Source organism: Streptomyces sp. NPDC047014, from assembly GCF_040644195.1.
Lineage (GTDB): Bacteria > Actinomycetota > Actinomycetes > Streptomycetales > Streptomycetaceae > Streptomyces.
Map to the genome: position 1 here is coordinate 112,925 of NZ_JBEYVX010000009.1, position 55,421 is coordinate 168,345.

General features: G+C 74.7%; 51 protein-coding genes (2 of these 51 running past the window's edge). 27 read left to right on the forward strand and 24 right to left on the reverse strand.

The window, feature by feature from the left end:
- A protein-coding gene (locus ABZ873_RS08730; protein WP_360867331.1) for a hypothetical protein crosses the window boundary here: on the forward strand, positions 1–1,726 show its 3' portion. Its footprint begins 218 nt before the window's first position; only the last 1,726 of its 1,944 coding nucleotides appear in the window; its start codon lies beyond the left edge, outside the window; it ends in the stop codon at positions 1,724–1,726.
- Between the two features lie 5 nt (positions 1,727–1,731).
- On the opposite strand, the gene ABZ873_RS08735 is transcribed toward ABZ873_RS08730, so the two are convergent.
- Entirely contained in the window at positions 1,732–2,211 is a 480-nt protein-coding gene (locus ABZ873_RS08735; RefSeq protein WP_360867334.1) for an HAD domain-containing protein, read from the reverse strand.
- Between the two features lie 4 nt (positions 2,212–2,215).
- The gene (locus ABZ873_RS08740) at positions 2,216–3,838 is read right to left on the reverse strand and encodes a carboxylesterase family protein (RefSeq protein WP_360867336.1); all 1,623 of its coding nucleotides are present in this window, start codon (positions 3,836–3,838) and stop codon (positions 2,216–2,218) included.
- Between the two features lie 168 nt (positions 3,839–4,006).
- Here ABZ873_RS08740 and ABZ873_RS08745 point away from each other — a divergent pair, with 168 nt between their 5' ends.
- Entirely contained in the window at positions 4,007–5,161 is a 1,155-nt protein-coding gene (locus ABZ873_RS08745) for a hypothetical protein (RefSeq protein ID WP_360867339.1), read from the forward strand.
- A 69-nt stretch (positions 5,162–5,230) separates the two neighbouring features.
- Here ABZ873_RS08745 and ABZ873_RS08750 read toward each other — a convergent pair whose 3' ends face one another.
- From ABZ873_RS08750 to ABZ873_RS08760, 3 genes are all read right to left on the reverse strand, one after another.
- Entirely contained in the window at positions 5,231–6,256 is a 1,026-nt protein-coding gene (locus ABZ873_RS08750; protein WP_360867342.1) for an NAD(P)/FAD-dependent oxidoreductase, read from the reverse strand.
- Positions 6,253–6,822, reverse strand: a complete 570-nt coding sequence (locus ABZ873_RS08755; RefSeq protein WP_360867483.1) for an isoprenylcysteine carboxylmethyltransferase family protein — start codon at positions 6,820–6,822, stop codon at positions 6,253–6,255. The genes ABZ873_RS08750 and ABZ873_RS08755 overlap by 4 nt, the downstream gene beginning before the upstream one ends.
- Before the next feature lie 68 nt (positions 6,823–6,890).
- On the reverse strand, positions 6,891–7,949 hold the full coding sequence (locus ABZ873_RS08760; RefSeq protein ID WP_360867345.1) for a 3-oxoacyl-[acyl-carrier-protein] synthase III C-terminal domain-containing protein: 1,059 nt from the start codon (positions 7,947–7,949) through the stop codon (positions 6,891–6,893).
- Between the two features lie 76 nt (positions 7,950–8,025).
- Here ABZ873_RS08760 and ABZ873_RS08765 point away from each other — a divergent pair, with 76 nt between their 5' ends.
- Positions 8,026–8,949 carry a UbiA family prenyltransferase gene (locus ABZ873_RS08765; RefSeq protein ID WP_360867348.1) on the forward strand — a complete coding sequence of 308 codons (924 nt, stop codon included), beginning with the start codon at positions 8,026–8,028 and terminating at the stop codon, positions 8,947–8,949.
- A 166-nt stretch (positions 8,950–9,115) separates the two neighbouring features.
- Positions 9,116–9,913, forward strand: coding sequence for a DUF4190 domain-containing protein (locus ABZ873_RS08770; protein ID WP_360867351.1), 798 nt, complete (start codon positions 9,116–9,118; stop codon positions 9,911–9,913).
- A 74-nt stretch (positions 9,914–9,987) separates the two neighbouring features.
- Here the strand turns inward: ABZ873_RS08770 and ABZ873_RS08775 are convergent, their stop codons facing one another.
- Both ABZ873_RS08775 and ABZ873_RS08780 read right to left on the reverse strand, forming a co-directional pair.
- On the reverse strand, positions 9,988–11,040 hold the full coding sequence (locus tag ABZ873_RS08775; protein WP_360867354.1) for a PHP domain-containing protein: 1,053 nt from the start codon (positions 11,038–11,040) through the stop codon (positions 9,988–9,990).
- Between the two features lie 52 nt (positions 11,041–11,092).
- Entirely contained in the window at positions 11,093–11,578 is a 486-nt protein-coding gene (locus tag ABZ873_RS08780) for a MarR family transcriptional regulator (RefSeq protein ID WP_360867356.1), read from the reverse strand.
- Positions 11,579–11,708: 130 nt separating this feature from the next.
- On the opposite strand from ABZ873_RS08780, the gene ABZ873_RS08785 reads away from it, so the two are divergent.
- The 5 genes from ABZ873_RS08785 (at position 11,709) to ABZ873_RS08805 (ending at position 17,529) form a co-directional block, all read left to right on the forward strand.
- Positions 11,709–12,119, forward strand: a complete 411-nt coding sequence (locus ABZ873_RS08785; protein ID WP_360867358.1) for an organic hydroperoxide resistance protein — start codon at positions 11,709–11,711, stop codon at positions 12,117–12,119.
- Between the two features lie 124 nt (positions 12,120–12,243).
- Positions 12,244–13,893 carry an FAD-dependent monooxygenase gene (locus ABZ873_RS08790; protein ID WP_360867361.1) on the forward strand — a complete coding sequence of 550 codons (1,650 nt, stop codon included), beginning with the start codon at positions 12,244–12,246 and terminating at the stop codon, positions 13,891–13,893.
- Positions 13,894–13,959: 66 nt separating this feature from the next.
- Complete coding sequence (locus ABZ873_RS08795; RefSeq protein WP_360867364.1) at positions 13,960–15,249, forward strand: VWA domain-containing protein; 1,290 nt, start codon at positions 13,960–13,962, stop codon at positions 15,247–15,249.
- Positions 15,249–16,067, forward strand: a complete 819-nt coding sequence (locus ABZ873_RS08800; RefSeq protein WP_360867367.1) for a hypothetical protein — start codon at positions 15,249–15,251, stop codon at positions 16,065–16,067. The genes ABZ873_RS08795 and ABZ873_RS08800 overlap by 1 nt, the downstream gene beginning before the upstream one ends.
- A gap of 265 nt (positions 16,068–16,332) precedes the next feature.
- Positions 16,333–17,529, forward strand: a complete 1,197-nt coding sequence (locus ABZ873_RS08805; protein WP_360867369.1) for a S8 family peptidase — start codon at positions 16,333–16,335, stop codon at positions 17,527–17,529.
- A gap of 83 nt (positions 17,530–17,612) precedes the next feature.
- Here ABZ873_RS08805 and ABZ873_RS08810 read toward each other — a convergent pair whose 3' ends face one another.
- Positions 17,613–21,107: a serine hydrolase gene (locus ABZ873_RS08810; protein WP_360867371.1), complete on the reverse strand. Its 3,495-nt coding sequence runs from the start codon at positions 21,105–21,107 to the stop codon at positions 17,613–17,615.
- A 220-nt stretch (positions 21,108–21,327) separates the two neighbouring features.
- Between ABZ873_RS08810 and ABZ873_RS08815 the strand changes: the two genes are divergently transcribed.
- The gene (locus ABZ873_RS08815; protein WP_360867374.1) at positions 21,328–22,023 is read left to right on the forward strand and encodes a lysophospholipid acyltransferase family protein; all 696 of its coding nucleotides are present in this window, start codon (positions 21,328–21,330) and stop codon (positions 22,021–22,023) included.
- A gap of 5 nt (positions 22,024–22,028) precedes the next feature.
- Here ABZ873_RS08815 and ABZ873_RS08820 read toward each other — a convergent pair whose 3' ends face one another.
- The gene (locus tag ABZ873_RS08820) at positions 22,029–22,160 is read right to left on the reverse strand and encodes a hypothetical protein (RefSeq protein ID WP_360867376.1); all 132 of its coding nucleotides are present in this window, start codon (positions 22,158–22,160) and stop codon (positions 22,029–22,031) included.
- 405 nt (positions 22,161–22,565) lie between these two features.
- A complete protein-coding gene (locus ABZ873_RS08825; RefSeq protein WP_360867379.1) occupies positions 22,566–23,015 on the reverse strand; it encodes a GNAT family N-acetyltransferase in 450 nt (149 codons plus the stop codon).
- Positions 23,016–23,121: 106 nt separating this feature from the next.
- Between ABZ873_RS08825 and ABZ873_RS08830 the strand changes: the two genes are divergently transcribed.
- Positions 23,122–23,535, forward strand: coding sequence for a YciI family protein (locus ABZ873_RS08830; RefSeq protein WP_360867382.1), 414 nt, complete (start codon positions 23,122–23,124; stop codon positions 23,533–23,535).
- Positions 23,536–23,619: 84 nt separating this feature from the next.
- Here ABZ873_RS08830 and ABZ873_RS08835 read toward each other — a convergent pair whose 3' ends face one another.
- Entirely contained in the window at positions 23,620–24,882 is a 1,263-nt protein-coding gene (locus tag ABZ873_RS08835) for a PQQ-binding-like beta-propeller repeat protein (protein ID WP_360867384.1), read from the reverse strand.
- A 229-nt stretch (positions 24,883–25,111) separates the two neighbouring features.
- Here ABZ873_RS08835 and ABZ873_RS08840 point away from each other — a divergent pair, with 229 nt between their 5' ends.
- Complete coding sequence (locus ABZ873_RS08840; protein ID WP_360867486.1) at positions 25,112–25,303, forward strand: hypothetical protein; 192 nt, start codon at positions 25,112–25,114, stop codon at positions 25,301–25,303.
- 40 nt (positions 25,304–25,343) lie between these two features.
- Here ABZ873_RS08840 and ABZ873_RS08845 read toward each other — a convergent pair whose 3' ends face one another.
- Together ABZ873_RS08845 and ABZ873_RS08850 are read right to left on the reverse strand one after the other, a co-directional pair.
- A complete protein-coding gene (locus ABZ873_RS08845; RefSeq protein WP_360867387.1) occupies positions 25,344–25,772 on the reverse strand; it encodes a VOC family protein in 429 nt (142 codons plus the stop codon).
- Between the two features lie 37 nt (positions 25,773–25,809).
- Complete coding sequence (locus ABZ873_RS08850; protein ID WP_360867390.1) at positions 25,810–27,234, reverse strand: amidase; 1,425 nt, start codon at positions 27,232–27,234, stop codon at positions 25,810–25,812.
- 94 nt (positions 27,235–27,328) lie between these two features.
- Between ABZ873_RS08850 and ABZ873_RS08855 the strand changes: the two genes are divergently transcribed.
- The gene (locus ABZ873_RS08855; RefSeq protein WP_360867393.1) at positions 27,329–27,949 is read left to right on the forward strand and encodes a TetR/AcrR family transcriptional regulator; all 621 of its coding nucleotides are present in this window, start codon (positions 27,329–27,331) and stop codon (positions 27,947–27,949) included.
- Positions 27,950–27,979: 30 nt separating this feature from the next.
- Here ABZ873_RS08855 and ABZ873_RS08860 read toward each other — a convergent pair whose 3' ends face one another.
- Positions 27,980–29,008 (reverse strand): alpha/beta hydrolase, encoded by a 1,029-nt coding sequence (locus ABZ873_RS08860; protein ID WP_360867396.1) that lies wholly within the window; start codon positions 29,006–29,008, stop codon positions 27,980–27,982.
- 242 nt (positions 29,009–29,250) lie between these two features.
- Here ABZ873_RS08860 and ABZ873_RS08865 point away from each other — a divergent pair, with 242 nt between their 5' ends.
- The 4 genes from ABZ873_RS08865 to ABZ873_RS08880 all read left to right on the forward strand — a co-directional run bounded on the left by ABZ873_RS08865 (position 29,251) and on the right by ABZ873_RS08880 (position 33,369).
- Positions 29,251–31,041 (forward strand): PKD domain-containing protein, encoded by a 1,791-nt coding sequence (locus tag ABZ873_RS08865; RefSeq protein WP_360867399.1) that lies wholly within the window; start codon positions 29,251–29,253, stop codon positions 31,039–31,041.
- Positions 31,042–31,100: 59 nt separating this feature from the next.
- Positions 31,101–31,424, forward strand: a complete 324-nt coding sequence (locus ABZ873_RS08870) for a putative quinol monooxygenase (protein ID WP_360867402.1) — start codon at positions 31,101–31,103, stop codon at positions 31,422–31,424.
- A 30-nt stretch (positions 31,425–31,454) separates the two neighbouring features.
- Complete coding sequence (locus ABZ873_RS08875; protein ID WP_360867405.1) at positions 31,455–31,988, forward strand: hypothetical protein; 534 nt, start codon at positions 31,455–31,457, stop codon at positions 31,986–31,988.
- A gap of 94 nt (positions 31,989–32,082) precedes the next feature.
- The gene (locus ABZ873_RS08880) at positions 32,083–33,369 is read left to right on the forward strand and encodes a hypothetical protein (protein WP_360867408.1); all 1,287 of its coding nucleotides are present in this window, start codon (positions 32,083–32,085) and stop codon (positions 33,367–33,369) included.
- 129 nt (positions 33,370–33,498) lie between these two features.
- Here ABZ873_RS08880 and ABZ873_RS08885 read toward each other — a convergent pair whose 3' ends face one another.
- Positions 33,499–34,992, reverse strand: coding sequence for an AMP-binding protein (locus tag ABZ873_RS08885; RefSeq protein ID WP_360867411.1), 1,494 nt, complete (start codon positions 34,990–34,992; stop codon positions 33,499–33,501).
- Between the two features lie 118 nt (positions 34,993–35,110).
- Between ABZ873_RS08885 and ABZ873_RS08890 the strand changes: the two genes are divergently transcribed.
- The 3 genes from ABZ873_RS08890 to ABZ873_RS08900 all read left to right on the forward strand — a co-directional run bounded on the left by ABZ873_RS08890 (position 35,111) and on the right by ABZ873_RS08900 (position 36,895).
- Positions 35,111–35,848, forward strand: coding sequence for a class I SAM-dependent methyltransferase (locus ABZ873_RS08890; RefSeq protein ID WP_360867413.1), 738 nt, complete (start codon positions 35,111–35,113; stop codon positions 35,846–35,848).
- A 109-nt stretch (positions 35,849–35,957) separates the two neighbouring features.
- Positions 35,958–36,368, forward strand: coding sequence for a rodlin (locus ABZ873_RS08895; protein WP_360867415.1), 411 nt, complete (start codon positions 35,958–35,960; stop codon positions 36,366–36,368).
- A 218-nt stretch (positions 36,369–36,586) separates the two neighbouring features.
- Entirely contained in the window at positions 36,587–36,895 is a 309-nt protein-coding gene (locus ABZ873_RS08900) for a hypothetical protein (protein ID WP_360867418.1), read from the forward strand.
- A 66-nt stretch (positions 36,896–36,961) separates the two neighbouring features.
- Here ABZ873_RS08900 and ABZ873_RS08905 read toward each other — a convergent pair whose 3' ends face one another.
- Positions 36,962–40,438 (reverse strand): M28 family peptidase, encoded by a 3,477-nt coding sequence (locus tag ABZ873_RS08905; protein WP_360867489.1) that lies wholly within the window; start codon positions 40,436–40,438, stop codon positions 36,962–36,964.
- Positions 40,439–40,612: 174 nt separating this feature from the next.
- Here ABZ873_RS08905 and ABZ873_RS08910 point away from each other — a divergent pair, with 174 nt between their 5' ends.
- A complete protein-coding gene (locus ABZ873_RS08910) occupies positions 40,613–41,572 on the forward strand; it encodes a LysR family transcriptional regulator (RefSeq protein WP_360867421.1) in 960 nt (319 codons plus the stop codon).
- Positions 41,573–41,629: 57 nt separating this feature from the next.
- On the opposite strand, the gene ABZ873_RS08915 is transcribed toward ABZ873_RS08910, so the two are convergent.
- The 6 genes from ABZ873_RS08915 to ABZ873_RS08940 form a co-directional block, all read right to left on the reverse strand.
- Complete coding sequence (locus tag ABZ873_RS08915; protein ID WP_360867424.1) at positions 41,630–42,460, reverse strand: class I SAM-dependent methyltransferase; 831 nt, start codon at positions 42,458–42,460, stop codon at positions 41,630–41,632.
- Between the two features lie 147 nt (positions 42,461–42,607).
- Positions 42,608–42,838 (reverse strand): antitoxin MazE7, encoded by a 231-nt coding sequence (locus ABZ873_RS08920; protein ID WP_360867427.1) that lies wholly within the window; start codon positions 42,836–42,838, stop codon positions 42,608–42,610.
- A 56-nt stretch (positions 42,839–42,894) separates the two neighbouring features.
- A complete protein-coding gene (locus tag ABZ873_RS08925; protein WP_360867430.1) occupies positions 42,895–44,169 on the reverse strand; it encodes a serine hydrolase domain-containing protein in 1,275 nt (424 codons plus the stop codon).
- 178 nt (positions 44,170–44,347) lie between these two features.
- Positions 44,348–45,601, reverse strand: coding sequence for a mannosyltransferase family protein (locus tag ABZ873_RS08930; protein WP_360867433.1), 1,254 nt, complete (start codon positions 45,599–45,601; stop codon positions 44,348–44,350).
- A gap of 248 nt (positions 45,602–45,849) precedes the next feature.
- Positions 45,850–46,287 carry a hypothetical protein gene (locus ABZ873_RS08935; protein ID WP_360867436.1) on the reverse strand — a complete coding sequence of 146 codons (438 nt, stop codon included), beginning with the start codon at positions 46,285–46,287 and terminating at the stop codon, positions 45,850–45,852.
- On the reverse strand, positions 46,280–46,816 hold the full coding sequence (locus ABZ873_RS08940; protein ID WP_360867439.1) for a SigE family RNA polymerase sigma factor: 537 nt from the start codon (positions 46,814–46,816) through the stop codon (positions 46,280–46,282). Before ABZ873_RS08940 ends, ABZ873_RS08935 begins: the two co-directional genes overlap by 8 nt.
- 395 nt (positions 46,817–47,211) lie before the next feature.
- Between ABZ873_RS08940 and ABZ873_RS08945 the strand changes: the two genes are divergently transcribed.
- Complete coding sequence (locus ABZ873_RS08945) at positions 47,212–47,415, forward strand: cold-shock protein (protein WP_030384970.1); 204 nt, start codon at positions 47,212–47,214, stop codon at positions 47,413–47,415.
- Between the two features lie 82 nt (positions 47,416–47,497).
- Here ABZ873_RS08945 and ABZ873_RS08950 read toward each other — a convergent pair whose 3' ends face one another.
- On the reverse strand, positions 47,498–48,790 hold the full coding sequence (locus ABZ873_RS08950; protein WP_360867443.1) for an MFS transporter: 1,293 nt from the start codon (positions 48,788–48,790) through the stop codon (positions 47,498–47,500).
- A 50-nt stretch (positions 48,791–48,840) separates the two neighbouring features.
- On the opposite strand from ABZ873_RS08950, the gene ABZ873_RS08955 reads away from it, so the two are divergent.
- Both ABZ873_RS08955 and ABZ873_RS08960 read left to right on the forward strand, forming a co-directional pair.
- Positions 48,841–49,233: a MerR family transcriptional regulator gene (locus ABZ873_RS08955; protein WP_360867446.1), complete on the forward strand. Its 393-nt coding sequence runs from the start codon at positions 48,841–48,843 to the stop codon at positions 49,231–49,233.
- A 68-nt stretch (positions 49,234–49,301) separates the two neighbouring features.
- On the forward strand, positions 49,302–50,006 hold the full coding sequence (locus ABZ873_RS08960; RefSeq protein ID WP_360867449.1) for a ribonuclease H: 705 nt from the start codon (positions 49,302–49,304) through the stop codon (positions 50,004–50,006).
- Between the two features lie 86 nt (positions 50,007–50,092).
- Here the strand turns inward: ABZ873_RS08960 and ABZ873_RS08965 are convergent, their stop codons facing one another.
- Positions 50,093–50,749, reverse strand: a complete 657-nt coding sequence (locus ABZ873_RS08965; protein ID WP_360867492.1) for a beta-glucanase — start codon at positions 50,747–50,749, stop codon at positions 50,093–50,095.
- A gap of 292 nt (positions 50,750–51,041) precedes the next feature.
- Here ABZ873_RS08965 and ABZ873_RS08970 point away from each other — a divergent pair, with 292 nt between their 5' ends.
- The 3 genes in view from ABZ873_RS08970 to ABZ873_RS08980 are tightly spaced (at most 6 nt apart) and all read left to right on the forward strand, a layout consistent with a single transcriptional unit that may run on beyond the window.
- The gene (locus tag ABZ873_RS08970) at positions 51,042–51,890 is read left to right on the forward strand and encodes a hypothetical protein (protein WP_360867452.1); all 849 of its coding nucleotides are present in this window, start codon (positions 51,042–51,044) and stop codon (positions 51,888–51,890) included.
- Positions 51,890–54,049, forward strand: coding sequence for a bifunctional serine/threonine-protein kinase/ABC transporter substrate-binding protein (locus ABZ873_RS08975; RefSeq protein ID WP_360867455.1), 2,160 nt, complete (start codon positions 51,890–51,892; stop codon positions 54,047–54,049). Before ABZ873_RS08970 ends, ABZ873_RS08975 begins: the two co-directional genes overlap by 1 nt.
- A 6-nt stretch (positions 54,050–54,055) precedes the next feature.
- A protein-coding gene (locus ABZ873_RS08980; protein ID WP_360867458.1) for a bifunctional serine/threonine-protein kinase/ABC transporter substrate-binding protein crosses the window boundary here: on the forward strand, positions 54,056–55,421 show its 5' portion. The gene runs 791 nt beyond the window's last position; only the first 1,366 of its 2,157 coding nucleotides appear in the window; it begins with the start codon at positions 54,056–54,058; its stop codon lies beyond the right edge, outside the window.

The following is a 55,421-nucleotide window of genomic DNA, read 5'->3' on the forward strand; positions in this document are numbered from 1 at the left end:
CACCTGTACGTGCCTGCTGGCGCCGCGCTGCCTGCACCGGGCGGCGGCGCTGGGGGCTGCGCCGATTGCGGATATGGATACGGAATCGGACGCTCCCGCTGCGGGGTCGGGGGCCGACGCTACGGCCCCGGGCGCTGCGGCTGATGCCGCCGGCCAAGCGGGAGCCGTCAGCGGCCCCGGCCTCGCGGGCGGGACCGCTCCCGCGAGCGGTGCCGCCCCCGTCAGCGGATCCGACCGCGCCGGTGGTGGCGGCCCCGAGGCCGCCGCCACGGGAGCGGATGCGGCCGAGGCTCCCCGGGTGCTCACCGCCGCGCAGCAGGCCGCCGCGGGCGCGCTGTGGGGGGCCGCCGCCGAAGCCCTCGCCGCCGGGGTCGTGGCCGGTGGGGCCGTGGTGCAGGCCGAGTTGCTGCGGGCCGCGCATACCGCGCGGCTCGCCGGGCTGCCGCGGGCCGAGGCGGCCGCGCTGCGGGTCGTGCGGGGGCTGCGCGCCGCCCGGGAGCGGCGGACCGCGCATCGGCTCGGCGATCTCACCACCGCCTTCCGGGAACTCCTCCACGCCGCCGGGGTGCTGGCCTCCGGTACCGCCGATCCGGCTCTGACCGCCGGCGCCCGGCGCGCCTACACCCCCGGCGGCAGCCTCCAGGTGCACGGCCTGTGCCGGGAGCCGATCCTCTCCGCCACCGGCTACGGCGGCGTCGTCACCCATGTCGTAGCCCCCGACGGCTCCCGCTACTCCGTCTCCGACGTCCGCCCCGGCGGCCTCGCCCGCACCCGTGGTGCCGGCCGCGCCCCCGTGGCCCTGGGCGGGGCCACCCTGGACCATGCCGGGCTCGCCCGCGGTGGACTCCGTATCGTCGGCGCGACCGTCTCCGCGGAGGGCCGGCTCGGTGCCGGGCGCGGGGTGCGGGCGACCCCGCTGCGCGGGACCGCCTGGACCGAGGGGTCCGCCGCACCGCTGTTCGCCCGGCCCCCCGCCGAGGCCGTCGCCGCGCTGCTGGCCGACCCGGAAGGGGCCGAGTCCGCGCTGCTCGGCTGCGATGTCGCCGTCGTCGGTGTCGCCGGCGAGCACGTCTTCGTACGCGAACTGCGCCCGCACGCCCCCCTGCTCAGGCTGCTGCCCGCCCACCCGCACCCGGAGCTCCCGCACACCGAGAACCTGCGCCGCATCGGCGCGCACCCCGGGCTGCGGCTGCGGGTCCTCGGCCGCCCCGACCTGGACCGCGCGGCGACGCTGCGTCCGCTGGCGGTGGGGCCGGTGCCGGGCGAGGAGTACACGCTGCGGCTGCCGGAGGAGTGGCTGGGCCGCGCCGACCTCGGCTACGAACGCCTCCAGGGCGCGCATTTCCCGCCGCCGGGGACGCCCGCACCCGAGGCGGACGGGGCGGCCGTCGGCGGCCCGGACCCGCTCGCCGACTCCCCGCTGTGGCGGGTGCGCAGGCTGCTGGAGTCCGGGGTCGCGGGCGGCCGCCGGGCCGTGGCGGAGTCGGCGCGCGGGACGGCGCCACGGACGGCGTACGGGCCGCTGCGCCGGGCCGGGCTGGGGGCCGCGGCCGATCTGGCGACGGCCCTCGCGGCCGAGGCCGACCGCCGTCCGCGCGACGTCTTCGGCCGCCTGGCCGACCCGTCGCCCGACGGCTACGCGTGGGCCTGGCTCGCCGCCGCCACCCACCTCGCCGGGGCGGAACGCCACCTCGTCGCCGCGTCATGGGCGACGGCCCCCGCGTAGCGCGCTCACACCGCGCGCAGCCACGCCTCCAGCGGCCCGAAGTCGGCCCCGGCCAGGCCCCGCCCCGGATCCACCCGGTGCAGCAGGGCCGGGCCGGGGTGGCGGGCGGCCACCCAGGCGCGGTCGGCGTCGCGGATCTCGTCGTCGACCCACACGAAAGGGCGCCCGGCGGCATGCGCGACGAGCACGGGCGCCTTCCAGTGCACGCCGTACGGCTCCTGGCCCTCATCCGCCTCGGGCCAGTCCACGACGGGCAGCCGCGGCAGCCCGAGCCGGGGCGCGACGGCCTCGTTGGCCTCCTCCCGCCAGGTGGTGGCCCACCACAGCTCACAGGGCAGCGCGGCGAGCAGCGGCCCGAGGGCGGGATCCACGCGCGCGAGCAGCGGGTTGTCATCGTCCCCGGGCGGATACGGGCCGCCCCCGAAGGGGATCAGCGGACCGTCGACGTCGAGATAGAGAAGGGGGAGCCCCGGGGAACCGCTCATCCCCTCACGGTAGCCCGCCCCCGGCCGGCGGCTGCGGCGCCGGCCACACCGCGTCCCACATCGTGCAGTGGTGTTCCGCGCGGGCGTTCACCGGGTGGATGCCGGCCGGGCCCGGGGAGAGGGACAGGACCACGGACGATCCGCCGCGCGGCCACGGCGGCGTTCCGGGCACACCCGTGCGGGCGAAGGCCGTCCAGGAGGCGGTCATGCGGTCCGCCAGCTCCCGCTGCGGGCCGGTCAGCGGCGCCAGCGTGAACAGGTAGGGGAGTTCGAAGCCGTGGGAGGCGCCGAACGGCAGGCCCGGGGCCGGGGGCAGGCCCGTGAAGTCGGGCGCGTTCCGGTCGCTGAAACGGTAGCCGTACGTCGGCACGTGCCGCGCCAGCGCCTTCCCGTCCCGCAGCGTCGGGCAGATGAAGGAGGCATCGGTCAGCAGGGCGGCCCATGCCGGCGCCGGGCCGGCGTACGCGCGCAGCGGATAGCGGGCGCCGATCACCCGCGCCGCCTCCCGCCCGAAGGAGCGCTCCATGCGCGCCCGGTAGGCGTCCGCGTCGGGGAGGGGGTACGCCGCCAGGGTCTGGGAGAGGAAGAGCCGCATCTCGTCCAGGGTCGTGCCCTGGATCACCGGAACGCGGTGGAACCGCCCCGCCTCCAGCGCCCGCCGCGGCTCCAGCGGCAGCACCTCGCCCCCGTACGGCAGCAGGGAGAAGCCCTGCATCAGGGACGGGGTCGCCAGGCTGCGGGCGTCCAGCGCACGCAGGCAGTCCAGCACCCGCCCCCGCCCCCGCGAGCGGCCGCAGCCGAGCCGGCCCGCCGCCGCCACGCCCTGAGCGACCGTACGCCGCTCCGGCACGAACGGCTCGTACGTACCGAGGCCGGGCAGCAGCGAATGCGGCGGGGCGGTGGTCGAGCAGGAGCCGCTCTGCACGATCGCCCGGTGGAAGAGCCCGGCCGACGCCGGGGAGACCAGGTGCGCGCACACGGACAGACCGCCCGCGGACTCGCCGAAGACCGTGACCGCGCCCGGATCCCCGCCGAAGCGCCCCGCGTTCTCCCGCACCCACCGCAGCGCGGCCCGCTGGTCGGCCAGGGCGAAGGCCGGGGAACCGCCCAGTTCCGGATGGGCGAACAGCCCGAAGACGCCCAGCCGGTAGTTGACCGTCACCACCATCACATCGCCCCGCACGGCCAGCCGCTCCGGGCGGTAGTCCGCGCCCGCGCCGCTGAAGAAGCCGCCCCCGTGGAACCACACCATGACCGGCCGCGGCCGGTCGCCGCGCGCCCGCCCCGCCGGCACCGTCACGTTCAGATACAGGCAGTCCTCGGAACCGAGCGGCGCGCCCGGCCCCAGCGCGGGCAGCTGGACACAGCGCGCACCGGGCGCGCGGGCATCGCGTACGCCCTCCCAGCGCGGCGCGGGCTCCGGAAGCCGCCAGCGGCGGGCCCCGGTCGGGGGAGCGGCGAAGGGGATGCCCTCGTAGGTGACGTACGTGCCGTGCGCCCGGCCGCGCACCGGCCCCCGGTCGGTGTCCGCGACCGGATCCGGCGGCCCGCCCGAGGCGCCCACCAGCAGCAGGACGGCGGGCAACAGGGCCGCGCCGAGGCGGTACTTCCCGCGCGGACGGGGCACGGCGGCCGCCCTTTCCCCGTGGGGTCCGGTGGGGGACCCCCGTTTGCCCGCCCCGAATGGCGCAGTGGGCGGAAGTGGCACTCAATGTAACAAAGCGTGCGCATCCCATGACGCACGATGACCGGCGCGCGATTGCGTAGACCCGCGCGTCGGCGAACGGAGCTTTCGATGAATGACCCCATCACCCTGGCGGCGACACAGCACGAGGACCGCCACGGTCTCCCCGACACCACCGTCCCCGACGCACCGGTCGTGCCAGGCGTACATGTCACACCGGTCACTCCCGCCGCACCGGCCGCCCCCGAAGCGGCCCAGGGCGTCAGAGCCCCCGATGTCCCCGAGCCCCCGGACGTCCCGCCCGCCCCGGACACGGCCCCGGCGCCCGCCCCTCTCGACCCTCGCGACGCCCTCGACGCGCTCGACGAGTCGGACGGGCCCCACACCGAGTCCATGCGGACCCTCCTCGCCACGGCGGCCACCTGCCGCCCCGTCGAGGACGTCACCGCGCTCGTCGGCCTCCTCAAGGAGGACGGCAGCGTGCCGGACGCCGGGCACGAGGCGCTGCGCACGGCCGCAGTGAGCCGGCCCGTGGAGGACGTCCAGCGCATGGTCACCCTGCTCGGTGAGTCCCCCGACGAGGGGGCCGAGGCGGATGTCGCCCTGCGTGCCGCCGCCGTCGGCCGGTCCATCGAGGACGTGGCCCTGCTGGTCACCATCCTCGGCAAGGACGAGCCCGGCGAGCCGGGCGGGTCCGCCCCCGCCGCGCCGCCCGCGCGGCCGCGCGAGGAGCCGTACCGGATGCCGTACACGCAGCTGTACGACGCCCCCCAGCAGGCTCCCCGCCCGGCCCCCCGCCGCACGCCGGACCCGGCGCCCCGGCAGCCGGCCCGCCAGGCCCCGCGCCGCCGCCCCGCGCCGGACGCCGCCGAGCCGGCCGGTACCCGAGCCCTGCGGCACGTACTGCGCTGGCCCGTGGCGATCACCCTGCTGGTCAGCGGTGCCCTGCACCTGCCGCAGGATCTGACGGCACTGCGGGCGGCGGCCCCCGTGGACTACCTGCCCCTGCTGGTCACCCTGCTCTGCGCGGGCATGGGTGTGCTGCTGGCGCTGCGGGACACCCCCGCCGTGTGGCGGGCGGGCGCGGCGACCGCCCTCGGGGTCGTCGCCCTGCACGTGCTCGGCGGCTCGGTGGCCTTCGACCCGCTCGTCGGCACCGTCGGCGGCACTCAGGCATGGGCCGGCGCCGCCGTCGTCCTCTGCGCCGCCGCCGGTGCGGTCCTGGCCGGTCTGGCCCTGAGGAACCCCCGGGAAAGCTCGGCCTGATCCCGGGCCCGGTCTCCCGAACGGCACCCCGCGCCCCGTGCGCGGGGTGCCGTTCCTCCGTACGGGCCCTCAGGCGAGCAGGTTCACCGCACCCGTGAACAGCCGGGGCATCCGCGCCGCCAGCGGGACGATCCGCGGGGCGAGCCGCGGCCGGTGGCGGGCCCAGAGCAGGGACGCGGTGAGGGCGCGGTAGCTGCGCGAGAGGTCCCGCCACGCCTGCTCGTACGCCTGCGGCCGCCCGGCGGCCACGCAGCGCACCAGCTCACCGGCGGCCGTCACGGCCAGGGTCAGACCCTCCCCGGTCAGCGCGTCCACGTACCCGGCCGCGTCCCCCACGAAGAGCACCCGCCCCGCCACCCGTACCCGGGCCCCCTGGCGCAGCGGCCCGGCCCCGCGCACCGGGCCGTCCGCCCGCCCCGCCAGCCGGGAGGCCAGCCGCGGGAAGCGGGCCAGCTGCTCCTCGAAGGGCGCCTGGTCGCCGGTCAGGACGGCGACGCCGACCCGGTCGGCCGCGAGGGGGGTGACGTACGCCTCGCAGCGCGCGGACCAGTGCACCTCGACGAGGTCGCTCCACGGCTCGACGGCGTAGTGGCGGCGCAGCCCGTACCGGGCCGGCCGGCCCGTCACGCGCGGGGCGGACAGGCCGAGCCCGCGCCGCACGGGGGAGTGCAGCCCGTCGGCCGCGACCAGGTAGCGGGCGGTGAGCCCGGCCGCGCCGACCTGCCGGTCGTCCTGCCGCACCGGGCCGACCCGCTGCCGCAGTACGGGTACGCCGAGTGCCGCGGCCCGTTCGGCCAGCGCGGCCTGGAGGACGGTGCGGCGGGTGCCGGATCCGGGCCCGGAGCGGAACAGCCCGTCGGCGGAGCGGCCGGTCAGCCCGTCGACGTAGCGGATACCGCGGAACGGGCGTCCCGCGACGGAGACCCCGAGGCCGTCCAGGTGGCGTACGGCGGCCGGCATCAGCCCCTCCCCGCACGCCTTGTCGATCGGCGTGGGCCGCGGCTCCAGCACCACCACGTCGAGGCCCGCGAGCGCGCCGTGGATGGCGGTGGCCAGCCCGGCCGGACCGCCGCCCGCGATCAGCAGATCGATCATGACGCGGTGCCCGCGGACGGTACGGAGGCGGGCGGGCGGAGCCGTACGCCGTCGGTGAGCGCGGCCTCCTCGCAGCCGATCCGGACACGCAGCAGCGCCAGGTTGAGCACCGTGAACCCGAGCGCGGTCAGCCAGGCACCGTGCACCAGCGGCAGCGCGACCCCCTCCGCGACCACCGCCACATAGTTCGGGTGGCGCAGCAGCCGGTACGGCCCCGACTCCACCAGCGGCAGCCCGGGGACCACGATCACCCGGGTGTTCCAGCGCCGCCCGAGGTGGGCGATGCACCACCAGCGCAGGCCCTGGGCGGCCAGGGCGACGGCGAGGGCCGCCCAGCCGAGCAGCGGCACGAAGGGCCGGCCCGCCGCCCACGGCTCGACCACGCAGCCCACCAGCAGGGCGGTGTGCAGGGCGACCATGGCCGGGTAGTGGCCGCGCCCGTACTCGCGGCCGCCGCGCGCCAGGCTCCACGCGGCGTTCCGGCGGGCCGTGACCAGCTCGGCCAGCCGCTCGGCGGCCACGAGCCCGATGAGGAGCAGGTACGGGGTCAGGGAGGCGGGGAGCATCGAGGAGTCCAGGGAGATCGCGTGCACGGGTTCCACGTGCGAGGGGTCCGAGAGGGTCGTCACCGGGGTCACCAGCGCAGCAGGACGAGTTCGGAGGCGAAGCCCGGACCGAAGGCGAGCATGAGCCCGACGGATCCGGGGGCCGGCCCGGCGCTCTGGAAACCGTCCAGGATGTGCAGCACCGAGGCGGAGGAGAGGTTGCCCACGGCGGCGAGGGACCGGCGGCTCGCCGCGAACGCCGGCTCCGGCAGCCCCAGCGCCTCCGAGAGCGCGTCGAGGATCTTCGGGCCGCCGGGGTGGCAGATCCACGCGTCCACGTCCCCGGGCTTGAGGTCGTGGGCGGCGAGGAAGGTCTCGATCTCCTCGGCCACGTGCAGCCCGATCAGGTCCGGGAGTTCACGCCCGAGGACCATGCGCATGCCCCAGTGGCCGATGTCCCAGCCGAGCAGGTGCTCGGTGCCGGGATAGAGCCGGCTGCGGGCGGCCACCACCTCGGGCCCGGCGGCGGAGCCGTACAGCGGGTGCTCGCGGCCGACCGCGAGCAGCGCGCCCGCCCCGTCGCCGAAGAGGGCGCCGGCCACCAGGTTCGCCATCGAGGTGTCGGTGGACTGGAGGGTGAGCGAGCACAGTTCGGTGGAGAGCAGCAGCGCGGCATGCGCGGGCCGCCCCGTCAGATGGTCGTGCAGGTGCCCCACCCCGGCCGCCCCGGCGGCGCAGCCGAGACCGAAGAGGGGTACGCGGCGTACGTCGGGGCGCAGCCCGGCGCGGGCCGCGAGCCGGGCCTCCAGCGAGGGCGTCAGCAGCCCGGTCACGGTGGTCGACATGACGAGATCGAGGTCCCGGGGTGCCAGCCCGGCGTCGGCGAGGGTGAGTTCGAGCGCCAGCGTGCCCAGCCGGAGGGCCGTCTCCAAGAACAGCGCGTTGGTGGTGCCGAAGTCGTTGTCCGGCCCGTAGCGCTCCAGGGGGAGCGCGAGATGGCGGCTGTCCACGCGCACCGAGTCGTGGACCCGGCGCAGCAGGGCGGTGTCGGGTCCGGGCGGCAGGAAGCGGGCGAGCGCTTCCGTGATCTCGGACTGGGGGTGACGGTGGGGCGGGAACACGCTGCGCACTGCGAGAACACGTGTCATTCGGTCACCATAGGAAATAACTGACACATCGTTATGAATCAGTCGATTCGGGCGCGGCGCCACTTAGCGTGTCGGCATGCCCGGGCCCACCGCACGCTCCACCGACAGCACAGCCACGGCCGACGCCCGCACGGCCGGGGCCCGCACATCCGGGGCCCGCACATCCGGGGCCCGGCGGGGTGGAGCCCCGTACGCCGGGCTCTCCGGGCTGGCCGCCGCCTGCCACCCGCTGCCCGCCGCCGCCGTCACCCTCTTCGCCGCCGTCCTGTCCGCCGCCGCGGGGCAACGGCTCCCGGCGGCCGTCCTCACCGTGGCGGCCGTGGCCGCGGGGCAGTTGTCGGTCGGCTGGTGCAACGACCGGGCCGACCTGCGCCGGGACCTGGCCACGGGCCGCCGCGACAAACCCCTGGCCGCCGGTGCGGTCACCCCCGCGGCCGTGACCCGGGCCGCGGCCCTGGCCCTGCTGCTGTGCGTGCCGCTCTCGCTGGCCGCCGGAGCGCTCGCGGGCGCCGCGCACCTGGCCGGCGTGGCCGCCGCCTGGGCCTACAACCTGCGCCTCAAGTCCACCGCCGCCTCGCCGGTCCCCTACGCCCTGGCCTTCGGCCTGCTGCCCGCCTTCGTCACCCTCGGGCTGCCCGGGGCGCCCTGGCCGCCGGTCTGGCTGATGGCGGCCGCGGCCCTGCTCGGAGCGGGCGCGCACTTCGCGAACGTACTGCCCGACATCGAGGACGACCTCGCCACCGGCGTGGTGGGCCTGCCCCATCGGCTCGGCCGACGCCGCTCGGCCGCCCTCGCCGGGCTGCTCGTCCTCGGCTCGGCCGCCGCCCTGGTGGCCGGGCCGCCGGGCGCGGTGACCCCGTACGGCTGGGCGCTCCTGGGTGCGACGGCGGGCGCGCTGCTGCTCGCCGCCCTCCGGCCCGCCGGGAAGCTGCCGTTCCGCGCCGTGCTGGCGGTGGCCGCGGCGGACGTGGTCCTGCTGGCGGCCGAACTCCGGCCCTGAACCTCCGTACGCGCTGCCCGGGGCCGCCTTGCGGCGTCCCACCGCCGGACGGCGTGGCGGGTGATGTCGGAGCGTCATGGCATCATGCCTGCATCAGGCCCCCACCCGGCGGCGTCACCGCCTGGTTGCTGGTGCGCCTCATCTCTGTGCAAGGAGCGCCACGCGCATGTCCATACCCCCGCCCCCGCCCCCCGGGCCCAACCCGCAGCCGGGACCGTACGGCCAGCCCGCCCCCTACGGCCCGCCCGGACAGCCGGGTCCGTACGGACCGCAGCAGGGCTGGTACCCGCCCCCGCCGGCCTCGCAGAAGACCAACACGCTGGCCATCGTCGCCTTCGTCATGTCGATCGTCTGCGCGATCCCGACCGTCCCGCTGATCCTCGGCATCATCGCCCTCTCCCAGATCCGCAAGACGGGGGAGAAGGGCAAGGGCTTCGCGATCGCGGCCGTCGTCCTGCACAGCCTGACGATCCTGTTCTACGTGCTCGTCTTCGGCCTCGGCCTCACCGGCGTGCTGGACGGCGTCAGCTCCGGGCCGAAGCGCGACTCCGGCGGCCAGGTCACCGACTCGGGCCGGAGCGACGTGAAGGACATCCGCAAGGGTGACTGCTTCACCATGTCCGACGACCTGACGGAGTACCAGGACAAGGACGGCGGCCGGGCGGCCATGTCGGTCCGCATCCTGCCCTGCGACCAGCCGCACAAGGGCGAGGCGTACGCCGTCTTCGACCTGGAGGGCGGCACGTACCCCGGTACGGAGAAGGTCGCCGCGACCTCCGAGGAGAAGTGCGGCGCGGCGCTCCCCGCCTATGTCGGCGAGAACGCCAAGCTGGCGGACTCCATGGAGCTGTACTACTACTTCCCGCAGGCGGCCACGTGGGCGATGGGCGACCGCGAGGTCACCTGCTTCCTGGCCGACTCCAGCGGCTCCAGCACCGGTTCGGTCCGCGCGGCCGGTTCCTGACCCTGCCGCCCGGCATCCGGGCACCCGAGCGGGCCGCGGCACACGCCGCGGCCCGCTTTTCCGTTGCCCCGCCGCTATTTCCGTGCCGCACGGCGGGGTGCGCGGCGGGTGCGGGTCCAGGTCAGCAGCTGGTCCGCCGTCCAGGTGGTGATGACGCGCTCGGCGGGGACCCCGCAGTCCACGGCCCGTTCGCAGCCGATGCCCTGCCAGTCCAGCTGGCCCGGGGCGTGCGCGTCGGTGTCGATCGCGAGGAAGGCCCCGGCCTCGACGGCCAGCCGCAGCAGCCGCTTCGGCGGGTCCAGCCGCTCGGGCCTGCTGTTGATCTCCACGGCCGTCCCGGCCTCCGCGCAGGCGGCGAAGACCGCCTCGGCGTCGAACCGGGACTCCGGCCGGGTGCGGCCGGTCACCAGCCGTCCCGTGCAGTGGCCGAGGACATCCGTCAGCGGGTTGCGCACCGCCGCCAGCAGCCGCCGGGTCATCGCGGGGGCGTCCATGCGCAGCTTGGAGTGCACCGAGGCCACGACGAGGTCGAGCCGGTCCAGCAGCTCCGGCTCCTGGTCCAGGGACCCGTCGTCGAGGATGTCGCACTCGATGCCGGTGAGCAGGCGGAAGGGCGCCCACTCGGCGTTCAGCGCGGCCACCACGTCCAGCTGCTCGCGCAGCCGCTCGGGCGAGAGCCCGCGCGCGACCGTGAGCCGCGGCGAGTGGTCGGTCAGGACGGCCCAGTCGTGGCCCAGCGCGGCCGCCGCCCGGCCCATCGCCTCGATCGGGCTGCCGCCGTCCGACCAGTCGGAGTGCAGATGGCAGTCCCCGCGCAGGGCCGCCCGCAGGGCGGTGGCGGCGGGGGAGGGCGGCGGCCCCTCCGGGAGCGCGGCGGCCTCGTCCTCCAGCGTCTGGAGGTAGGCCGGTACCGCCCCGTCGAGTGCTTCCCGTACGGCCTGGGCGGTTTTGGGCCCGAGCCCCTTCACTTCCTCCAGGGTGCCGGCGGCGACCCGCTCGGCCACCTCCCGCGCGCCCATGCGGACGAGCGCCGCGGAGGCCGTGCGGAAGGCCCGTACCCGGTAGGTGGGCGCCTGGGCGCGCTCCAGCAGGAAGGCGATCCGGTCGAGCGCCGCCACCGGGTCCATCGGCCACCTCCCGCGCGTCGAGGACCCACCCAGTGTCCGCCGCGTACGACGGCTACGCCTCCTCGGCCGCCAGCGGTACGGCGGCGTCCAGGGCGGCGGTGAGCCGGTTCAGCCGGGCGTGCAGGTCGGCGACCTCGGCCAGCTCGAAGCCGGTCGCGGCGGCGATCCGCCGGGGCACCTCCGCGGCGCGCCCGCGCAGCGCGGCCCCCTCCTCGGTCAGCCCGGCCCGTACGGAGCGCTCGTCCTCGGCGCTGCGCTCGCGGCGTACCAGCCCGGCCGCCTCCAGCCGCTTGAGCAGCGGGGACAGCGTGCCCGAGTCGAGCCGCAGGTGCTGCCCGATCTCCTTGACCGGCATCTCGCCGTGCTCCCACAGCACCAGCATCACCAGGTACTGGGGGTAGGTGAGCCCGAGGTCCTTGAGGACGACCCGGTAGAGGCCGCCGAAGGCGCGGGTCGCGGCGTTCAGCGCGAAGCAGATCTGGCCGTCCAGGCGGAGGAAGTCCTGGTCGGGGTGGGGGGCGGTGGGCTGCTCGGTCATGCGGCCAGTGTACCCAGGGCAGGCTTGCGAGGCATTGAGTTGTGCACAACTGAATTGCGTGCTCTACTGGTGGAGCGCGGCCGGGCCACCGGCCGCCACCCCAAGGCTCATCTCTGCGAGAGGAACTCTCATGGACGCGCTCTACACCGCTGTCGCCACCGCCAACGGCCGCGAGGGCCGCACCGTCAGCTCGGACGGCCAGCTCGACCTCGCCCTGGCCATGCCCCCGGCGCTGGGCGGCAACGGGCAGGGCACCAACCCCGAGCAGCTCTTCGCCGCCGGGTACGCGGCCTGCTTCGCCAGCGCCCTCGGCCTCGTCGGCCGCCAGGCCAAGGCCGACACCAGCGAGGTCTCCGTCACCGCCGAGGTCTCCATCGGCAAGGACGGCGCCGGCTTCGGCCTCGCCGTCACCCTGCGCGTGGAGCTGCCGGAGTCCCTGGCCGGCGAGACGGGCGCCCAGCTCGTGAAGCAGGCCCACGAGGTCTGCCCCTACTCCCGCGCCACCCGCGGCAACATCGAGGTCGACCTCGTCGTCGAGTAGTCGCCACGGCGCCGGATCCTTGTCGCCGGGTCCCTGCGACCCGGCGAAGATGCCGGACACCCGGCGCGCGGCCACCATGGAGACACATCGCTCTCCGACGGGGGCCGCACGCCGGGAGGCGCCAGTGGCGCACAGCAGCACTACAGACGTACTGGTCGTCGGCGCGGGCCCGATCGGCCTGACCGCCGCCGCGGAACTGCGCCGCAGCGGCGTCTCCTGCCGCATCGTCGACCGGCTGGCCTCCCCGCTCCCGTACGCGAAGGCCGTCGGCATCCAGCCGCGCACCCTGGAGATCTGGGACCGGATGGACATGATCCGCCCCGTCCTCGACGCGGCCGTCACCCTGCGCGGCCAGCTCACCTACGTCAACGGCGCCGAACAGCCGCGCGTGGACCTCGTCCTGCCGCCCGAAGTGCCCTACGGCTTCGCGGCCCTGCCCCAGTACGAGGCCGAGCGCATCCTCACCGACCAGCTCACCCGCTGGGGCACAGGGGTCGAACGCGGCACCGAGCTCGTGTCCTTCCAGCAGGACGCCGACGGGGTGACCAGCCGGCTGCGCACCGCCTCCGGCGCCGAGGAAGAGCTCCGTACCCGCTATCTGGTGGGCTGCGACGGCGCGCACAGCACCGTCCGCAAGGGGCTCGGGCTGTCCTTCGAAGGCGGCGCGCTCCCCGAGGAGTTCATGCTCGCCGACATCGAGCTCGACTGGGACCTGCCGAACGGCTACACCGTCCGGTCCATGCTCCTGGACGACTCCGGCGCCGTCGACGACGTGCTCGTCTGCATCCCGCTGCCCGGCGGCGGACGCTACCGCGTCTCGACACGGGTCGCGCCCGAACTGTCCACCGCCGCCCGTGCCGGGACCGGGGGCGCCGAGGTCAGCCACGGCCTCCAGAGCGGCCGCGGGCCCTCCCTCACCGACATCCAGACCGTCCTGGACCGCCTCGCGCCCGTCTCCACCACCGCCTCCACCCTCCGCTGGTCCTCCGTCTTCCGGATCAGCCACCGCATCGTGGACCGGTACGGGAGCGGCCGGGTCTTCGTCGCCGGGGACGCCGCCCACATCCACCCGCCCACCGGCGCCCAGGGCATGAACACCGGCATCCAGGACGCCTGGAACCTGGCCTGGAAGCTCGCCCTGGCCGTCACCGGCACCGCCGCCCCCGGCCTCCTCGCCTCCTACGACGCCGAACGCCGCCCCGTCGGCGAGGAGGTCGTCGGCCGTACGCTGCGCCACTCCGCCCGCGGCGTGCAGTCCGACCCGGAGGAGCCGGAGACGCTGATCCTGCGCGAGGCCCAACTCCTCGTCGGCTACCGGGGCAGCCCGGTCGTGGACCCGCCCGGCGACGGCCCCGCCCCCGGTCCCGGCGACCGGGCACCCGACTGCACCGGCCTCACCTCGCGCGTCGCCGCCTTCCCGCTGCGGCTCGGTGACCTGCTGCGCGAGCGCGATCATGTCCTGCTGCTGTACGGATCCGGCCTCGACGAACTGGCCCGTACCGCCTGGGAGATCTCCCGCGGCCAGGTCGAGGCGTGCGTGATCCTGCCCGCCGACGCCGCGCCCGGCGCCCGGGACTCCGTACCCGCCGGACCCGGCCTGCTGCCCGTCTACCACGACATCGCGGGCGAGTTCGCCCGCCTCTACGCCGTGGACGCGCCCACCGCCTTCCTGATCCGGCCCGACGGCTACCTGGCCGCCCGGCTCACCGGCCCCGACCCGAAGCCGCTGGCCGACCGGCTCGCGGCCGTCTTCGCCGCCGGCCCCGCCGACTGAGGCAGCCAACCGCCCGCCCCGCGCCCGTTTTTTGGATTGCCGGACGATCCTCAATACGATCCGGCGATGATCACAAGAAAACGGCTTGCAGCGAGGGCGTGCGGACTGCTCGCCGCCCTGGCCGTCGGGCTCCTCCCGGCGAGCGCCACGGCCGCGGACGGACCGGCGGCGAAGGAAGCACCCAAGGTCGACCTCGTCCTCGACGTCAGCGGATCGATGCGGGCGAACGACATCGACGGCCAGTCCCGCATGGCCGCGGCGAAGCAGGCGTTCAACGAGGTCATCGACGCCGTGCCCGACGAAGTACGGCTCGGCATACGCACCCTCGGCGCCGACTACCCCGGCGACGACAGGGCGCTCGGCTGCAAGGACACCAAGCAGCTCTACCCGGTCGGCACGCTGAACCGGACCGAGGCCAAGACGGCCGTCGCCACCCTCGCCCCCACCGGCTGGACCCCCATCGGACCGGCCCTGCTCGGCGCGGCCCAGGACCTGGAGGGCGGCAACGCCACCAAGCGCATCGTCCTCATCACGGACGGCGAGGACACCTGCGCCCCGCTCGACCCGTGCGAGGTCGCCCGCGACATCGCCGCCAAGGGCATCCACCTCGTCATCGACACCCTCGGCCTGGTCCCCGACGCCAAGACCCGGGCCCAGCTGACCTGCATCGCCGAGGCGACCGGCGGTACGTACACCTCCGTGCAGCACAAGGCCGAACTCTCCGGCAGAGTGCGCCAGCTCGTCGACCGGGCGGCCGATCCCGTGGTCAACCCGGTGGCGACCGAGGGCGCCAAGCAGTGCGCGAACGCGCCGCAGCTCAAGCCCGGCCTGTACAGCGACCGCGAGAGCTTCGGCGAGCACCGCTGGTACCGGGTGGACGTCCTGCCCGGCCAGGAGCTGCGCGCCTCGGTCAGCATCGGCGCCGACCGCGCCGTCAACAACGACTACGGCGTCCTGCTGCGCGCCACCACCGTCCACGGGCGGGAGATCGTACGGGGCTCGGAGGCGGGCGACGGACGCACCGACGTCCTCTCCACGGGCCTGCGCTACCCCAAGGCCGACCTCGGTGACTCGGACGACGCCGACGGCAAGGACGGCAAGCCCGCCGCCGAGACCGTCTGCCTCCAGGTCAGCAACTCCTTCTCCGCCCCGGCATCGGTCAAGACCACCCCGGGCATGCCCGTCGAGCTGACCATCGACGTGGTCGACGGCCCCGGCGGCTCCTCCGACGTCGCCGCCTTCGGGCTCGGCCGCGGCTGGTGGACCCTCGGCGTGCTGGTGCTCGCCGGACTGCTCGCCGGACTGGTGTGGGGCTGGATCTCGCGCTGGCGCATCTCCGTCTGGAGGACCAACTGATGCGTACCGTACGCAGACTGACCGCCGGCCTGCTGACCGCGGCCGCCGCCTTCGCGGTGGCCGGGGCGGGCGTGGGCACGGCCGCCGCCGACACCCCGTCGCCGAGCCCGACCGCTTCCGCGGGCAAGGGCAAGGGTGCGGCCGGGTCCGAGGCCGCCCCGACCGAGGCGGGCACCAGCTTCCGCACGGCGGCGGCGTTCCGGCCGGGCCAGAAGGCCACCGCCGGCGCCGCCAGCGGTGACTACCTCTACTGGGTGCTCCCCGTGGACGCGCAGCAGCGCGTCACGGTCCGGGCGGCCGTCACCCTGCCCGACGCGGCGACCCGCCACGGGGCCTCGACCTGGCAGATCGACGTGTACGACGGCCTGCGCCGCCGGCAGGCGTGCACGTACGGGGCGCAGACCCGCGCGGCGGCCAAGGAGGCCGCCACCGTCGACCTGTCCTGCACCCTGCGCACGGTCCGCGCCGGGGCCGAGGCATGGGCCAACGACCCGCTCCCCGGCAGCTACTACGTCCGCCTCACGGTCGTGAACGCGCCCGAGGAGGACAAGGGACTGCCGGTCAAGGTGGCCGTCGAGGCCGACGTCCACGAGGACGGCGGCGCCCACGCGGTGGACGGCGCGGTCTCCGCCCCGCTCGTACCGGCCACGGTGACCGGGGCGCTGAGCGCGCCGGAGGACGGCTGGGCGGGCGGCTGGTGGTCCGACCGCTGGATCTGGACGGCCCTGGGCGGAGCCCTGGCCGCCGCCGCGGCCCTCTTCGGCCACTCCCTCACCCGAGGCCGAGGCCGCCCGACCCGGGTCCCACCGGGGGCGTGAGCGGGGCCCGGGGGACCGGGCTGATGGGCGGTGCCGGGCTCGTATGCGGTCCCGGCGCCGCCCCGAACCGTGCAGCCGGTCCAGGCCCGCCGCTGCCCCGCTACCGGCGGGCGCCGCCCCGCCACCCGGACCCAGCCGCCCTGACCCCGGCGGGCGATGGGCCAAGTGGGAGCGGGGGTCTCAAGGGGTGGGCGGGGGTGTCCGAAGGAGAGGGAGGTTGTTCCTGTGCGGGGGCGGCCGACCTTCTCTTTCCGGGAGTTCCGCCATGCGCCTGCTCGTACGTCTGATCGCCGCGGCCCTGATTGCCATGGCCCCCGCATCCGCCGGGGGCGCCGCCGCGGCGGACGGGCCGGAGCCGGTGCGGGCGCCGCTGCACCTCTCGCGCAACGCCGTCCCCGGTGAGTACATCGTCGTCCTCGACGAGGGCGTCGACGCCGTCGGCCTGACGGAACGCCTCAGGCTGTGGCCCACCTTCCAGTACGGCGCGGCCATGAACGGCTTCGCCGTACCGCTGACCCCCGCCCAGCTGGACCGCGTCCGCACCACCCCCGGGGTGAAGTCCGTGGAGGCCGACAGCGAGGTGTTCGCCCCGCCCGCCCCCGTCACCACCGGCCCCGCCCCCACCGCCGGCCGGGCCCCCGCCCCCACCTGGGGCCTGGACCGCATCGACCAGCGCACCCTGCCCCTCGACGGCGCCTTCACCACGCGCGGCGACGGCGCGGGGGTCACCGCATACATCCTCGACACGGGCATCGACTACGACCACCCCGAGTTCGGCGGCCGCGCCGCCCCCGGCTTCGACGCCATCGGCGACGGGCGCGACGGCCGCGACTGCCAGGGGCACGGCACGCACGTGGCGGGCACGGTCGGCGGCCGTACGTACGGCGTCGCACCGGCGGTCGGCCTGGTCAGTGTCCGCGTACTCGACTGCGAGGGCCGCGGCACCTACTCGGGCGTCGTCGCCGGCCTCGACTGGGTGGCCGAGCACGCCGCCCGCCCCGCCGTCATGAACGTCTCCCTCGGCGGCGACCGCTCGGACGCGGTGAACCGGGCCACCACCGCCGTGGCCGCGGCGGGTGTCCTGCCCGTCGTCGCGGCGGGCAACTCCGCCGCCGACGCCTGCGCCTCCTCCCCGGCCTCCGCCGAACGGGTACTGGCGGTGGGTGCGAGCGGCCCGCGCGACGAGGTGAGCTCCTTCTCCAACTGGGGCGCCTGCGTGGCCCTCCACGCCCCCGGCGAGCAGATCGAATCGGCCCGCCTCGGCGGCGGCAGCGTCGCCCTCAAGGGCACCTCCATGGCCGCACCGCACGCCACCGGGGTCGCCGCCCTCCACCTCGCGGCCTCCCCGACGGCCTCACCGGAGGCCCTGGCCGCGCGGCTCACCGGGACGTCAACACCGGGCCTCCTGACCGGGCTCCGGCCGGGCGCCCCCGACCGGCTGCTCTTCACCGGCGGCCTGTGACCCCGTACGCACGACGGCGCCCGCCCCTTCCGTACCCGTACGGAAGGAAACGGGCGCCGCGCGCTCCGGAAGGGCGGTCCGCCTCAGCCCAGGCGGGTGACCCGGCTGCCGAACGAGGGCTCCACCAGCGCCCCCTTCACCGCCACCGGCACGCTCTTGGCGCCGTCCCCGTCACCGGCCGTCAGTACGGCGACCTCCGCACCCGCCTTCGCCGTGTGCGGCAGCGCCGAGGCGCCGGGGGCCAGCGTCAGCTTGAACTGCTGACCGGGTACGCCGATCACGTTCAGGTCCTTGGTCGCCACGAGCGGGGTGCGGCCGCCGAGCCCGTCGTCCACCCAGCCGACCACATCGCCCTTGCGGACCAGCGGCGCGGCGGCCAGGGCCCCCCGCACCGACTCGATGATCTTCCGGCTGTTCGCCAGCACCAGCGCCAGGCTGTTGGTCGCGTCCGGGTCCGGACCTTCCGCGCGCTGCTCCATCAGCGTGCCGAGGATCAGCGGCGTTTCGTCGCCGACCGACTTGTACGCGGCCCACATCAGGGTGCCGCCGGCGGGCGTACTGGAACCGGTCTTGATCCCGCGCACGCTGAGACTCGACACGCTGAGCAGGGTGTTGTTGTTGATCAGCGGCTGCGGCAGCCCCTTGATGGGCGCCTGGGGGAGGGCGACGATCGCGCGGAACGCCTCGTCCTTCATCACGGCCTCGGCCAGCTTGAGCTGGTCGGTGGCCGTGCTGACGGTCTTCGCGTCGAGGCCGCTGGGGTCGGTGTACGTGGTGTTCGTCATGCCGAGGTCGCGGGCGGCGGCGTTCATCTTCTCGACGAACGCCCCCTCGGAGTCGCTGCCCGTGTCCCAGCGCGCCAGCAGGCGGGCGACGTTGTTGCCCGAGGGGATCATGAGCATCTTGAGCATGTCCTGCTGGCTGAACTTCGTACCGGCGCTGAGGCCCACGATCCGGGACTCGTGCTCGGAGTTGCCCTCGGCGACGGCCTTCGCGTCGACGGTGACGTCGGGGCCGTTCTCGTTCTTGCGGAGCGGGTGGCCCTTGAGGATCACGTACGCGGTCATCACCTTGGCGACGCTCGCGGTGGGCACGGGCTTCTGCTCGCCGAAGGTCCCGATGTCACCGGAGCCGGGGATGCGGACGGCGCCCTGGCCCTTGGCGGGCCAGGGTACGGAGAACTGCCCGTCGACGGAGTGCGAGGTCTCGGAGGCGACGAGCTGCGGGGCGGGGAGCGGGCGCAGTATCTGGGCGCCGATGGCTGCGCCGCTGATCAGCAGCAGGATCGGCGTCCACACCTTGACGCGGCGCACGAGGGTACGGCGGGGGGTCTCCGCAGGCGGAGCGGTGTTGGTGAGCTCGGCGAGCAGGTCGAGCGGGGGGAGGGGCCCGGCCTGCGGGGCCTGCGGACCCTGCGGCGCGTCGGGCGCGGGCTGCGTGGTGCGGGGTGTGGCTGGGCCCGCGGGCTGCGTAGTGCGGGGCGCGGTGGGGGACGCGGGCTTCGGGGCGTCGAGCGGCTTGAGCGCGACGAACTGGCTCGTCCGCTCGGAGTCCCCGCCCCCGCCTCCGTCCCCGTCTCGGTCCTCGGCCGCAGGCTTCCGCGCCCAGGCCGGCCCGGCCTTACCGCTGCCGGCGTCCGTCCCACCGGGCCGCGTGAGCACCCGCGTCCGCTCACTGTCCCCGTCACCGGCACGCCCCGTGCCCGCGCCCTCCCGCTGGCTCGGACTCCCGGCAGGCCCGTCACCCTGGCTCGGGCTCCCGCCCAGGCCCTTGCTCTGGCTGGGGGTTCCGGCCTTGCCCTTGTTCTGGGTCGGGGTGCCGCCCTGGCCGTCGCCCCGGCTCGGGGTTGCGTTCGTGCCCTTGCTCTGGCTGGGGGTTCCGGCCGCGCCCTTGTCCTGGGTCGGTGTCTCTCCCCGGCCCTTCGCCAGGCTCGGGCTGTCGCCCAGGTCCCTCTCCCGGCTCGGGTTACCGGCCGGGCCGTTGCCCTGGCTGCCGCCCTGGCCTTCGCCTCGGCTCGGGCTTGCGGCCTGGCCCTTGGCGGGTGCCTTGGGCGTGACGCCGCCGTCACCCTTGCGGGCGGCCTGGTCCTGGTTGGTGCCCTCGGCTGCGGCCTGGTCATGCCCCTGGGCAGGACGCTGGGGTGCGGCTGCGCCGCTGGATGTGTCCTCGTCCCGACCCGTGGCCCTGGTCTCGCCCCGGCCCTTGGGCGCGTCAGCGCCCTGGGCCGTGCGCTTGGCGCCGTCCCCGGACGTGTTCTCATCCTTGCCTGCGCCTGCGCCTGCGCCTGCGCCTGCGCCTGCGCCTGCGCCTGCGCCTGCGCTCGGGCCGGTGGCCTTGGTCGCGTCTTCGCTCTGGCCCTTGGCCGGGTTCTTGGGTGTGGCTGCGCCCGTGTGCTGGCTCCTAGCGGGGGCCTCGGGGGCGGTCGTGCCCTTCGAGCCCAGCTCGGGCTGGTCTTCGCGTACGGGTGCCTTCGCGGTCGGCTGCTCCGGGGAGTTGGCCGACGGCTTCGCGTCGCCGCTGGTCCCCTGGGCCACGGGCTTCGGAGGCATGCGCAGGAGCTGGGTCTTCTCGGCGGCTTCGGAGCCGGGCTCGGCCTTCGGCTCGTCGGCGGGCAGCACGGGCCGTCGGAAGACGCGCGTCGCTTCCGCCTCGGCGGTGTCTGTGTTCCGAGCGGCCTTGACGCCGTGTTCCGGCTCGGCGTCGGCCGCACCGCTGGGGCTCGCCGTGGCGCGCGACGGTGCCTTGGCCTTGTCGGTGTGCTCGGACTCCGTCGTCGCGGAGCCCTGGGCGGGCTTCTGCCCGGCGGCATCCGTGGCCCCGCGCCCGGACCTTGTCCCGGCCTCGGCGCCGGGCGCCGACCCCGCGTCGGCCGAAGCGCTGGTTACCCGCTCGGTGTTGGCCCGCGTTTCGGCCCCGAACTGAGCCTTGGGCTTGTCGGCGGCCTCGGCAACATCTGCGCCCTGGGTGGGGGCCTGCCCGCTGGAGTCCGTACCCGCTCTGTCGCCGGGCGCCGGCTCGGCGTCGGCCGAGGCCCCGAGGCGTGCCTTGGCCTTGTCGGTGGGCTCAGAGCCCGCCGTCGCGGAGCCCTGGGCGGGCTCCCGCCCGGACTTTGTCCCGGCTTCGGCGCCGGGCTGCGCCTTCGGCTTGTGGCCGGCCTTGGCAACGTCCGCACCTCGGGCAGGCTTCCGCCCGGAGGCGTCCGCGGCCTCGGCCGAAGGCTCGGACTGTGCCTTGGCCTTGTCGGTGGGTGCGGCCGTGCCCTGGGCGGGCTTCCGGCCGATGGCGCCGGGGGCATCCGGCCCGGAGTTCGCCCCGGCCTTGGCGCCGCGCGCCGGTTCCGCGTCGGCCGATGCACCGGACTCGGCGTCGGCCGAAAGGCCGGACTCGGCTTCGGAGCCGCCTTCCGCGGCGGCGGGCTCGGCCCCGTCAGGGGAGGGGAGTTTCAGGACGCGCGTGGCTTCCGCTTCCGCACCCTCCGCGGCCTCGGCGGACGCGTTGTCAGGGTCCGTCCCCGCAGCGGCGGTTTCCTCGCGCTCCGGGTCGTCCGAGGAGCCGCCCGCCACCGTTATCGCCTTCATCCCAGCCCGCCTTGCCGTTCACACTGTGCAGATACCATGCGGCGGCTCCCCGACAGGGAGCCGCCGCACAAGTAGATGTACGGCGGGCACCACTCGTTCCCGCCGCTGGATCTTGTGACCGTACGGTCATATTCGGTTGAGTACGGCTACTCATGACCCCGCCCCCGCCCCCGCCCACCATGGACCGAAAGACCACCGCACCACCGAACGGGGCCCGCTCATGCTCAGCCGTCTCGCCGCCGCCCTCGTGCCCGCCTTCGGCCGGCTCACCGTCACCGCAGACCCGGCCAACCAAGCCAATCAGGCCAACCCGGTCGACCCGGCCGCCCCCGCCACCGGTTCCATCCTCCTCGCCAACCACACCTCCCTCGCCGACCCCGCCGTCGTGGTCGCGGCCCTGCGCCGGCAGGGGATCGAGCCCGTCATCCTGGCCACGGCCGGGCTGTGGCGCGTACCGCTGCTCGGGCGGGCGCTGCGCCGCGAGGGGCATATCGCCGTGCACCGCGGCACCGCCCACGCCGCCGCCTCCCTGGACGCCGCCGCCGTCGCCCTCGCCTCCGGTCGCAGCGTGCTGGTCTACGGCGAAGGCAGGCTCCCGGGGCGCCGGGACGCGGGGGAGTCGGAGCCCGGCCCCTTCCGCAGCGGCCCGGCGCGGCTCGCCGCCGCGACGGGAGCCCCTGTCGTGCCCGTCGGCCAGGCCGGCGTGCGCCGCCTGTGCTCGGGCAGCCGTACGAAGCAGCTCGCGGGCGTCTTCACCGCCCCGCTGCGCCGCCCCTGCCTGCACGTCCACATCGGCGCGCCGCTGCACCTGCCCGACGCGGTGGGGGAGGCCACGGACCGGGCCCGCGAGGCCGTCACCGCCGCCTGGCGCACGGCCGCGTCCGCCGTCGGCGAGACACCCCGCTCCGCCGGCTGACCACCTCACCGCGTGCTGTGCCCGAGCACCACGTGCGGCACGGCCTCGCGGTCGGCATCGGTGTCGAGGAAGGACACGACCAGCGGGCTGCTCCCGGCGGGCCCGCCCGCTGTCGCGCGCAGCCGGTAGCGCTCCACCCGTACGGCCTCCCGCGCGAGCGGCGCACCACCCGTGAACAGCGAAGCGGGCCGGGCCGGGCATCGGTGGCCATCCGCAGCTCGGCGGGACGCCAGGCCGCGCCGGCGGCGTCGTAGCGCTCCAGGAGGAACCCGGGCCCGGCGGCGGCCACCGGAGCGCCCGCTCCACCGACGAGGGGTTCCATCTGGAAGGCGACGAGCAGATGCCGGTACTCGGCGGAGTTCCCGTTCCGCAACGTGACGGTCAGCTCCTGCGCGACACCACCCCGTACGAGGGCAAGCCGCCCTCCCCGGGTCTCGACGGAGACGCCGAGCCAGGTCGGGACCACCGGTCGCGTCGGGGACGGCGAAGCTGATGCCTCGTACGGACATGGCTGCGGCTCCCCCTGGACGGCGACGCTTCGGTCACGACCCCGCGGCGCGGGCGGGCAGCGGCTTGTCGAAGCTGAACGCGGTCACGGCCATGCGCTCGCGGAAGTAGAAACGGTGGGCGTCGGTCCGGTGAGTGCCGGAGTCCAGCGCCAGCGTGGTGCAGTCGGCGGCGACGGCGTGCTCCTCCAGGTGGGCCAGCAGCGCACGGCCCACCCCGCCCGAACGGGACGCGGCGGCGGTGACCAGGTCGTCGACGTACAGCTTCCGGATCACGGACGTGGTGGCGACGAGCCGCCACCCGGCCGCACCCACGCAGGTGCCGTCCGCGTCGTAGGCGGCGGTGAACCGCAGCCCCTGCGGCCGGCCCTCGGCGAGGACGGCGAGGAATGATTCCTCGGTGAGGTGGGGACGCAGTTCCAGCAGTACGGGCAGCAGGTCGCTGAGGAGCCGGGAGTCACCGGGCTCCAGGTCGATGATCTTCATTCCGCCAGCGTATCGGCCCCGGACGGGCGCCCCGGCTGTCGCGCGAGAGCCCCGCCCGTGCCCCAATGGAGAGTACGAGAGCACCCGACAAGGAGTGGCATCCCCCATGAAGTACATGCTGATGGTCCTCGGGCGACAGGCCGACTACGACGCCATGGGTGGCAAGCCGGACAGCGGCGGCGGCCCCGCGTGGTCCCCGGCGGACCTCAAGGCGATGTTCGACCACATGAACGCCCTGAACGAAGACCTGGCCGCGTCGGGCGAGTGGGTCGACGGCCAGGGCCTCGCCGAACCGCGCCGGGCGAAGCTCGTCACCGCCGCCCCGGACGGCTCACCGGAGGTCTCGGACCAGCCGTACGGCGAGACGCGGGAGGTGCTGGCCGGGTACTGGATCGTCGACGTGGCCGACTTCGCCCGCGCCGCCGAGATCGCGGCCCGCGCCTACGCCTGTCCCCTCCCCGAGGGCGCCCCGAACTACCCGGTGGTCGTCCACCCCCTGGACACCGGCCCCGACGCCTAGAGCCTGTCCGGCGGATCATGGCCGTGGGGCCGTGGGGCTTGCGACGGATCGCGGACATCGTGACGCTTCCGGGATCCGCCATGGTCAGCCTGCGGCGGGATGGAACCTCGATCCCACCACGCCGCCGTACCGATCGACCTCGTACGGCGCCGCGCCGGCAGAAGTCTGCCGGTCCTGTCCCGTCGTGCCGTCCAGGACGAGCGGTTCGCCGCCCACCTCCCCGTACACGGCACCGTGCCAGAATCCGCTGACCTTCGGCACCTTCCGTCCGGAACCGTCGGGCAAGGCCCACCGCTTCTGAACCGAAGCGGCGTCGAACACCGTGATCCCGCGGTCTGCCTCCCGGTACCCGTACGTGGAGCACAGGACCAGGGACTGGGCGTCGTGGCGGCACCGCCAGCCGCTGCCGTCGAGCGCCGCGCGCTGCTCACCGCTGACGGCATCCACGACGAGCGTCTTGTCCTTGAGGGTCGCGCTCAGCAGCCGGGGCGCGGCGACTGCCGGCTGCCGCGCCTCCGCCACGGTCCAACGCTGTTCACCCGTGGCCGCGGCAACGCCCAGCAGCCTGCCCGCGCCGAACCCCGTCTTCTCGCCGCCGGCAACGACGCCGTCAGCGAGGGCCACCGCACGGAAGTCGGACTTCGTCCAGCGGACGGTGCCCGCGGAGGGGTCCACGGCGTACGTGGTGTCAGCCGCGGTGACGAGCGCAGTGCCCGGGTCGACTCCGATGACCTGGGGCGCGAGGATCTCGTCGGCCCCGATGGCCGTGGCGCCGAGCCCGCGGGAGCTGGGAGCGGCCACGATCTCGGCCGACCATGCCGTCTTGCCGCTGGCCGTCTCGACGGCCAGCACCTCGATCACGGCGCGGTCCGGCGCGGTCCCCTGCCCCTTCACATCCCTGTTCCAGGCGGCGTACACGGTCGCACCGTCGGCCGAGACGAGGGGAGCGGCCCGGTTGCTTCCGAACCCGCCCTTGTCTGCCGCGTACTTCGTGGCCACGTCCCACCGCGATGCACCGGTCTCGGTGTCGATCGCCTTCAACCCGTCCTCAGCGGTGATGTAGGCGACCCCGCCGGCAAGCGTGACCGCCGGCCGTGCCGCGCCCCCGCTCGTCGTACTCGGCTGGCCGGCGCCCGGCAAGTCGACGGCAGGCCCGGCGAAGCGCACGGGCGGGTCGAACGCCGGACGGCTTGGCTTCCCGGAAGCCGCAGGGGACGGTTCCGCGGACTCACCGGACGACTTCGCATCCGAGGAACTGCCGTCTCCGCAGGCGACCAACGCGACTGTCGCCAGCGTCACTCCTGCCGCAGCAGCGGCCCATCGTCGCGTCATGCCTGTCCGGCTCATCGCTCCCCCTGGTCGTGATCTTCGTGATTACGACGACCCTAGCGGGTGGGCTTCCTGAAGACCCGTGAGTTCTCCAGCCACCCGACAGCGAGCCTGCGCGCGACGAATAGGGCCCTCTCGAAGCCACCTAGCCTTGGCCCCGGACGGCGCGAACCGGCCGGGAAAGCGTCCGTATGTCGGACATGGGGCACGGCTGTCGGTGCGCGGCCCTACTCTTGATCACGTGAGCATGACCCCTGACAACCAGTGGACTGACGACCAGTCGCCCCCCGACCGCACCCTCGCCGAGATCAACGCCGACATCCGCTGTCTCTTCGCGCGGGCCGCCGGCCGGCTCTCCGACGCCGAACGGCTCCGCCACGCCCTGCTCCTGGAGGAGTGGGCCACGGCGATGCGCGCCTCGGTGGTACCGGCCGCCTAGAGCCTGCCCGGCCGGTACCCGCTGAGGTCCGGGCGCGGTCTCAGTCGAGGCAGAACTCGTTGCCCTCGATGTCTTGCATCACGATGCACGAGTCGTGCCCGTCGTACAGCAGCTCCAGCCGTTTCGCCCCGAGCGGGAGCAGCCGGGCGCACTCCGCCTCCAGCGCCGCCAGCCGCTCCTCGCCCACCAGCCCCGTGCCGACCCGGACGTCCAGGTGCACCCGGTTCTTGGCCACCTTGCCCTCGGGGACCCGCTGGAAGAACAGCCGCGGGCCCACCCCCGTCGGATCCGTCACCGCGAACGCGCTGCCCCGCCGCTCCGGCGGCTGCGCGCGGTCGAATTCGTCCCAGCTGTCGAAGCCCTCCGGCGGCGGTGGGACGACGTACCCCAGGACCTCGCACCAGAAGCGGGCGACCCGCTCCGGCTCGGCGCAGTCGAAAGTGATCTGAACCTGCTTCACCGATGACATCAGCGCACCCTAGCAGCGGAGTTCGGCCCGGCACGGTTCATTCCGGCCGCCCCCGCGGGTCCACCGGGGCCAGGACACCCAGCCGGTCCTCCACCGCCTGCGCCGCCGCCAGGCACAGGTCCTCCCGGAAGGCGCGGCCCACGATCTGCACCCCGCAGGGCAGTCCGTCCGCGACCCCCGTCGGCACGGCCACCGCAGGCACGCCCACGAAGCTGGTCGCCGTGCACAGCCGCATGGCCGAGGTGACCCGGTCCCGCCCCGCCCGGTCGCGGGATTCCAGCCCCGGCTCGACCGGCGGCTCCGTGAAGGACGGGCCGAGCAGGAGCGGGTACTCGTCCAGGAACGCGGCCCACGAGCGGCGGATGTTCAGCCAGGTGCCCATCAGCCCGATCAGTTCCGCCGCGCTCGCCGGAGGGGTCTCCTCCATCAGCATCCCGATGTACCGGTCCCCGCCCTCACCCAGCAGCCCGCGCACCGCCGGCCAGCTCGGGGCGAACTCGGCCAGCGTGATCCGGCCGTACGCCTCCAGCGCCTCGTCCAGCCGTGGTACGTCGGCCACCTCGCGCACGTCGTACCCGGCGGCCCGCAGCGCCTCGGCCGCGCGCTCGACGGCCGCCCGCACGGTCGGGTGCACCCCGTGCCCGCCCGGGTCCGCCACCACCGCGACCTTCACCGGCCCGGGGAGGGCTTCCCCGTACGCGGGCACCGGTACGGCCCGCGGATCGCGCGGGTCCGCTCCCGCCAACGCCTCGTACGCCAGCCGCAGATCGCCCACCGTGCGGGCCAGCGGGCCGTCCGTGACCAGCAGCTGCGAGGCCGGGCCCGGGTCCTCGGGGCCGAGGAAGCGGTGGTCGGCGGGGAAGCGCCCGGTGGTCGGTTTCAGCCCCGCCACCCCGCAGAACTGCGCCGGGACGCGGATCGAGCCGCCCGAGTCGTTGCCGAGGCCGAGGGCCGCCATGCCCGTCGCGACGGCCACCGCGTCGCCCCCGCTGCTGCCGCCCGGAGTCCGGCCCGGATCCCAGGGGTTGACGGTGTCCCCGAACAGCTCGCTGCGCGTGTGCATCCCGGCCAGGATCAGTGTGGGTACGTTCGCGTGCCCGATCGGGACCGCCCCCGCGGCCCGCAGCCGCGCCACCGGGGGCGCGTCGGCCGCCGCCGTCAGATCGCGGAAGCGCCATACCCCGTAGGTGGTCGGTACGCCCTCCACCGCCGTGGTCTCCTTCACCGTGAACGGCACGCCCGCGAGCGGCCCCAGGGCCTCACCGGCGGCCCTCCGGCGGTCGATGGCGGCCGCGTCCCGGAGAGCGCCCTCCGCCATGAGCTGGGTGACCGCGTTGACCCGGGGATTGACCGCCGCGATGCGCTCCAGATGGCTCGCGGCCAGCTCGACGGCGGACACCTCACCGCTCCGCACGGCCGCCGCCTGCGCGGTGGCCGGCCACCGCCACAGCTCTTCTCCCATGTCGTGCACGCTCCCTGTCCGGTCCTGTTCCGATGCGCTTGCATCGGAACCTTAGCCGGAGATCCGATGCGGGCGCATCGGATAAAGTGAGGGCATGCCCAGACAGGTGGACCACGAGAGCCGGCGCCGACTCATCGCCGACGCCGTCTGCCGGCTCGCGGACGAGCGCGGGCTGGAGGGTGTGACCCTGCGCGACGTCGCCGCCCGCGCCGAGGTGTCCATGGGCGCCGTCCAGCGGTGTTTCCGTACCAAGGAGGAGATGCTGCTGTTCGCCCTCGGGGCCATCGGCCGCCGGATCGGCGAGCGGGTACAGGCGCGCCTGGTCCGCAGCCCCGCCCAGTCGGCGGCCTCGGCGCTCGGGCACGCGGCCACCGAGATCGCGCTGCTCGACGCGGAGCACCGCGCGGAGGCCCGCGTCTGGCTCGCCTTCCTCGCCCAGGCCGCCGTCGACCAGGGCCTCGCGGAGGTGCTGCGGGCGAACTACGCCGCCCTCCAGGAGCTGTTCACCGGCCTCGTCTCCGAAGCCCGCGCCGCCACCGGCCGTCCGTCCGCACCCGTGGACGCGGTACGGGAGGCCCGCGCGCTGCTCGCCCTCGCGGACGGGCTCACCACGCACGTGCTCATCGGGCATCTCGGCGCGGCGGAGGCCCAGGAGGTGCTGCACACGCACCTGAGCAGGCTGTGGGAGGGCGCGGAAGCCCCGGAAACGGCCTGACGGGCGCGCGGGAGAGCGGCGGCAGAGGAGTCAGCCGGCCTCGGGCACGCCCAGGATCCGCCGGAGCCAGCGCGTGCGGGCCTCATGGGCGTCCCGGGTGAGGGCGGCGAGCGGTGCGAGGGAGTCGAAGCCGTGGAACGCGCCCGGCCACACGTGCAGTTCGGCCCGGCCGCCGGCCCGCCAGAGGGCGTCGGCGTACGCCACCCCCTCGTCCCGGAAGGTCTCCGCCGAGCCGACGTCGATATAGGCCGGGGGCAGCCCGGACAGATCGGTGGCCCGCGCCGGAGCGGCGTACGGGGGCAGGTCCGGGGCGCCGTAGCGCTCGCCCAGCAGGGCCTGCCAGGCGGTCGCGTTGGAGGTCCGGTCCCAGGTGTCGACCCCGGCCATCTGGTGGCTGGAGAAGGTCCGGCCGCGGTCGTCGAGCATCGGGCACAGGAGCAGCTGCCCGATCGGTACGGGCCCGCCGCGGTCCCGGGTGAGCAGGGCGAGCGCGGCGGCCAGGCCGCCGCCCGCGCTCTTGCCGCCGATGACCACGCGCTCCGCGTCCAGGCGGAGCCCGGCGGCGTGAGCGGCCAGCCACACGAGCCCGGCGTAGCAGTCCTCCAGCGGCCCGGGGTAGCGGGTGCCCGGTGCCAGCCGGTACTCGACGGACACCACGGCCAGCCCCAGCGGGAGCGCCCAGTCGCGCAGCAGCTTCGGGAGCACGGACGGGGCGTTGCCCATGACCATGCCGCCGCCGTGCATGTAGTAGAGCACCGGCAGCGGTCCGGCCGTACCGGCGGGCCGGGCGCTGACGAGCGTGACCTCGGGCGCGCCGGGCGGTCCGGGGGCCCGTAGCTCCGCCACGTCGAAGAGGCCGTCCGCGCCGAGTTCCGCGAGGGCGGGCCGGGACCGGGTGGCGCGATCCCGCTCCAGGACGGCCGCCAGGTTGTCCGGGGTGATCGGCTCCCAGGGCCCGTCACCCGGCACCGTCAACGCCGCGCGCAGCTCCGAATCGAACGGCGGCACCGCGCCGGGCGTCGGCCCGGACCGGGCGGGGGAGGGCTGCGCGGGGTCCATACGGCCCAGTGAACCACCTGGACACCGGCCGCCGGAGGGGTGTTCCGCACACTGCACGCGCTGTGAAGTTGTGTCCCCCGAGAGCCCTTTGTCGATCGTAAACCGCACAGCCGGTAAAGCCGTGGCCCCTATGGAGTGAATCCCGTCAGGACGCCGTGACCCCTGGCCGGAACCTTCCCTACGGTGGCCACTCTTCGCTCATCACCACAACTGGGGGGCCGGTGCGCAACCACCGACTCGTAATGACCGCTGCCTTCGTGGCGGCCGGTCTCGGCATCATCCCGGGAGCCGCGCTGGCGGCGGATCCCGTACCTGTACCCGTACCCGTCGCGGCGGGGGTGGCCGAGGCCATGGCCAAGGCGTCCACCTCCGAGGGCTTCCACAGCCCGGCCGACCGCACGGTCCGTACCGCCCTGCCGGCCGCGGGCGGGAAGGCCAAGGCGAGCACGCAGCCGAACGCCAGGGCGGCGGCGCCGCAGACGGCTCAGGCCGCTCAAGCCGCCCCGGCCGCTCAAGCCGGGCCCGCCGCTCAAGCCGCTCAAGCCGCTCAAGCCGCCCCGGACGCGCAAGCCGCTCCGGCCGCCGCGGCCGACACCGGGGCCAACGCCGGGCTCGCCGTGGACGTCAGCGGCACCAGCTACACCGCCCACGGCATCGACCTCACCGCCCTGATCACCAGCGCCGACTTCGCGCTCGGCGTCGTCATCGACTGGGGCGACGGCAGGACCGACACGCTCACCGCCCGAGGCAACGAGGAGGTGCGCCGCTCACACACGTACGACAAATCCGGCGAGTACCAGGTGAAGGTCACCGTGACCGACACCGCCAACGGCGTCCAGGCCGTGAACGGCGGCGCCTTCCTCACCCCCGGCGCCGACTTCACGCCCCACACCCCCACCCGGCTCCTCGACACCCGCGACGGCACCGGCGCGGCCCTCGGCAAGGTCGCCGGGCAGGGCTCGGCCCGGGTGAAGATCGCCGGGAACGCCGCGATCCCGGCGGGCGTCACCGCCGTGGCCCTCAACGTCACGGTCACCGAGACCGTCGACAGCGGGTTCGTCACCGCCTGGCCCGGAGCGGGCTACGACCGCCCCGGCACCTCGAACCTGAACTACACGCCGGGCAAGTCCGTGCCGAACCTGGTGATCGTCCCGGTCGGCGAGGACGGGTACGTGGAGCTCTACAACGGCGGTCCGCAGCCCGTCGACCTGATCGCCGACGTCACCGGCTACTTCACCCGCGCCAAGGCCGACGGCTACACCTCGATGACGCCCGCCCGCTTCGTGGACACCCGCGAGGGCCTGGGCACGGCGCGTGGCAAGCTCGCCGCCCGCAGCGCCTTCACGACCCGGATCGGCGGCCTGCAGGCGGTGCCGCAGGGGATCTCCGCCGTCGCGCTGAACGTCACGGTCACCGAACCGGACGGGCCCGGTCACCTCACCGCCTACTCGGGCGGCGGCGCCGCCCCGACGGCGTCGAACCTCAACTTCGTACGGGGCCAGACGGTGGCCAACGCGGTGATCGTGCCGGTGGCCGCCGACGGCACGGTCAAGATCTTCAACGGGTCCTGGCACGCGGCGCACGTCGTGGTCGACGTCGTCGGCTACTACAGCAAGGACAGCAAGGCCGCCTTCCTGCCCTTCTCCCCGTTCCGTACGCTCGACACCCGCGAGGAGGCGTACGGCTGGCCCGGCGGCCGCTTCCGGGCCCGCGAGTACATCACGCAGGGCTTCACGCCGGAGGCGGCGGAGGGCGTCGAGGCGTACGTCCTGAACGCCACCGTCACCGAGACGGCCGGCACCGGTTTCCTCTCGGTGGCCCCGAGCCCCGGCCCGCTGCCGGCGGAAGGCGGCCCGGCCGCCCCCGCCCCGGCGCGCCCCGGCTCCTCCACCCTGAACTGGACGGAGGGGGACACCGTCCCGAACCTGGTCCAGGCGGCCGACGGCGAACACGGCGTCATCACCTTCTGGAACCAGGGCTACCAGGACGCGGACCTCGTGCTCGACGTCTTCGGCGTCTACCAGTCGAAGTGAGCCCCCGGGGGCGGCGCGCACGGGCCCGCGCCGCCCCCGGGCCTGCGTAGAATGCGCGAATGATCTTCATCGTGGTGAAATTCCCCGTCAAGCCCGAGCACGTCGACGCCTGGCCGGACACGGTCAAGGCATTCACCGAGGCCACCCGCGCCGAACCGGGCAACCTCTGGTTCGAATGGTCCCGCAGCCTGGAGGACCCGCACACCTATGTCCTGGTCGAGGCGTTCCAGGACGACGCCGCCGAAGCCCACGTCACCTCCGACCACTTCCGCACCGCCCTGGAAACCATGCGCCCGCTGGTGACCCGCACACCGGAAATCGTCAGCACCACCATCGAAGGCGCCACGGGCTGGAGCCGCATGGGCGAACTCGAGGTCGACTAGTCCCCGGCGGCTGAACCTGCGGAGGTTCCGATGAGAGCAGGAGCGGGCCTGCGGATGGTGGCCGTTGCCGTGACGGTGGCCGGGATGCTGGCCGGCTGCTCCTCCGGTTATGACGCCGAGGACGTGGCGTACGCCGGGGACTACGGCAGTCATCCGGCGCTCGCCGTCGTCGGGTATCCGTCCACCGGATCGCTCGGGATCACCCAGCAGGTGGTGTGGCGGATGGCCGACGGGAAGGCCGATGAGCTGGCCGCGCTGGTGGCCGACAAGGAGGAGAAGGGCGTTCCCGAGAAGACGGCCGCGAACTGGATCGCGGCCTTCGGCAAGGGGGCCCGGGGCAAGGTGACCGCCGAGTTCTACGACGAGGGGTCGCTCCGGCAGGAGGTCGTGCTCTACCTGCACGACACCGGCCAGATCAAGCAGATCCAGGTCCGGGCCACCAGGGTGGACGACAAGGACGTCTGGCGCGTGACGATGGACGAGCCCACCCCCGAGGAGGCCACCACCGTGCACCCGTGGGTACCGAAAAAGCCCGGCGAACTCGGTTCGAGGACCGGAGGATGAGCCGGCGCGGCCCCGGCCGGTAAATGCCAAGTGGACGCCAAGAGGACGGTGAGAGGGTGATCATCCGTCACCCCCTCACCAAGGAGTCCTCACCATGCCCCTCAGCTGCGGCCACGACGCGCCCGCCTACGGCGTCCCCGTCTGCGAGCACATCCGGACCGCCACCGCGGCCCTCGACCACTACCTCCACTACACCGGCCACGGCGTCGAGCGGCGCCGTCTGTGCGGGAAGTGCCGGCCCGAGGCGGATGCCGCCGTGGCGGGGGAGGTGTGCGAGGAGTGTTTCTACGCCTCCGAAGGCGGCTCGCTCGGTGTTCTGGGGCGGCCGGAGGTGGTGGATGCCCCCCGGCCCGTCGCCGGGACGGTGACGGCCACCCCGCTGCCCGAGGAGGCCGGTGAGGTCGTGGACATCGCGCCCGTGCACGGCGGGTTCGTGCTGCTCAGCGGGGACGGGCGCCTGCTGCGCTGGGATCCCGAGGCGGGCACGTGCGCGGAGGTCGCCCGGACCGGTGTCAGCGTCCCGGCGGACGCCGAGCCCTGGTGCGGCCACGAGCAGGCGTTGCGGCTGCACGCCTCCCGCGACGGCGCCTTCGCCGCCGTCGTCGTCGACCACGGCCGCCGGGGAGAGGTCTTCGACCTCGCGACCGGCGCCGTCACGCTCGCGCTGGAGAACGACGGCTACCACAGCAACACCGTTCCCTTCTCCCTGGCGTTCAGCGAGCACGAGGGCCGCGCCCTCGTCCTCCACCGCACCAACTGGAGCGTCATCGAGGTCGCCGACCCGGCCACCGGCGAGCGGCTGGTCCGGCTGCCCGCGGACGATCCCGCCTCCGCCTGGTCCGGCTACTTCCACGGCGCCCTGCACCCCAGCCCGGCGGGGACCAGGCTCGCCTCGGACGCCTGGCTGTGGAGCCCCGTGGGCCGGACCGTCGCCTGGAACCTCACGCAGTGGCTCACCGAGGGCGAAAGGGCCTGGGAGGGGGACATCGGCTGGTCCACGCTGCCGGACTGCGCGTACCTCTGGGACCGGCCCGTCGTCTGGCTCGACGAGGACCGCCTGGTCCTGGGCTGGCTCGGCGAGGACGATCTCGAAAAGGCCCCGGGCGCCCGCGTCTTCGACCTCGCCGCCCCCGGCCGCGACGGCACCGACCCCGTCGAGACCGCCGCCTTCGGCGGGCCCGAGGGCCGGTTCTTCGCCGCGGACGGCCTGCTGTACACCGCCTCCGAGGCCGGGCTCGACATCTGGGACCCGGCCGCAGGCACCCGCCTCGGCAGCCTCCCCGGCTTCCGGCCCACCCACCACGACCCCGCGCGCGGGGAGCTCGTAGAACTCTCCGCCCTGGGGATCCGCCGCTGGAGGACCCCCGGTGCCGCTGTCTGACCCCCCGCACCGGCGGCCCGCCGAGATCCCCGCCGACCGAATCACCCGCCGGCACCTGGACGCCCTGCACAGCTTCCTGCTGCGCCGAACCCGCAGCCTGCGCGCCGCCCACCACCCCGGCAGCCCCTGCTACCCCCGCCCCGCCACCCGCTCGCGCAGCACCCGCCGGTCCGGCTTGCCCCGGGCCGTCAGCGGGACCTCCGGGACCCAGAACACGGCCGTCGGCCGGTGCACCGGGGCCAGGGCCTTCTCCACCAGGTCGCACGCCTCACCGGCCACCTCGGGCCCCGGAGCGCCGCCCGTCGGCGCCACCAGGAAGGCGCACAGTTCCTCGCCGGTGAGATCGCTGTGCCGCCCCACCACGACCGCCTGCGCCACACCGGGATGCCGGGTGAGCGCCGCCTCCACCGGCAGGCAGTACACATTGTTCCCGTCGACCATCACCACGTCCTCGGCCCGGTCGTCGAGGTACACATAGCCCGCCTCGTCCACATGCCCGAGATCCCCCGTCCGCAGCCAGCCGTCCCGCAGCACCTCCGCCGTGAGCGCGGGCCGGCCCCAGTAGCCGTCCATCGTCGCCGCCGACCGCGTCCACACCTCGCCCGTCCGCCCGGCCGGCAGGGCGTGGCCGCGCCCGTCGCGCACCTCGACCCGCACCCCCTCCACCGGACGCCCCACCGACGCCAGCAGCTCCGGCCGCCCGCCGTGCGCCCCGGCCTCGTGGTCGGCGGGGGTCAGCCGGCAGATCACCGCCGCCTCGTTCGTCCCGTACCCCTGCCGCCACCGCCCGCCCCAGCGGGTCACCGCCTCCCGCAGCCGCTCCGGGAGGACGGGCGAATCCCCGTACGAGATCATCTCCAGCCCCGGGATCCCGTGCGCGGTCGCCGGATCGTCCAGCAGCCGGTACACCATCGAAGTGGTCAGGTACGTGGACACCGGCCGCAGCCGCAGACAGGCCGCCGCGAACTCCCGCGGCCCGAACGGCTCCAGGACCTCCACCCGCCCGCCGGCCCGCAACTGCTCCAGGGCCCGCCCGCCCGACCGCTGCGCCAGCGAGGTCACCGACAGATAGGCCGTCTCGGCCCGGTCCGCCGCCCGCCCGGTGTTCCGCGCCGCCATCGCCCCGAAGGTGGAGGCCACGCCCTTCGGCCGTCCCGTGGTCCCGCCCGTGTACGTCACCCGCGCCACGTCCTCGTCGCGCGCCCGCACCTCCACCGGCCCGGCGGTACGCCGCTCCGCCCGCCGGAGCAGGTCCTCCAGGCCGAGCCGCGGCGCGCCCGTGTCCGGTACCGGTACGTCGTGCACCACCAGGTCCGGCCGGCAGTCCCGCAGGATGAAGTCCAGCCCGTACAGGGCCGGCCCGGCGACGACCTGCGTCAGCCGCGCGCCCAGCAGATGCGCGGCGATCCGTACGAGCAGCACCTCGTACCGGTTGGTGCCCGCCACGCAGGCCAGCCCCGAGCCGCGCCCGATCCCCGCGTCGGAGAGCTCACCGGCCAGCCGCAGGGACCCCTCCAGCACCTCCCGGTACTCCAGCACCACCGGCCCGGCGCCGAGCGCGGGCCGGTCCCCGTACCGCTCCAACGCACCCACCAGCTCCGTGACATACCGTGCTGCCACCATCGGCCTCCCGCCTCTCCGTGTCCCGCGGCCGATGCTACGAGCCCCACCGCGCGGCCTCTCCGCCACCACCCCGGCGGCCCCCTGCCCCGGCGCCGGGCCGCTCGGCATCATGGGCGCCATGACGAACGAATCCCGTGCTCGTTCCTTCGGTTCCGCCGCCGCGCGCTACGCCGCCCACCGGCCCTCCTACCCACCCGCACTCTTCGATCTGCTGGCCCGCCTCATCGGTTTCCCCCTGGCCGGCGCCCGCGTCGCCGATGTGGGAGCGGGTACGGGCATCGCCACCGCGCTCCTGGAGCGGCGCGGGGCCCGCGTGGTCGCGGTGGAGCCCGGGGAGGGCATGGCCGAGGAGTTCCGGCGGCGCAATCCCGCCACCCCGCTGGTCCGCGCCGACGGCAACCGGCTGCCGCTGGCCTCCGGTTGCCTGGACCTGCTGACCTACGCGCAGTCGTGGCACTGGACCGACCCCGACCGGGCCGTCCCCGAGGCACTGCGGGTGCTGCGCCCCGGCGGGGCGCTGGCCGTCTGGCAGAACGACCCGGACGTGGGCGTGGGCTGGATCGCGGAGCAGCAGAAGCGCATCGAGGCGCGGTTCGGCCCCGGCTGGTACATCAACGAGCGGGCCCGCTCCCAGGAGGGGCTGCGCTTCACCGACCACCGGCTGTCGTGGTCGCGCCGCGTCCCGGTCGGCACGCACCTGGCGAAGCTGTCCACGCACTCCCTCTTCCTCATCGGGGAGCCGGGCACGGACGACTTCCTGGCCGACGAGCACGAGATCCTGAGGGAACGTTTCCCTGACGGCTGGGTGGAGGAGCACTACGTCGTGGAGCTGAACCTGGCCGTACGCAGCGGGTGAGCGCCGGATGCGGCCGATCGGGTGAAGCAACGCAACCAGCGGCGGACCCGAGCGTTGATCAAGACGCTCAGCCCCATGCACTTGTCATTCGAAGGACCAAGGACCACTGATGCTGAAGAAGATTATGGCCACCGCCGCCGCCACCGCCTCCATCGTCGGCGCGGGTGCCGCCGTGGCCGCTCCGGCCATGGCCATCGGCAACGACAACGGCGTCAGCACCGTGAACGGCAACGGCGCCGTGCAGGCGTACGGCAACCAGAAGACCCACGGCGACCAGAGCCCGCAGCTCGGCCTCGTCCAGGGCACCCTGAACAAGCCCTGCATCGGCCTGCCCGCGAAGGTCAACGCCCAGTCGATCCTCGCCCTGGTCAACGTCGGTGTCCAGGACATCAACGTCCTGTCCAACCCGCAGAACCAGCAGTGCACCGAGAACTCCACCCAGGCCAAGGGCGACGAGCCGCTCTCCCACATCCTGGACAACATCCCGGTCCTGTCGGGCAACCTGTCCGCCGGCAGCTGACGCAGTACCCTCCTGCGAGCCGGGGCCTCCGACGCCTGCGCGAGTGCCCGGGGCCCCGGCTTGTTCCCCGGGATCCGAGAGCCCGAAGACCATCCCCCCGTTCTTTGCGGTCACCGGACCCCATGTGCGGCCCCCCGCCCTCCCGAGGCGGGGGGCCGCACGGCCTTCCCGGACGTGTGAGACCGTGCCGGAAGCGGCTGATCCGGTAGCGTCGGGACATGACCACTGAGCCGCAGAGCTTCGAGATCCTGCTGGTGCCCGAGCACATCGAGAACCTGCGCGGCGCCGATCCGGCCGACCGCGCCCTGCGGGCCGCGACCGTCGAGGCGACCGGAGAACGGGGCGTCTCGGGCTACCCCCACTACCGCGGTCAGGGCGTGGAGGCCGACATCGACCCGGAGACGCGCACGGTCGAGGCCCTGCTCGTCGACGGCGCCGAGCTGGACTACGGACTCGTCGCCATGATCGCCCCGGACCGGGGCCAGGAGCGTGGCCAGGACCGGGGCACGGCCGCTCCCGGCGCATGAGCCCGGCCCGGCCCCCGCACGCGGGGACCGGGCCGGGCCGGACGGACCGGGGAGGAGCCTGCTGCCTCAGCTCACCTGGACCGTGACGTCGTCCACGACGAACGAGGTCTGGAGGGACTGGTCCTCCACGCCGTTGAACCGCAGGGTCACGGTCTGGCCCGCGAAGGCCGAGAGGTCGTAGGACTTCTCGGCATAACCGGAGGCCGCGTCCAGGTTGGAGAAGGACGCCAGCGTCTGGCCCGCCACCGTCACCGTGAACCGGTCGTAGGCGACGTTCTCGTTCTCGTCCGTGTCGATGTGCAGGAAGAACGAGAGCCGGTACGCGGAGCAGCCCGTCGGGATGGCCACGGCCTGTGCGGCGCTGTCGGTGTGCGGGGAGCCGTACCCGTTCATCCACGCCTTGTAGCTGCCGCCGTGCGGGGCCTGGCCCGCCTGGTTGGTGATCACGCCCGAGGTGGCGTTCCACGGGCTGGAGCCGTTCTCGAAGCCGCCGTTCACCACGACCTGGCGCGGGGTGCAGGAACCGCCGCCGCCCGTCACCGTCAGCGTGTAGGTGGTGGTGTGGCTGACGGTGCCCGAGCCGGTGACCGTCAGGGTGTAGGTGCCGGGCGCGGTGCTCGCGCCCACCTGGACGGACAGGGTCGAGGAGCTGCCGGACTGCACGGACGTCGGGCTGAGCGTGGCGGTCGCGCCCCCCGGCGCGCCGGACACGGACAGGGCCACGTTCTGTGCGGCGCCGCTCACGGTGGCGGTGTTCACCGTCGCCGAGACCGAACCGCCGGGAGCCGCGCTGCCCGCGGAGGGGCTGACGCCGATGGAGAAGTCCTGCGCGGGGGTCTCGCCGCCGACGGCCTGCTTCCAGACGGCGTAGGCCACGCCGTCGGCGCTGCGGTTCAGCACCGTGGCGTTGATGTTGTTACTGGTGTCGCAGGAGCTGTGGTAGCAGGGGTCGTAGGCCGCGTTGGCGGTACCGCCCCACTTGGTGGCCTGCGCCGAGGTCTTGCGGGCGCTGGCGCCGGCCGCGTAACCGGAGGTCGGGATCCCGGCCTGCTGGAAGGAGTAGTCGTCACTGCGGCCCTGGCCCTCGGTGTTCTCCTCCGGGGCGAGGTTGAGCGAGGTCCAGTACGCCTTCAGCGGGGCGGCGGTGGCGGAGTTGACGTTGTTGATGAAGTAGCCGCCGTTGGTGGAGCCGACCATGTCGAAGTTGTAGTAGCCCTTGATGGCCGAACGCTGCGCGCTGCTCAGGCTGTTGACGTAGAAGCGGGAGCCGTTGAGGCCCTGCTCCTCGTCGGTCCACCAGGCGAAGCGCACGTGCTTGGTCATCGTCGGGTTCTTCTGGGCGAGGACGAGCGCGTTCTCCAGCAGGGTCGCGGAGCCCGAACCGTTGTCGTTGATGCCGGGTCCGGCCGATACGCCGTCCAGGTGCGCGCCGAACATGACGGTCTGGTCGGCGGGGCCGCCCGGCCAGTCGGCGATCAGGTTGTTCGACGGGTAGGTGCAGGAGGAGCAGTTCTGCTCGGTGACCGTGTAGCCGGCGGCCTGGAGCTTGCCCTTCACATAGGCCAGGGACTGCGTGTAACCGGCGCTGCCCGCACGGCGGTTGCCGCCGTTCTGGGAGGCGATGGTCTGGAACTGCGCCAGGTGGGCCTGCACCTTGGCGACGTCGATGTCCGGCGGGTCGTTGCCGGGCTGGGTCCCGCCGACGTTCAGCGTGTAGTCGACGGTGTGCGACAGGGCCGCGCCCTGGCCCTTGACCACGACGGTCGAGCTGCCGGGCGCCGCGTTGGAGGTGGCGGTGAGGGTCAGCACCGAGGACTGACCGGACTGCACGGTCGCCGGGTTGAACGAGGCGGTCACCCCGGCGGGCAGACCGGACGCGGTCAGCGTCACCGACTGGGCGGTGCCGGTGGTGACGGCGGTACCGACCGTGGTGGTGACGGAGGCGCCCTGCTGGACGGTGCCGGAGGACGGGTTCAGCGACATCGAGAAGTCGTTGTTCTGACCGCTCGGCGTACACGTCGGGTCGGCGGACTGGGCGGGCACGCTGATGCCGTCCCACGCCGCCTTCGTCCGGGTGAAGAGGTCGCAGGTCGCGTCCAGGGACTTGGCGGCGCTGAGCGTCGCCGTCCGGTACTTCTTGTAGCTCATGCCGCTGGTCTTGAGCAGCATGCCGCCGTAGAAGATCTTGCCGGCGTTCTGGATGCCGACACCGGTCAGGCTGGTCTGGTTGCAGGTGCTGCTGCTGGGCTTGCCGCCGCCGGGGTTGGTGCCCTCGGCCAGGAGGTAGAACCAGTGGTTCAGGGGACCGGCCGCCGCGTGCACCTCCGTGCCGGGTATCGCCGAGCTGTAGCAGGCCGGGTCGTTGTTGACCGCCGGCGGGTTGTACATGTTGCGGATCGGCCCGCGGCCCTGGAGGTTGATGACCTCGCCGACCGTGTAGTCGGGGGTGTCGTAGGGGGCGGGCTGGTTGATGTACGCCTCGGTGAGCGCGCCGAAGATGTCACCGGTGCCCTCGCCGAGCCCGGCCTCCTGGCCGCTGGTGCCGCCGGGGGTGTTGGTGTCGATGGCGTGCCCGTACTCGTGGGCCACCACGTCCACGCCGGCGATCCACTCGTTGGCGCTGTTGCGGCCGATGGTGACCGAGCTGCCGTCCCAGTAGGCGTTCAGGTCGTTCAGCCCGACCTTGGCCGGGAAGCTGCGGCCGTTGCCGCTGACGCCGTTGCGGCCCAGCCACTGGCCGAGCATGTCCCACTGCTTCTGCGCCGCGAACATCAGGTCGACGCAGCCGGTCTCCTTGCTCGTGGGGTTGCCGGTGCCCCAGGAGTCGGAGGACTTCGAGAAGACCGTGCCGGTGCTGTAGTCCGCGCAGCTGAGGCCGGTCCGGCTCGGGTCGCGCAGGGTGAAGGTGGAGCCCGAGGAGGTGGTGTCGATGCTGATCGGGCCGGGGCCGTTCCACTTGCTGTTGCCGGTGCCCGCCACCACGTCGTCGTAGCTGTCGACGAAGGCGCCGGTGCGGGCGTCGACGAAGACGTGCAGTTTGCTGGGCGCGGTCCTGGTACGCCCGCTCAGCACGGTCTCCCAGGCCAGTACGGGCTTGTCGTCCTTGAGGCGGACCACGAGCCGGCTGCTCTCGACCTTGTCGACCGCGGCCAGCTTGCCCCGCGAGGTGGTCTCGGCGTCCTTCGCGCTGACGGAGGGCCGGGTCGCGATGTCGATCCGCACGGCGGAGGCGGACTGGAGGGCGCGGACCTTGCCGGAGCCGTCGGCGAGGACCACCGCGTCGCCGCCGACGACCGGCAGCCCGCGGTAGCTGCGCTCGTACGACACCGAGAAGAGGTCCTTCACCCAGGGGGTGACGAGGCGCCTTTCGTACTGCTCCTGGGAGGAGTTGACCAGTGAGTCGAGTCCGCTGTCGACGGCCTGGTCGGCTGCCGCGACCGCGCGTGCCGCGGGGGTGTCCTGCGGGGAGGAGGCCGGCCGCGCCGCTGGCGCCGCCGATGCCGTCCCGGCCAGGGTGCCGGCGAGGCTCGCGGTCAGCGCCATCGCTGCCACGGCCGCCGTCCATCTGGTGGGCTGCAACGTCCACTCCGATCGTGGGGGGTGTCGGGGATGCGTTCGCGGCCGAGTATGAGCGTGGACATGACGAGAATGGGACATCTCGGCAGGCATAAGGCCCGCGTTATGGTGCGGCGGCGGCCCGCTGCGTACGCTGCCCGGATGCAGCTGGAGTTGAGGCACCTTCAAGCCGTTCTGCGGATCGCGGAGGCGGGCAGTCTGGGGGGCGCCGCACGGCGGCTGGGGGTGTCCCAGCCGGCGCTCTCCGCCCAGCTGCGGCGCATCGAACGGGTCACCGGCGGCGACCTGTTCGTACGCGGCCGGGCCGGCGTCGAGCCCACGGCCCTGGGCCAGTTCGTGCTGGCCAGGGCCCGCCGGGTGCTGAGCGAGATGGACGCCCTCGGCGCCGAGGCGCGGGCCTTCTCCCAGGACAGCCCGCTGCGGCTCGGCTGCATCCTGCTGGTCCTGCTCGACGGCCTGCTCGCCCAGACCGACCTGGCCATGTCCGGCCGGGAGATCGCCGTGGACCTGGAGGACTCGGTGACCGCGCTGGCCCGGATGCTGGGCGCCGGCCGCTACGACGCCATCGTCTACGGCGAGGTCAACGACCACGAAGTACCGCTGCCGGAAGGGGCCCTGGCGCGGACCCTGATCTCGAGGGAGCCCTTCTGCGTACGGCTGTCGGCCCGCCACCCGCTCGCGGCCCTGGACCGGATCGAGCTGGCCGATCTCGCGGGCGAGACCTGGATGTCGCCCGTGGAGGACGACGACGGCGGGCCGGAAGCCCTCACCGCCGCCTGCGCGAAGGCCGGATTCAGCCCCTCACTGCGCTACCGGATCGCCGACCGCAAGATGCACTACGACCTGATCGCGGCGGGCCGCGCGGTCTCCCTCAGCCAGCCGACCGCCCCCAACGCCGAGGGTACGGTCATGCGCCCGCTGGTCGGCACCCCCGTCACCGGCCGCATCCGGCTCGCCTGGAACCGCTCGGCGCTCTCGGGGGCGCAGGCGGAGCAGCTGTACCGGGCGGCGGCCCGTGCCTATGTCGCGAACGTGGACAACAATCCCTTCCACCGCGCGTGGTGGGACGCGCATCCCGAGGTGCATCCGGCGCTGGACTGACGGGCCGGGCGGGCGGGGCGGGCCGGGCGGGCGGGGCGGGCCGGGCGGGGGCGGTGATCAGCCCTGCCGGTGGGCGGTGAGCAGCAGGTACTCCCACTCCATGACGCCGTCCACGGTGTGCTCGGCGGCCAGGGCGTCGAGCGCGGAGTCGAGCGCGGCGACCCGCTCCGGATCGCCGGACACGTTCCGGTAGACGGCGATCGTCGGCCCGTAGCACGCCTTGAAGAACGCGCGGAAGTCCGAGGGGCCCGGGAACCGGTCCACCCGGACGGTCCGGCGGTCGGTCACCACATCGGTGACGGCGTCGCCCAGCAGCTCGTGCACATGCTCCTCGTTCCCCCACAGCGGCGGGGGCTCCGCGCCGGGCGGCGGCGGGGGAGCGAAGGGCTTCATCGTGGCGAACAGCCGGCCCACGAAGCCCTCCGGGGTCCAGTTGACCAGCCCCACCGTCCCGCCGGCCCGGCACACGCGCAGCATCTCCCCGGCGGCGGTGCGGTGGTGCGGGGCGAACATGATGCCGACCACGGACATCACCACGTCGAACTCGCCGTCCGCGAACGGCAGGGCCTCGGCGTCGGCCTCCCGCCACTCCAGCCGCACCCCGCGTACGGCGGCCAGGTGCCGGCCGACCTCCAGCAGATCGGGGGTCAGGTCGGAGGCGACCACGTCCGCCCCGGCCTCGGCCGCCGGGAGGGCCGCGTTGCCCGAGCCGGCGGCGATGTCGAGCACCCGGTCCCCGGTGCGCACCCCGCACTCGCGGACCAGCAGCGGTCCCAGCTCCGGGATGACGTGGGAGGCCACGGAGGGATAGTCGCCCAGGGCCCACATCGCGCGGTGCTTGGCCTTGAGTGCGCGATCGGCCTGCCGCGCTTCGCTCGCCTCGGTCATGACAGCCGTCCTCCCGGGCTCGGGGCGTCCCTCCACCGAGCCTAGGGAGCTTTCACCGGCCCGGCACGTCGGCACTTGCGGGCTTCGGGCTTCGGGCGTCGGGCGGCCGGGCTGTCCGGCGCCGGGACGGGGCGGCCGGGCGGCGGTTCACTCGCGGGGCGTGCGCGGGCCGAAGTCCCGGGCGAAGCCCTCGCGGAAGCCGGGACGCGCCAGCGCCCCCTCGAAAGCCCGTGCGGCGTGGACGAGCGCGGCCTCGTTCTCCTGGGCGGTGGCGAGTACGCCGAGGTAGGCGCGCAGGGTGAGCCCGCGGGCGGCGGCGAGCACGGAGAGCCGGTCGTGCACGTCGGTGTCGACCTCGACTGTGGTGGTGTCGGCCATGGTGAGAGTATGCGCGCCCGGGACCCGGCCGTGGGCCCGTTCGCCGGGGACCGCCCCTACGGCGAGGGGGCGGGCGTCGTACCGGAGGGCGATGAGCTCCGGGGCGCGGGCGGCGGGGCCGCGGGGCTCAGGGAGTTCCCCGGCGCCAGGAGCGCGGCGATCCGGGCGGCGATGGTCTGGGCCGTGTTGTTCCCGGGCGCCTCGGGGCCGACCGTCGTGGAGACCGCGACGGCCAGCCGCTCCGACGGCAGGTACGCCTGGATGGCCGCGTAGCCCGCGAAGGACGGGTTCGACTGGATCCAGCCGTTCTGGACGATCACCCCGTAGCCGAAGTGCCGTTCCGGGAGCTGGCGGAAGCAGTCCCTCGGCGGGCAGCCGGGCGTATCGCCGCCCAGGCCGACCGTGCCCGGGTCCAGCTGGGTCCGGAATCCCCGCGGGGAGAGCAGCCGCCCCGTGCCGACGGCCTCCGCCGAGCGGGCCAGATCGCAGATGTGGGTGCTCAGCACCGCGCCGGGGGCCGTGGTCCAGGACGGGTTCCAGTAGGTGGACTCCTCGTACACGCCGCGTTCGGAGTCGTAGGAGTGCAGGACCGGTTCCTCGATCTCGGGTGTGGCGCTGTTGACGGTGTCCGCCAGCCCGGCGGGCCCGGTGATCCGCTGCCGGATCAGCGCGTCCAGCGGCATGCCGGAGATCTTCTCCAGGGCCTGGCCGAGGAGGACGAAGTTCGCGTGCGAATAGCTCCAGCTGGTGCCCGGCTCGTAGAGCAGGGGGTGGGAGGCGGAGATGCCGACCAGCTCGTCCGGGGTCCACTGGCGGAAGGGGTCGGCGTACAGGGCCTTGACGAACTTCGGATCGGGGACGTAGTCGCGCAGGCCCGAGGTGGAGGCGCCGAGCATGCGCAGGGTGATCCGGTCCGCGTGCGGGGCGTCGGGGAGCCAGCGCGCGACCGGGTCGTCGAGCCGTGCCTTGCCCTCGTCGACCAGCTGGAGCATGGCGATGCCCATGTACACGATGGCGACCGAACCGGCCCGGAAGTGCATGCCGGCGGTGACCGGCACACCGGACATGGACTCGCCGAGGGCGGTGGTGACGACCTCGCGCCCGTCCCGGGTGACCCGGACCAGGACCGCTTTCAGCCCCAGCTCCCGCCGGGCCGTGTCGGCGATGTGCTGGATCTGCCGGGCCTCGCCGCCTGTCGGATTCGGGGAGGCGGCGCAGGCGGGGGGTGCGGGTGCGGGTGCGGCCCAGGTGGTGCCGCCGGGCAGGGCCGTGCCGAGCAGGGCCGCGGTGCACAGCAGCACCGTACGGGTGCGGCCCGCGCGCCGGGTCATGGCCCCGGCCGTCCTGCGGGGAGCGCGGCGCGGGGTGCGAGGACCATGGCGACCTCCTGCCGTGGAGCGCCCGCGGCGGGGCGGGGCCCGGATGGGGCGTATCCGTCCTTCGATGGAACGCCAGGGGCGCCGGACGGGCCAGTCGGAGCGGGAGGCTGCGGGGGTCCTACGCGGTTGCTCAGCCCGCCCAGCGGCCCGTCAGGAAGGTGATCGCGACCGTCACCGAGAGCGGGCCCATGACGTACAGGTAGGCGCTCTCGAACCGCGGCCGGCGGGCGCTCCAGGCGGCCAGGCCGATCCACAGCGGCCACCACAGGAGCGTGGAGCGGGGGACGGACGTAAACCAGTACGAGGTCCCCAGCGCCCAGAGCGTGAGCAGGAGGTAGACGGCCTCCGGCCAGCGGCGCTTCCGGACGAGCAGGGCCAGCAGGACGAGGCCCACGACCATGGCGAGCAGTTCGGCCTGCCACATCAGGGCGTAGCCGGTGGGCTGGGTGTGGCCGAAAGCGGCGGTCCAGGTGTGGGACCATGCCTCCCAGGGGGTGTGGAAGTCGCGGTACCAGCCGCGCTCCTGGGAGTGCTTCCAGGCCATCCAGTCGCCGGTACGGGACTCCAGGAACCAGGAGTAGAGCGCGGGTGCGAGGGCCGGCAGGCAGAGCCACGGGGCCGACCGCCAGGCCCGGTGGTCCCGGACGGTCAGGAGGAAGTGCAGGGCGAGCGCGGCGGCGAGGAACAGTCCGCTGACCCGTACGGAACAGGCCAGGCAGGCGAGCGTCCCGGCGGCGGCCCAGCTGCCGCGCTGCGCGGCCCGCCAGGCGGGCAGGGCCAGCGCGAGGAACAGGGCCTCGGTGTAGCCGGCGGCGAGGAACACGGCGCAGGGCGAGACCAGCAGGAACACCACCGCGCGGCGGCCCGCGTCGGCCTCGGCGAGCTGGTCGCGGGCGATCCGGGCCAGGGCCAGGACGGCCACGCCGCCCGCGACGAACGAGATCAGCGCTCCGGCGGCGGCCCAGGACGGGACCACGGTGTGCACGGCGCGCAGGGCGAGCGGAAAGCCGGGCAGGAACGCCTCGCGGTTGTCCCAGCCGAGCGTCCAGGGGCCGTTCCCGGCGGGGAAGTAGCCCTCCTGCGCGATCCGGAGGTAGAGATCCCAGTCCCACTGCTGCCAGGGCGCGAGCAGGGCGGCGGGCCGCCGGGCCTGTGCGTCGGCGGGGAAGAGCCAGCCGACGGCGGCGGCGGTGGCCCAGATCCCGAGGCGGGTGAGCAGGTAGAGGCCCAGGACCTGCCGGTCGGCGGAATCCAGCCGGCGCGCGAGGCGGCGGACGGGTCGCCGCTCGGGCCGGGGCCCGCTAGGGGACCCGTACGAGGTAGGAAGCGCCGGGGCGGGTATCGCGGGGGCCGCGGGCGGCCGCTGGGGGGCGGAAACGGGCATAAGTGATCTCCTGGCCGTCAAAAGGACATGCGGAACCCTCGGCCGGTGCGGCGGGGCCGGTATCCGCGTGCTGCGAAGGGGGGCGGGCGATGGGGCCGCAGGCGCGGGGGCTGCGGCCGGGGGCGTGGGCGTCGGGGCGTGCTGGGGGCGCGGGTTGCCGAGGGCGGAACGTGGGGTTCGGAGGCGGGCTCGGGTGCGGGCTGCTGCTGGCGGTTGGTGGGGGTCGCGTGTCGGCCCCGGGGTGTCGGCTAGCGGGGGCCGTTGGTTGAGGTGGGGGTGGTGGTGGGGTTGCCCATGGGGGTGCTGGGCGGGGCGGCCGGGGGGGTGGTGGTGGGCATCGAGGTGTGGGTGGGGGCGGTCGGCCAGGTCGTGGAGGTGGCCGAGGCGCTGGTCGTGGTGGTGCTGCGGGGGGTGGGCGGTGCGGTGGTCGGGGGTGCGGGGGAGGGTGACGGGGTGGTGGCCGGGAGGGTGGGGCGGGACGGTTCGGCCGGGAGGAGGGCGGCCACGGCGGCGCCGGAGCCGCCGAGGACGAGGCAGCAGGCCACGGCGAGGCCGGCGATCCGGCGCCGCCGGACCCGTTCGCCGCGCCGCTCGATCGCGGACACGGGCGGCAGCGCGCTCGCGGACTGCCCCGCCGAGGCCGCCTCGTGGAACAGCGACCGCAGTGGGTCGTGGGTGTCAGGCATCGGGGGCCTCCTCAATGCGGGGGTCCTGCAGCTGGCGGGAGAGCGCGGCCCGGCCGCGGGACAGGTGGGTCTTGACCGTGCTCGCGGACAGGGAGGTCTCGTCGGCGATCTGCTCGACCGTCAGGTCGCACACGTAGTGCAGCGCCATCGTGCGGCGCTGCTTGAGCGGCAGCTGCCGCAGCGCCTCCACCAGGGCCACCGCCTCCGGGCCCGGCCCCTCCACATGGCCCGGCGGGGCACTGCGCTGCCACGCGTCGGCGGTGCGCCGCCGCCCCCGCCAGCGGCTCACCGCCAGTCGCCACGCGACCGTACGGATCCACGCCTCGGGCCGGCCGTCCCGGTCCAGCTGGCGCCGGCGGCCCCAGCCCCGCACGAACGCCTCCTGCACCACGTCCTGCGCCTCGTGATGGTCACCGAGCATCACGTACAGCTGTCCTGTGAGCCGTCCTGCCGCTTGTGCGTAGAACTCCTCGAACTCCTCGACGGTCAACAATCGCTCCCGAATCCATGTGTCCCTCTCACCGGGCATACGCCCCGCGTCCCGCATCCGGTCTACACCGGACGACGGAAACTTCTGTGACTGCCGTCACAGGGAGGTGAGGGAGGGGGCCATGGGGCGCGGGGAACCCACCCGCCCGGCCGAACCCGCGGGCCGAGGGGACGGGAAGGGCGTCTCCGTGCAATTCCGGCGCACACCGGCCCCGCACCCGGGCGGAGGGGCGGAATCGCGCCGCGAAGGCGGGATCATTCCCCCTGGTGACCGTGCGTGCAGGCGTGTACCTTCTCCGGTAGCTGTCGTGGTTCCAAGTGCCTTGCCCACGCCTATCGGTGTGGGCAGTTTGCTGTGTAGTGCCGTAGGACCAGGGCGATCACCTCCGTCCCCCACACCGTGTGGAGGACTTACGTCAACGGGAAGGCATGAACATGGCTACGGGAACCGTGAAGTGGTTCAACTCGGAAAAGGGCTTCGGCTTCATCGCCCAGGACGGCGGCGGTCCGGACGTCTTCGCCCACTACTCGGCGATCAACGCGTCGGGCTACCGTGAGCTCCAGGAGGGTCAGGCCGTGACCTTCGACATCACGCAGGGCCAGAAGGGCCCGCAGGCGGAGAACATCACCCCCGCCTGATCCTCGGCCGGTCCGGACGCGTGTCCGGCCCCCGAAGAACCGTTTCCCCCGCCGCTTCTTCGAAGCCGGCGGGGGAGCACCCTCAGGGCCGTACGGATATCGCCGTACGGCCCTGAGCCGTCGTCGGGCGGCGGCGCCGGGCCCAGGCCCATACGCCCGTTCCGGCGAGGGCCAGCACCACCGTCGCGAGACCCGAGGCCGCCAGGACCCCGCGCGGGCCCAGCAGGGCCGCCAGGGGGCCGCCGAGGGCCGTGCCCACCGGGCCCGCGGTCAGGAGGGCCGCGCTGCGTGCCGCGAGGACGGTGGTCAGCCAGGCGGCCGGGGTGCGCTCCTGGAAGAGGGTGTACGAGAGCGCGGTGAACGGGCCGTAGATCAGACCGCCGAGGGTGAAGCAGGCCAGGGTGACCGGTGCGGGCGCGCCGAGCCCGAAGGGGACCAGGGCCAGGCCCCAGCCCGCCACGATGCCCAGGGTCACCGGCCACAGCGGGAAGCGCCGCAGCGTGCCCGCCGCCAGCCCGCCCAGGACGGCGCCCGCCCCGAACAGCGTCCAGTACAGCCCGAGAAGCCCCGCCCCGGCGTGCAGGTCCTCGGTGACGTGCAGCGGCAGCGCGACCTCGGCCGGTCCGTAGAGGAAGTTGAAGAACCAGGTCAGGGCGAGCACGCCCAGCAGCTCGGGCTGCTTGCGCAGCAGCCGCAGCCCCGCCGCCGAGCGGTCGGCGGCGTCCGCCCCGGCCGGGGGTACGGCCTTCCCCGCCGCCGGCCCGCCCGGCCGGCGGACCATGACGGCCAGCACCGCGAACGACACCGCGTCCACACCGATCAGCCACGCGGGGCTCACCACGACCGCCAGGAACCCGGCGAGCGCGGGGCCCACCACGATCGACGCCGAGACGCTGGCGCTGAGCAGCGCGTTGGCCGGAAGGCGCTGGTCGGCCGGCAGCATTTCGGCCACCAGCGAGTACCGCCCCGCGTTACCCCAGGCGTGCAGGACCGACGAGCCCGCCAGCAGGGCCACGTACAGCACCGGATGCAGGGTCCCGGTCAGCCAGGCCAGCGGCACGCACCCGAGCAGCACCGCGCGGATCAGGCTGTCGGCGGCCAGCAGCCGCGCGGGCGGCAGGCGGCGCAGCAGCCGCCCGAAGAGCAGGGCGCCGAGCGCGCCGGGCAGGGCGTACGCGGCCAGGGCGGCGCCCAGGAGCATCCCGGAGTGTCCGGGCGGCGCGATCTCGATGGCCAGCCAGGCCACCGCGACCACGCTCATCCCGTCACCGAGATCGGAGGCGGCCAGGGCGGGCAGCAGCCGCCGGAAGCCGGGGTGGGCGAGGAGCGGGCGATAGGCCCGGGGGAGGAGACGAGTTGTCCGTACGGCAGTCACCGGGTCAGACTCCCTGTTCAAGCGCGCTTGAGGTCAAGGGGGAGTGAGCGGTGCGGCAGCTCGCCATCGGGGAACTCGCACGGCGGGTCGGCATGCGGCCCTCGGCGCTGCGCTACTACGAGAGCATCGGCCTGCTGCCGCCCGCCGAGCGTGCCGCCGGGCGGCGCGTCTACCCCGCCGCCGTCGTACGCCGGATCGCGCTGATCCGGATGGCCCAGCGGGCCGGGTTCACCCTGGCCGAGATCCGCCGCCTGCTGGAAGCGGACTCGGGGCGCGGCGCCACCCGGCAGTGGCGGGCCCTCGCGGAACGGAAACTGCCCGAACTGGACCTGTTCATCCGGCAGACGCAGCTGCTGCGGGACGCCGTTGCGGACTGCCTGGCCTGCGGCTGTATGAACTTCGACACCTGCGAGCTGCTGTCCGGCCCGGCTGCCGAAGCCTGAGCCCGCGCGCGGACCGGGGGAGGCAGCACGCGGATCGGGAGGCCCGGCGGATGAGGCATGATCGGGGGATGTCTGATCGCATCATTGCCGCCTGTGACGGAGCGGCGAAGGGTAATCCCGGGCCCGCCGGATGGGGCTGGGTCATCGCCGACTCCGAGGGGCAGCCGCAGCGCTGGGAGGCGGGCCCGCTGGGCCGCGCCACCAACAACATCGGTGAACTCACCGCCCTGCTGCGGCTGCTGGAAGCCGTGGGACCGGGGGCGTCGGTCGAGGTGCGGATGGACTCCCAGTACGCGATGAAGGCCGTGACGCAGTGGCTGCCGGGCTGGAAGCGGAACGGCTGGAAGACCTCCTCCGGCCAGCCCGTGGCCAACCGCGAGCTCGTCGAGGAGATCGACCGGCTGCTGACCGAACGGGACGTGACCTTCCGCTACGTCCCGGCGCACCGCGAGGACGGTGACCACCTGAACGCGATCGCGGACCGCGCCGCGAGCGACGCCGCCGTCACCCAGGAGGCCGCCGGTACCGCGCTCGGCGCCACCGAGATGCCGACGCCGGCCCCCGTGGCGCCCGCGCGCCAGAAGTCCGGTACGGCGAAGAAGCGGACCGCCTCGGGCGGCGGGTCCGGGCGGCCCTCGCGGGCCATCAAGGCCAAGTTCCCCGGCAGCTGCCCCTGCGGTAAGCCGTATGCCGCCGGGGAGATGATCGCGAAGAACGGCAGCCGCTGGGGGCACGAGGCATGCGCCTCGGCCGTGGACGGCGCCTCCGCATAGGGCGGAGGCCCCGGCTCCGCTGCAAACCGCCCCGCCGCGGGCCCCGAACCGCCCCTCCGGGGACCGTGTCCCCGGAGGGGCGGCTTCTACGGCCGGTGGACGCGCAGGTACGCCACCTCGTACGACATCTCGTTGACGCCGGGTTCCGGTGCCGGGTGGTACCGGCCGGCGCAGACGGACAGGTTGACGATGAGGTACGCGCGCCAGTTGCGGCCCACCCCGCGGCGGTCGGCGTAGACGCGCTTGCCGTTGACCCACCAGACGACCGACCGCGACCCGAACTCCACTCTCAGGTCCACCCAGGCACCGCGGGCCACCGAGGGGTCCCGGTGGTAGCGGTAGCCGCCCTTGACGTGGTTGGAGAGTTCCAGCAGGTCGGGGTTGTCGGGGTGGTACTCGAAGATGTCGATCTCGTTGTCGCCGTCCAGCCAGGTCCAGATCGCGGGCCAGGCGCCGAGCGCGGAGGGCAGGCGTACGCGGGACTCCAGGACGTCCCCCGCGCGCACCATGAATCCCTCGTCGCTGCCCTCGGTGGTGAGCAGTCCGGCATTCCACTTGCCGTCGGGACGGCGGGTGGCGCGGAAGGTGCCGGCGCGGCTGTAGGACGGATCCTGCACCAGGTAGTCGAGTTTGTTGTCGCCGGGGTTGGTGGGGCCGCCGCCCGGATACGCCCAGGAGCGTCCGGCGACCCACTGCGTGGTGGACGTGAAGTCGGCGGTGAAGACCGGGTCCCGGGCGGCCAGCGGGCCGACGCGGGGCTGTTCCTGGGTGCTGCGGCCCGTGAGGCGTTTCACGAGTCGTCGGAGCCGATCGAGAACCTGAGTGAGCACAGCGCTCCTTCCCGAGAACGTGAGTTCCTGGAGCATTCCCTGTCTGCACGATCCACATACCGGTCCACCGGTTTTCTGTTCCGCTTTCTGTGCCGTGCGCTCCGCCGCCCGCTCTCCCCTCCGCCCCGGGCCGCCCTGACCGGCCTCCAACATCACTTCGCCGTACGGCAGTTGCGTGTCGGTGCGGCGGGGTAGCATCCGTGCCGTGGGGGGACTTGTGACACGTGGACGCCATGCCGCGCTGCGCGCCTGCGGCGGTGCCGCGGCCGGACTGCTCTTCATCGCCGGCTGCGCTTCCGGCGGTAGCACGGCGAAGGGGGACGCGGCGCGCCCCGCCCCGGCCGTATCGGCCGCACCGCCCGCCCCGGCGCCCGAGGCGCCCGCGCCCACCGCCCCGGTGCTCTCGCTCGTCCCCGAACTGGACGAGTCCAAGCAGCCGAAGACCGCGGCCGAGGCCGCCGCGCTGCTCTCCCGGCTCGTCATCGAGGCGGACGCGCTCGGCCCCGACGTGGTGCGCAGCAAACCCTTCGAGAGCGCCCCCGGCCGGTGGCCCGTGCTGGACGCCGGCTGCGTCTGGCAGACCGAGGGCCTGCCTCCCGACGTACTCGCCACGAGCACCCGCCACTTCCACATCCCGGCGGGGGACGGCCATGGCCGCGTCCAGATCAACACCACCGTGACCATCCATCACGACCGGCGCGAGTCCGGCTGGGAGACGGCGCGCGCCATGGAGGAGGTCCTGCGCTGCCCCGACCAGAAGCTGCGCGAGGGGGAGCAGCTGAAGAATCTGCTGGGCAACTCCGTCTACCGGGGCGAGCAGGGCAACAACTGGAGCGAGGACGCCTTCAACGAGATCGGCACCTACGTCGGCCCCGAGGGCGGCGAACCGCAGCGCTACCTCTGGTACCAGGCGCAGTTCGGCCCGGTGACCGTCGCCGTCGCCGGCAAGAACGCGGCGGGATTCAAGGAGAGCACCCTCACCACCCTGGTCGTGCAGGGCAACAGCCGGATGATCGCGCAGGCCAAGCAGGCACTCGGAAAGGCGGCCGGCTGATGGAGCCGCTCCTGCCCTCGGACCCCTCCCGGATCGGCGGCCACCGCCTCCTCGGCCGGCTCGGCGCGGGCGGCATGGGCGTGGTCTACCTCGGCCGCACCGACGACGGAGCCCTGGCCGCCGTCAAGGTGATCCGCGCCGAGTACGCCGACGAGGCGGACTTCCGGGCCCGTTTCCGCCGCGAGGCCGGGATCGCCGCACAGGTCGACAGCCCGTGGGCGGTACGGATCACCGGCGCCGACCCCGAGGCCCACGAGCCCTGGCTGGCCACCGCGTTCGTCGCCGGGCCCTCCCTGGCCGAGGCCGTCGCGGCCCACGGGCCGCTCCCGCCGCGCGCCGTACGGATCCTCGGCAAGGCCCTGGCCCGGGCGCTCGGAGTGATGCACGCGCAGGGCCTCGTACACCGCGACGTCAAACCGGGGAACGTGCTGCTCGGCATGGACCGGCCCCGGCTCATCGACTTCGGTATCGCCCGCGGCGGCGAGCACACCGTCCTCACCTCCGCGGACGCCGTGCTCGGCACCCCCGGCTTCCTGCCGCCCGAACAGGCCGAGGGCCGCCCCGCTGAACCGGCCGGCGACATCTTCTCCCTGGGCTGCCTCCTCGCCTACGCCGCCACCGGCCGGCTGCCCTTCGGCACCGGCACCGTGGAGGCGGTGCTCTACCGCACCGTCCACGACGAGCCCGAACTCGGCCCGCAGGTCCTCGCCGATCCCGAACTCGCCGCACTGCTGCGGACCTGCCTCGCCAAGCACCCCGGCCAGCGGCCCGACGCGGCCGCGCTCGACCGGGCCCTGATCGAGGACACCCCCGGCGAAGGCACCGACTGGCTGCCCGACCCCGTCGTCGCGACCATCGCGGAACGCGCCGCCGCGCTGCTCGCCCTGCCCGGCATCGAGGAGACCGCCGCCGACCCGAAGGGCGCACCGGCCCCCGGCGAAGCCGCCCCCGCACCCTCCCGCCGGCGTGTCCTCGGCTATGCCGCCGGAGGCGCCGTCCTCGCGGCCGGCGGCGGGCTGGCCGCCTGGCTGACCCTGCGCGAGGACAAGCCGAAGACCCCCGCCACCGTCGCGCCCCGGCCCTGGGTGATCGGCGTGCACGCGGACCTCTCCGGGCCGCAGAAGGCCGCCGGGCAGGCCCAGGACCGCGGGGTGCGGCTCGCCGTCGACGCCTTCAACGCCCGCGCGGACCGGCCCTTCACGCTCGCCGTCACCACCGCCGACGACGCGGGCGCCGCCAGCCGCTCCGCCTCCGCCGCCACCGGCCTCATCGCCGACCCGGACGTCCTCGCCGTCATCGGCCCCACCGGCAACGCCTCCGTCAACCCCTGCCTGGAGCTGTACGGCGAGGCGGCGCTGCCCCTGCTGACCGTCTCCGCCCTCGCCAGCGCCTTCGGTGTCGCGGACCGGCGCAGCTTCTTCCAGGTCGGCCCGATCTCCTTCGTCCAGGCCGCGGCCCTGAACAAGCACCTGGCCGGGACGGCCGGAGCCCGCCGGCTGGGCACCCTCTGCGACCGCGACGGGGATGTCGAGGGCTGGCAGGCGATCCTGCACGCGGCCCGCACCTTCGCCCACTACGGCCCGCAGGGCACCGTGTACTCGCGGGTCGTCCCGCGCGGCACGCAGGACCTGGGCCCGGTGGTCTCCGACCTCCTCGCCCACGGTATCGACGCCCTCTTCTACTGCGGCACCCCGGCGGGCGCGGCCCGCACCGCCCGGCTGCTGGCCGCCGCCGGGTTCCAGGGGCACCGGGCCGCCGACTACACCGTGATGGGCCCGGAGTTCCTGGCCGCCGCCGGGCCTGCCGCCGAGGGCTGGCAGTGCGTGGCCCCGTACACCGGCCCGGAGGCCCCCGAGGTCGCGGAGCCGGCCCGCGCGCACCGGGCGGCGTACGGCGCGGCGCCCGAGATCTGGACGGCCGAGGCGTACGACACGACCCGCCTGGTCCTCGACCGGCTCGTGGCCGCCGCCCGCGGCGGTGGCCGCCCCAGCCGCGCCGAGCTGCTGACCGCACTCACCGAGGGCAGCTTCCGGGGCCTGACCAAGGAGTTCTCCTTCGACCAGGACCGCGTGGTCAAGGACTACCCCTTCCATCTCCACCGGGTGGAGGGCGGCCGGATGCGCTACGTGGGCCCCGCCGCCCTGACCTCGGCCGGATAGCGGCGGATGCGCCCCCTGCACCCCGCCGATCCCGCCGCGATCGGCGGGCACCGGCTGCTGGGCCGGCTCGGCTCGGGCGGCATGGGCACCGTCTACCTCGGCCGTTCCCCCGAAGGTGTGCTCGTCGCCGTCAAGGTGATCCGGGCCGATCACGGCGCGGACCCGGCCTTCCGGGCGCGGTTCCGCCGCGAGGCGCGGGCCGCCGCCGGGCTGACCGGCCGCTGGGTGGTCCCCGTGGTCGCCGCCGACCCGGAGGCCCGCGAGCCCTGGCTGGCCACGCCGTTCATCCCCGGCCCCTCGCTGGCCGAGGCCGTCGGCGGGTACGGGGCCCTGCCCGCCCGGAGCGTACGCGTCCTCGGCATCCGCCTCGCGGAGGCCCTGGCCGAGGTGCACGCCGCCGGGCTCGTCCACCGCGACGTCAAGCCGGGCAATGTCCTGCTCGCCCCGGACGGGCCCCGCCTGATCGACTTCGGGATCGCCCGCGCCACGGGCGCGACCGCCCTCACCGCCGCCGACGCCGTCGTCGGCACCCCCGGCTACCTGGCGCCGGAGCTGGCCCGCGCGGGCGGGCCGGTGGCGGGGCCGCCGGGCGATGTGTTCTCCCTCGGCTGCGTCCTGGCGTACGCGGCGAGCGGGGTCACCCCCTTCGGCGGCGGGCACGCGGCCGCGGTGGTCTTCCGTACCGTGCACGAGCGGCCCGTACTGGACTGCGTACCGGCCGAGTTGCTGGAGGCGGTCGGCGGCTGCCTGGAGAAGGACCCGGCCGCGCGGCCGACCCTGGAGGAGCTGACCGCCCTGCTCGACGCGGAGGGCGCGGGAGCCGAGGGGGAGTGGCTGCCCGCGCCGCTGCCCCGGATCATCGCCGAGCGCTCCACGCGGGCCCTGGACCTGCCGGCCCCCGAGCCCACCCGCCTCGACACCCCGCAGGTCCCCGGCACAGCGGCCGCCCGCCTCCTCACCCGCCGGCGGCTGCTCGCGGCGGGCGGAGCCGCGCTCGTGGCCGGTGCGCCGCTCGCCTGGTTCACCACGCGCGGCCGGGGCGGGCGCCGGACCCCGCCCGCCGGGAGCGGCCGGGAGCCCGCCGTCCACACCCTCGCCCTCCAGGCCGATCTGACCGGGCCGGGCCGGGACACCGGGCGGGCCCACGAGCGGGGCATGCGGCTGGCCGTGGAACGGCACAACGCCCTGCCCGACGCCGCCTTCCGGCTCGCCCTGCGCGTCGCCGACGACGGAGGCGACCCGGCCCGCGCCGCGCAGACCGCCAAGGAGCTGGCCGCCGACCCCGCCGTGCTCGCGCTCACCGGCCCCACCTGGGACGCGGCCGTGCCCGAGCTGGCCACCACCTGCCTGGCCGCCGACCTCACTCTGCTGC

Bases quoted from the DNA above. Each gene is read 5' to 3' on its own strand.
- ABZ873_RS08775 (WP_360867354.1), bottom strand. From the start codon at position 11,040: ATGGACCCGGTGGCGGCGCTCGACCGGATCGCCTTCCTGCTGGAGCGC.
- ABZ873_RS08755 (WP_360867483.1), bottom strand. From the start codon at position 6,822: ATGCTCCCCGCCTCCCTGACCCCGTACCTGCTCCTCATCGGGCTCGTG.
- ABZ873_RS08925 (WP_360867430.1), bottom strand. From the start codon at position 44,169: ATGACCCGGCGCGCGGGCCGCACCCGTACGGTGCTGCTGTGCACCGCG.
- ABZ873_RS08835 (WP_360867384.1), bottom strand. From the start codon at position 24,882: ATGAGCCGGACAGGCATGACGCGACGATGGGCCGCTGCTGCGGCAGGA.
- ABZ873_RS08785 (WP_360867358.1), top strand. From the start codon at position 11,709: ATGGACGCGCTCTACACCGCTGTCGCCACCGCCAACGGCCGCGAGGGC.
- ABZ873_RS08915 (WP_360867424.1), bottom strand. From the start codon at position 42,460: ATGACCGAGGCGAGCGAAGCGCGGCAGGCCGATCGCGCACTCAAGGCC.
- ABZ873_RS08840 (WP_360867486.1), top strand. From the start codon at position 25,112: ATGACCCCTGACAACCAGTGGACTGACGACCAGTCGCCCCCCGACCGC.
- ABZ873_RS08905 (WP_360867489.1), bottom strand. From the start codon at position 40,438: ATGGCGCTGACCGCGAGCCTCGCCGGCACCCTGGCCGGGACGGCATCG.
- ABZ873_RS08880 (WP_360867408.1), top strand. From the start codon at position 32,083: ATGCCCCTCAGCTGCGGCCACGACGCGCCCGCCTACGGCGTCCCCGTC.
- ABZ873_RS08920 (WP_360867427.1), bottom strand. From the start codon at position 42,838: ATGGCCGACACCACCACAGTCGAGGTCGACACCGACGTGCACGACCGG.
- ABZ873_RS08890 (WP_360867413.1), top strand. From the start codon at position 35,111: ATGACGAACGAATCCCGTGCTCGTTCCTTCGGTTCCGCCGCCGCGCGC.
- ABZ873_RS08945 (WP_030384970.1), top strand. From the start codon at position 47,212: ATGGCTACGGGAACCGTGAAGTGGTTCAACTCGGAAAAGGGCTTCGGC.
- ABZ873_RS08795 (WP_360867364.1), top strand. From the start codon at position 13,960: ATGATCACAAGAAAACGGCTTGCAGCGAGGGCGTGCGGACTGCTCGCC.
- ABZ873_RS08895 (WP_360867415.1), top strand. From the start codon at position 35,958: ATGCTGAAGAAGATTATGGCCACCGCCGCCGCCACCGCCTCCATCGTC.
- ABZ873_RS08935 (WP_360867436.1), bottom strand. From the start codon at position 46,287: ATGCCTGACACCCACGACCCACTGCGGTCGCTGTTCCACGAGGCGGCC.
- ABZ873_RS08845 (WP_360867387.1), bottom strand. From the start codon at position 25,772: ATGTCATCGGTGAAGCAGGTTCAGATCACTTTCGACTGCGCCGAGCCG.
- ABZ873_RS08940 (WP_360867439.1), bottom strand. From the start codon at position 46,816: ATGCCCGGTGAGAGGGACACATGGATTCGGGAGCGATTGTTGACCGTC.
- ABZ873_RS08750 (WP_360867342.1), bottom strand. From the start codon at position 6,256: ATGATCGATCTGCTGATCGCGGGCGGCGGTCCGGCCGGGCTGGCCACC.
- ABZ873_RS08735 (WP_360867334.1), bottom strand. From the start codon at position 2,211: ATGAGCGGTTCCCCGGGGCTCCCCCTTCTCTATCTCGACGTCGACGGT.
- ABZ873_RS08765 (WP_360867348.1), top strand. From the start codon at position 8,026: ATGCCCGGGCCCACCGCACGCTCCACCGACAGCACAGCCACGGCCGAC.
- ABZ873_RS08975 (WP_360867455.1), top strand. From the start codon at position 51,890: ATGGAGCCGCTCCTGCCCTCGGACCCCTCCCGGATCGGCGGCCACCGC.
- ABZ873_RS08815 (WP_360867374.1), top strand. From the start codon at position 21,328: ATGCTCAGCCGTCTCGCCGCCGCCCTCGTGCCCGCCTTCGGCCGGCTC.
- ABZ873_RS08875 (WP_360867405.1), top strand. From the start codon at position 31,455: ATGAGAGCAGGAGCGGGCCTGCGGATGGTGGCCGTTGCCGTGACGGTG.
- ABZ873_RS08855 (WP_360867393.1), top strand. From the start codon at position 27,329: ATGCCCAGACAGGTGGACCACGAGAGCCGGCGCCGACTCATCGCCGAC.
- ABZ873_RS08745 (WP_360867339.1), top strand. From the start codon at position 4,007: ATGAATGACCCCATCACCCTGGCGGCGACACAGCACGAGGACCGCCAC.
- ABZ873_RS08830 (WP_360867382.1), top strand. From the start codon at position 23,122: ATGAAGTACATGCTGATGGTCCTCGGGCGACAGGCCGACTACGACGCC.
- ABZ873_RS08860 (WP_360867396.1), bottom strand. From the start codon at position 29,008: ATGGACCCCGCGCAGCCCTCCCCCGCCCGGTCCGGGCCGACGCCCGGC.
- ABZ873_RS08800 (WP_360867367.1), top strand. From the start codon at position 15,249: ATGCGTACCGTACGCAGACTGACCGCCGGCCTGCTGACCGCGGCCGCC.
- ABZ873_RS08870 (WP_360867402.1), top strand. From the start codon at position 31,101: ATGATCTTCATCGTGGTGAAATTCCCCGTCAAGCCCGAGCACGTCGAC.
- ABZ873_RS08780 (WP_360867356.1), bottom strand. From the start codon at position 11,578: ATGACCGAGCAGCCCACCGCCCCCCACCCCGACCAGGACTTCCTCCGC.
- ABZ873_RS08810 (WP_360867371.1), bottom strand. From the start codon at position 21,107: ATGAAGGCGATAACGGTGGCGGGCGGCTCCTCGGACGACCCGGAGCGC.
- ABZ873_RS08825 (WP_360867379.1), bottom strand. From the start codon at position 23,015: ATGAAGATCATCGACCTGGAGCCCGGTGACTCCCGGCTCCTCAGCGAC.
- ABZ873_RS08960 (WP_360867449.1), top strand. From the start codon at position 49,302: ATGTCTGATCGCATCATTGCCGCCTGTGACGGAGCGGCGAAGGGTAAT.
- ABZ873_RS08850 (WP_360867390.1), bottom strand. From the start codon at position 27,234: ATGGGAGAAGAGCTGTGGCGGTGGCCGGCCACCGCGCAGGCGGCGGCC.
- ABZ873_RS08760 (WP_360867345.1), bottom strand. From the start codon at position 7,949: ATGACACGTGTTCTCGCAGTGCGCAGCGTGTTCCCGCCCCACCGTCAC.
- ABZ873_RS08930 (WP_360867433.1), bottom strand. From the start codon at position 45,601: ATGCCCGTTTCCGCCCCCCAGCGGCCGCCCGCGGCCCCCGCGATACCC.
- ABZ873_RS08885 (WP_360867411.1), bottom strand. From the start codon at position 34,992: ATGGTGGCAGCACGGTATGTCACGGAGCTGGTGGGTGCGTTGGAGCGG.
- ABZ873_RS08865 (WP_360867399.1), top strand. From the start codon at position 29,251: ATGACCGCTGCCTTCGTGGCGGCCGGTCTCGGCATCATCCCGGGAGCC.
- ABZ873_RS08900 (WP_360867418.1), top strand. From the start codon at position 36,587: ATGACCACTGAGCCGCAGAGCTTCGAGATCCTGCTGGTGCCCGAGCAC.
- ABZ873_RS08805 (WP_360867369.1), top strand. From the start codon at position 16,333: ATGCGCCTGCTCGTACGTCTGATCGCCGCGGCCCTGATTGCCATGGCC.
- ABZ873_RS08910 (WP_360867421.1), top strand. From the start codon at position 40,613: ATGCAGCTGGAGTTGAGGCACCTTCAAGCCGTTCTGCGGATCGCGGAG.
- ABZ873_RS08770 (WP_360867351.1), top strand. From the start codon at position 9,116: ATGTCCATACCCCCGCCCCCGCCCCCCGGGCCCAACCCGCAGCCGGGA.